The organism is Herbidospora sakaeratensis (assembly GCF_001570525.1).
In the GTDB taxonomy this organism is placed as follows: domain Bacteria; phylum Actinomycetota; class Actinomycetes; order Streptosporangiales; family Streptosporangiaceae; genus Herbidospora; species Herbidospora sakaeratensis.
The window spans coordinates 1-56277 of record NZ_BBXC01000007.1; the positions used below are offsets into that span (position 1 = coordinate 1).

A 56277-nucleotide genomic window follows, 5' to 3' on the forward strand; every position below is an offset into this window, starting at 1 on the left:
GCCCCGGCGCAGCCCGCCCAGCCGGTCAGGCCCGTGTCGTCGGCGCCGGCCAACCCGGCCCCGGCCACGCCGGCCACCCCGGCGGCGCAGCCCGCCCCGGCCGCGGCCGAGCGGGAGGCCAGCGTGTCGACCGGCGCGTTCGGCGCCCGCGAGAGCGCCGACACCCGGCCCGAGCAGCAGAGCGCGTCGGGCACCGGCCCGTTCGCGATCCCGCGCCCGACCGAGCCGCCGACCCCGATCACCTCCAAGGTCACCCAGCCGGTGCCGCGCCGCCCGGTCGTCTTCGAAGAGCAGGAAGACGAACTCGACGTGCCCGACTTCCTGAAGTAACCGCTCATCCATGACCCACGCCGCACCCTCCCCCCGGGGTGAGGAGATCGCGGCGGGGCTGGCCGAGGTCGAACGCCGCATCACCGACGCGTGCGCCGCCGCCGGCCGGTCCCGCTCCGAGATCACGCTCATCGCGGTGACCAAGACCTACCCCGCCTCCGACGTCCGCCTGCTGGCCGGGCTCGGCGTCGCCGACGTCGGGGAGAACCGCGACCAGGAGGCCGCCGCCAAGGCCGCCGAATGCGCCGATCTGGCGCTGACCTGGCACTTCATCGGTCAGTTGCAGACCAACAAGGCCCGGTCCGTGGTCGCCTACGCCGACCTGGTCCACGGCGTCGACCGGCTCCGCCTCGCCGAGGCGCTGTCCCGCGAGGCCGTCCGCGCCGGGCGCGAGATCGGCTGTCTCATCCAGGTGTCCCTCGACGGCCTCGCCGGCCGCGGGGGCGCGCTGCCCGCCGACGTCCCGCCTCTCGCCGACGCGCTGGCCGCGCTTCCCGGGCTCTCACTGCGGGGCGTCATGGGGGTGGCGCCGCTGGGGGAGGACCCGGCGCCCGCGTTCGCGCGGTTGCACGGGGTGGCGCAAGCCGTACAAAAAGATCATCAGCACGCGAACGTCATCTCGGCGGGCATGAGCGGCGATCTGCCCCAAGCGATAGCCAACGGCGCGACACACCTGCGAGTCGGTACGGCGTTGCTCGGCCGCCGGAAGCCCTTCGTCAGGTAATGTCCCCCGAGTAACAAGTAGGTACGATCAGCGGTTCGCCGGCGCGGGGGCACGTGATCCGCCACGGACCTTCAGCCATGGGCACGGTAGACGGAGGACGACGGAGCGATGGCCGGCGCGATGCGCAAGATGGCGGTCTACCTCGGTCTCGTGGAGGACGACGACCGTTACGACCGATACCGCGAGTACGCCGACGAGTTCGGCGACGACTACGACATCCCTGGCGACTTCAACCCGCAGGGCACTCAGGGCCGTGACGGGGGCGACGACTCGGTCGTCCCGGCGCCGCGTCCCTCCGCGGCCGTGATCGAGCGGCGCACGACCGATCTGGCGCGGATTACCACGCTCCATCCCCGTACCTACAACGAGGCGCGCACCATCGGCGAGCACTTCCGCGAGGGCACCCCGGTCATCATGAATCTGACCGAGATGGTTGACAGTGACGCGAAACGGCTCGTCGATTTTGCGGCAGGTCTGATTTTTGGCCTACACGGCAGCATTGAACGTGTTACCAACAAGGTGTTCCTGTTGTCCCCGGCCAATGTCGAGGTGACGGCTGAGGACAAGGCACGGATCGCGGAACGCGGCTTCTTCAACCAGAGCTAGAGTTCCGTGTATGAACAGTGAGCGGCACCCCGGCGGCCCGAACGCCCGGAGGATGCGGACCTGGACGGAGGCGAGGCTCGGCCGTGGGGATCGTTAGTGAGATCTTGGTCGCTGTCCTGGCCCTCTACCTGGTTCTGCTGATCGGACGGATGATCTTCGAGACGGTCCAGGCGTTCGCCAGATCCTGGCGGCCCAGGGGCCCGGTGCTGGTCCTGGCGGAGGCCACATACACCGCCACCGACCCACCTCTCAAGTTTCTCCGCCGTTTCATTCCTCCCCTCAGGTTGGGTACGGTGGCCTTTGACCTAAGCTTCACAGTGCTGTTCATTGTGGTCTTGGTCTTGATCCAAGTCGTGTCCGCGCTTCGTTGATCGGGTACCGTCCCTCCGGACAGACTCCAAGCGCGCCAAGGAGACCCAAATGCCGCTGACGCCCGCCGACGTGCGGAACAAGCAGTTCAGTACCACCCGGTTGCGACCGGGCTACGACGAGGAGGAGGTGGACGCCTTCCTCGACGAGGTCGAGGCAGAACTCGACCGCCTCATCCAGGAGAACGAGGAGCTGCGCGCCAAGCTGGCCGAGTGTCTCCGGGGCAAGGTTCCCGGCGGCATGGCCATGGGCGGCATGCAGATGGCCCCCGCTCCCGTCGCCGAGACCCCCCAGGCTCCCCTTCAGCAGCCGGAGCCCATGGCTCCGCCGCAGCCGGTGCGCCCTGAGCCCGTCCCCGTCGGCATGGGGCTGCCCCCGGCCGAAGACAACATGGACACCGCGGCCCGCGTGCTCGCGCTGGCCCAGCAGACCGCCGACCAGGCGATCGCCGACGCCCGCCGCGAGGCCGACGAGACCGTGACCCGCGCCCGCCGCGAGGCCGACGAGGTTCTCGGCAAGGCCCGCCGGCAGGCCGAGCAGGTCATCGGCGACGCGCGTGCGCGCGCCGAGACTTTGGAGCGTGACGCTCAGGAGCGTCACCGCCAGGCGATGGGCTCGCTGGTGCAGACCCGCGACGAGCTCGAGCGCAAGGTCGACGAGCTGCGCAGCTTCGAGCGCGAGTACCGCAGCCGTCTGAAGCTCTACCTGGAGAACCAGCTCGCCGAGCTGAACGTCCAGGCCGAGGGCAGTGGCGGTTTCCCGATCGTCGGCAACCCCGCCATCCAGCAGGGCCAGCCCGGCCAGCCGCAGATGGCCCACGCCGTCGCCCCCGGTCCGCAGATCCAGGCCGTCCCCAACCCGTTCGCCACCGAGCAGCACACCGGAGGGTTCCCGGCCCCCGACGGCTCTCACGGCGAGCGCCGGTAGGGTTTTCCGCTTCTCGCACGCGTACAGGTAGTTCGGAAGGCCGCCCCCCGTGATCCTTGTCAGTGCCGCCCTTGTTCTCGCGGCGATCGTTCTGCTGATCGCCGGTGTCGTACTCGGGATGGCATTCCTCGTGATGTGGTCGATCGTGATCAGTGTGCTGAGCGCGGTCTGCCTGCTGATCGGGGCGCTGCTGAGGCGTCACGAGCTGTTCCCCGCCGGAGGCCGGGCCGCCGTCGAGGCCCATCAGGCCGCCGTGGCGACGCAGATGGCGCCCCACATGGCGCCGCAGATGGCCCACGCCGGGATGCCGGTCTACGGTGCGCCCACGGCCATGCCGACCGCGCCGCCGGTGCCGCCGACGGCTTCCCCTGCCTATCCGCCCAACCCGACCGTGACCGCCCCGGTGCCCGTCCCCGGGCTGGGGCCCGACTCGATCGTCCTGGTGATCCCCGGCCGTAAGAGGTTCCACCGGTCCGGCTGCCGGCAGCTCGTCGGCCGCGAGACCGAGGAACTGACGGTCGAGGAGGCCAGGGAAGAGGGCTTCTCGCCCTGTACGACCTGCGTCGTCGACGCAGCCGCAGACGACACCTGGGCCACCACGGTCCAGGAAGCGAGGGTGGAGCCGGCCGACACCCCCGGGCGCGCCGGTTCGGTGCCTCCGGCCGCCTCCACCCCTCCCGTCGTCCCCCCTGCGGCCCCGCCCGTGGCCCCTTCTCTGGAGCCGTCGGAGCCCACCGCCGTCTTCCGCGCCGAACCGCCGTCGGCCGGATGGCCGGAGCCGGTCCCGTCCGACCGGCCCGAGACGTCCCGCCCCGCCGCGCCGAGTGGCTGGCCCGAGCCGGTCCGCCCCGCGGAGCCCTCGGCCAGGAAAGAGACGCCGGCCAGGGTCAACCCCTACGCCAAGGCGAAGACCGAGAAGGAACCCGAGGCCGAGAGCCCGGTTCCGTCGTTCGAGACCGCCAAGCCCAAGCCTGAGGCCGTCGAGCCCGAGACCGTCGAGCCGGAAGCCGAGCCCGAGGTTGTGAAGCCCGGCGCGGACACGTCGGAAGCCACGACCGAGGCCGCCGCGTCGAAGCCCAAGAAGCCCTCGCTCAAGGAGCGGGCGCCCGCCGAGGCCGACGCCGAGCCCGTCAAGCCGTCGATCGAGATCCCCGAGGCCTCGTCGTCGTGGAACGCCTTCTCCCGGCCCTCGGCCCCCGCCGAGGCCGAGGCGGACGACGAGGAAGAGGTCGTCACCGAAGACCGCGACGGCGACACCGTCGAGCGCAAGCTGCCGCCGCCCATGGTGAAGGTCATGGAGGGCACCCGGCGCTACCACACGCCCGACTGCCCGCTGATCAAGGGCGAGGAAGACGGCATCGAGACCATGTCCAAGCCGGCCGCCGAAGAGGCGGGCCTGACGCCCTGCACGGTCTGCGACAAGGCCTGAGACTGCACAGGAAGAAGGCCCGGTGGATTCGATCCACCGGGCCTTTCTTCGTCCCCATGTAGCACCCCGCGCAAGCGTCTGCCCGGCGATGCGGGGGTTAGTCGTCGCGGGAGCAGTCAATTTCCGGCGGCCCCTGGAGCAGGCGGGGTGGCAGGTAGGGGGTGACGACCCTGATGCGGTGGCCTCGGCGGCTCGCGTGACAGGCCAAAGCCAGGATGTCGAGGTTGATCGCGGCGGAGGCGTCGTCGGCGCGGTCGGCGACCGAGTAGTGGTCGCGGTGCGCTTCCAGTGCGTCGAGCAGGGCCAGGTTGAAGCTCTCCTCGTCGCCGCCGACCAGTTGGGAGAACAGGACGGCCGGCGGGGAGAGGAAACCCTGGGACGCGGCCTCTACCGGTTGCGGGTCGGCGCCGCGGAGGTAGTCGTGGAGGGCGCGCGAGTAGGTGCCCGGTTTCGTGAGGACGGCGGATCCGGCCTGGACGATCGGGGCCAGGTCTTCGCGGGCGCCCGTGATCAGGGCGAAGTTCACGGCGGTCTGCCAGTGGCCGGGGCCGAGGTCGTCGCCCGGGTGTGCGGAGGCGGTGAGGGTGCGGCCGCCGATCGTCACGCCGACCTCTTCGCCGGGGGCGGCGAGCACGGTGCGGAAGATCGCGGCGCCCAGCTGGGAGGCCAGGCGCAGGTTCTCCAGCTGCCGGTCCGAGACGTCGGCGGACAACGAGGCGCGGGCCTGGAAGAGCATCTCCTGGTAGTTGAGGACCCTGATCAGGTCTCGGGCGTCCAGCGGCTCTCCGGCCTCCGGGGTGATGGCCTCCCTGGTGTACTTCTCCAGGAGGGCCTCGCTCTCCGGGTGGAGACGCTGGGGATGGTCGGGCCGTTCGAACACCACGGGCCACTCGATCGTTTCCGGACGCCTGCCCCGGCCGTGGGCCAGGACCCGGGGCCCTGCCGACGCGAACCCGGTGACCAGGGAGCGGGGGAGGTAAGCCGTCTCGATCGGTGGCCGCCAGCCCTCACGGCGGTGGGCGAGGGCGGCCAGGGCCAGCGGCAGCAGGGGGAGCAGGCTGCGGGGTGGGGCGCCCGGGCCGGGAAGGGCGGCCCAGTGGCGCAGCAGCCTGATCAGATCAGCGCTGAACGCCTCTTGATCGCGGTCGGCCAAGGCGCGTAGGGCGTGAAGCGCGATGCTCAACGGCTGATCGAGGAAGCCGTCGCCGCCTGGCCTGTCTGGCCCGCCACGTCCACTTGCCCAGAGGCTGGAGACGTCGTGGCCGATTGAACCGGTCTCGGCTGTGTCGCTTTTGGCTGTGTCAGTTCCAGCTGCGTAGGTCCTGGGCGTGTCGGCTCCGGGCCTGTGGCCTTCGGGTGTGTCGGCTTTGGCTGTTCTGCTCAGAGGCGTTTCGGTTCCTGCCATGTCGCTTTTGGGCGTATCGCTTCCGGGTGTGGTGCCCTTGTCTTCGGAGGCGGTGTCGCCGGATGCGGCAGGTGTGGAGGGCCGATGCTGGTCGGATGGCGGGTGGTGGGCTTCGGCCTCGGTCAACCCGTAGACGCCGGCCAGGAGGCCGTCGATGAGGTCGGCTCCCTGCCGGAGTGGGCGGCGGGCCAGGTCGAAGGCTTCCCCGTGCTGCTCGGCCCGGCCGGACAGGATCGCCAGGGAGAAGGCGTCGAGCCACTGCTCTGTGGTCACCGGCTCCGGGGCGCCTGCGGAGCCCGGTTCGTAGTCCATCCCGAAGCCCACATACGCCAGGGTGACCTGGAAGCGGTCGTGCGGGTGGTAGGCGGCGTGTTCGACCGCGCCGACCGCCGCCGCTGCCGCGTCTGCCAGGACCGCCCTGGTTTCGGGGGTGCCGAGGCCGGGGGTCTCCAGCGAGAGCGCGCCCAGGTAGTCGAGGAACTCCTCGGCGAGCAGCCACCACTCCCGGGTGCCCATCGGCCCCGCCTTCGACAGGGAGCGGACCTGTGCGCCGATCCGGGCCGCGAAATCCCTGCGGGCCGTCTCCACGGCGGTCTCGGACACGCGGTGGCGTTCCATGCTCGATCTCCCCTCCAGGGACGCGGAAGCCCGGCGGAACCAGGTCCCGCCGGGCTTCCCGTTGTTCGTCAGGCCTTGCGGAGCTGGAAGACCAGGCCCAGGTCCGGGTCTTCGTGGCGGTGGAGGCCGGCGTCGGAGCCTTCGGTGAAGGACGTGGCCAGCACTTCCTCCGCCACCAGGCCGCCGCCCTCTCTGAGCGCGGTCGCGAGGTCGCCGTCGGCCGACCACCACAGGTCGATGCGGTCGGTGATCGACAGGCCGGTCGACTTGCGGGCGTCCTGGACCAGGCGGATGACCTCGCGGACCAGGCCCGCCCGGCGCAGTTCGTCGGTCATGGCCAGGTCGAGGGCGATGGTCTCGCCGGTGCCGGTGTCGACGGCGCCCGTCTCGACCGCCCAGCCCGACTTGGGCTGCTCGGTGATGATGAGCTCGTCGCCGGCCAGGGTCACCTCGCCGAGTTCGCCCGCCTCCAGGGTGGCCGAGCCGCCGGTCCTGACCGCGCGGGCCAGGGCGCCCGGGTCGGCCGCGGAGACGGCCGCGGCGACCAGCTTGGTCTGGCTGCCGAACCGCTTGCCGAGGGCGCGGAAGTTGGGCTTGACGGTGAAGGTGACCAGGTCGGCCGAGAAGCCCGACAGGTCTTCCAGCGCCTGGACGTTCAGCTCGTCGGCGATGAGCTCGCGCAGCTCGGCCGACAGGGCCGACCAGCCGGGCGCGCCCACGAGGGCACGGCCGAGCGGCTGGCGGGTCTTGACCGACGACGACGCGCGCGCCGAGCGGCCCAGCTCGACCAGGCGGCGGACCAGCGCCATCTGCTCGGTCAGGGCCGGGTCGAGGGAGGAGGCGTCGACCTTCGGCCACGTCGCCAGGTGGACCGACGCGGGGGCGTCGGGGGTGCGCAGGGCGTCCCACACGTAGTCGGTGGTGAACGGGACCAGCGGCGCCATCAGGCGGGTGACCGTCTCCAGGCACTCGTACAGGGTGGCGAACGCCGACTCCTCGCCCTTCCAGAAGCGGCGGCGGGAACGGCGGACGTACCAGTTGGACAGGTCGTCGAGGAACTCCGTCAGGCGGCGGCCCGCGCGGGAGGTGTCGAAGACGTCGAGGGCGGCGGTCACCTCGGCGACCGTGCGGTTGAGCTCGGCCAGCGCCCAGCGGTCGATCAGCGGGCGGTCGGTGACCGGCGCGCCGGGCGTCCACGACGAGGCGTTGGCGTACAGGGTGAAGAAGCTCGCCGTGTTCCAGTAGGTCAGCAGGACCTTCCGGACGATCTCCTCCAGCGCCGCGTGCCCGATGCGGCGCGGCGACCACGGGGAGCCGTTGACGCCCATGTACCAGCGCAGCGCGTCGGCGCCGTGCTGCTCCATCAGGGGCATCGGGCGCAGCACGTTGCCCAGGTGCTTGCTCATCTTGCGGCCGTCCTCGGCCAGGATGAGGCCGAGGCAGAGCACGTTCTCGTACGACGACTTGTCGAAGACCAGGGTCCCGACGGTCATCATCGAGTAGAACCAGCCGCGCGTCTGGTCGATGGCCTCGCAGATGAACTGGCCCGGGTAGGCGGCCTCGAAGACCTCCTTGTTGACGTGGGGGGCGCCCCACTGCGCGAAGGGCATGGCGCCCGAGTCGTACCAGACGTCGATCACGTCGGGCACGCGCCGGGCCTCGCCGCCGCAGTCGCCGCAGGGGAACACCACGTCGTCGACGTAGGGACGGTGCGGGTCGAGCGCCGACAGGTCCTGGCCGGCCTTCTCGCCCAGTTCCTTCAGCGAGCCCACGCAGGTCACGTGGTCCTCGTCGCAGATCCACAGCGGCAGCGGGGTGCCCCAGTAACGCGACCGGGAGAGCGCCCAGTCGACGTTGTTGCGGAGCCACTCGCCGTAGCGGCCGTTCTTGATCGTGTCGGGGAACCAGTTGGTGCCCTCGTTCTCGGCGAGCAGCCGCTCCTTCACCGAGGTGGTGCGGATGTACCACGACGGGAGCGCGTAGTAGAGCAGCGGCGTGTGGCAGCGCCAGCAGTGCGGGTAGCTGTGCTCGAAGTGCGAACCGCGGAACAGCAGGCCGCGGTCGCGGAGGTCCTGGGTGAGGCCCTCGTCGGCGTCCTTGAAGAACTGGCCGCCGACCTGCGGGACGTCGGACAGGAACCGGCCGTCGGGGCCGATCGGGTTGACGACGGGCAGGCCGTACCGCTTGCAGACCGTCATGTCGTCGGCGCCGAAGGCGGGCGCCTGGTGGACCAGGCCCGAGCCGTCTTCGACGGTGACGTAGTCGCCGAGCACGACGAAGTGGGCGCCGGGGATGTCGACCAGGTCGAAGGGGCGCTGGTAGGGGGTGTGCTCCAGCTCCGTGCCGAGGAACGACTCGCGGACCGTCCAGCCCTCGCCGAGCGCCGCGCCGACGAGCGGCTCGGCCACGATGACCGGCTTCTCGCCGTCCTTCTCGGCGACCACGTAGGTGACCTCGGGGTGCACCGCCACGGCGGTGTTCGACACGAGGGTCCACGGGGTGGTCGTCCAGATGAGCAGGTCGACGCCCTCGAAGCGGCCCGAGGTGACCGGCATGCGGACGTACACCGACGGACTGGACACGGTCTCGTAGCCGCCGGGCTGGCCGAGCTCGTGGTCGGACAGGCCGGTGCCGCAGCGCGGGCAGTAGGGCGTGATGCGGAAGTCGCGGAACAGCAGGCCCTTGTCGAAGACGACCTTGAGCGACCACCAGACGGCCTCGACGTAGGCCGGGTCCATCGTGCGGTAGGCCTGGGACATGTCGACCCAGTAGCCCATCCGCTCGGTCATCTCCTCGAACGCGTCGACGTGCCGCAGGACGGACTCGTGGCAGCGGGCGTTGAACTCGGCGATGCCGTAGGCCTCGATCTGGGGCTTGCCCGACAGGCCCAGCTCCTTCTCGACGGCCACCTCGACGGGCAGGCCGTGACAGTCCCAGCCCGCCTTGCGCGGCACGTGGTAGCCGTTCATCGACTTGTAGCGGGGGAAGACGTCCTTGAAGACGCGCGCCTCGACGTGGTGGACGCCGGGCATGCCGTTGGCCGTCGGGGGGCCCTCATAGAAGACCCAGGACGGGCCCGTGGCGTTCTGTTCGAGAGAACGTTCGAAGACCTTGCCGTCGCGCCAGCGCGCCAGCACCTCGTGTTCGAGGCGCGGCAGGTCGACCTGCGCGGGCAGGGGGTGGAACTGGTGGCTGGACACTGATCCTCCACGCTCATCGGACAATGGCGCGGAGGGACGAGACCCTTGAGAGGCCCCGCGGTACCACCCTCCTTGGCCCCCGTCAGGGGAACCCACTCTTTGTTGGCCGGTTCTAATAGGCGTGACGCCGTTCTTCCGGCGGCTCCGGGGTGATCTTCTTCACGCGCCTCGCCCCGGGCTTCCACCGTCCCCGGGTCGCTCGTGCGAGGGGGGCGTGCGTACTCGTCCCCATCAATGCCGTGCAATTCCCAAAGATAACGCAGCGGTCGGGTGCTGGCTTCCCGATATCGGGGTAGGGAGCGCGGAACACGCGGCGAGGCGTCGGTGTTGAATCCACATCTCGGCGCGGAGGTATGCGGCAAACGGGGAGGAGCGAGCCGTCCGGTACGGATGGCGTAAAAGCGTCGGCGCGTCGATTGCCGATCTTGTTCTCACATACCTACGATGCCCGGACTTGCACCATCACTGCATTTGGGAGGCCCTATGGCCACGCGTGCGGCCAAGACCGCCGTCACTGAGGACGTCTGGTCCGCCGAGGAACTCGCGGCCGTCCGCGACCGGTTGCTGACCGAGATCGAGGAGCTGCAGGTCGACATCGCCCGGGCCGAGGCGTCCCTCGCTCTCGGCAACTCCTCCGAGGGCGCCGGCGACGACCCGGCCGACGCCGGAGCCAAGACCTATGAGCGCGAACGTGAGATCGCCCTTACCCTGAATGCGCGCGACCTGCTCGCGCAGAACGAGCGGGCGATCGCCCGCATCGACGCGGGAACATATGGGGTGTGCGAATCGTGCCAACGGCCGATCGGGAAGGAACGTCTGCAGGCGTTCCCGAGGGCGACGCTGTGCGTGGCGTGCAAGCAGCGGGAGGAACGCCGCTGACGCAGGACGATGCGACGCGGGCGCGGCGGATCAAGCTCCTCGCCGCCGTGGCCGTTCTCATCTACGTGTTCGACCTGATCACCAAGTTCCTCGTGGTCGAATACCTCGAAGACCGGCTGCCGACGGTGCTCATCCCCGACGTGCTGGTCTTCAACGTCATCCGGAACCCGGGGGCGGCGTTCTCCATCGGGACCGGCATGACGATCGTCTTCACGATCATCGCCGCGGTGGTGATCGGCGCGATCATCCGCACCGCGCGGCAGCTGCGTTCGCTGCCGTGGGCGATCGACCTCGGCCTCCTGCTCGGAGGCGCCCTCGGGAACCTGACCGACCGGATCTTCCGGTCGCCGGCCCCGTTCCAGGGCCACGTGGTCGACTTCGTCCAGGTGTTTCCCGCGACCAACTTCCCGATCTTCAACGTCGCCGACTCGGCGATCGTCTGCGGCGGGATCCTGGCCGTGTTCCTGGCCTGGCGCGGCTACCAGATCGACGGCACCCGCGAGGGGGCGGTCAAGGATGCCTGACCAGCGGTCGCTGCCCGTCCCCGACGGGCTGGAGGGAGAGCGGCTCGACGCCGCTCTCGCTCGTCTCTTCGGCTTCTCCCGCACCCGCGCCGCCGAGCTCATCGTGGGCGGCGACGTGCTCGTCGACGGCTCGCCCGCCGGCAAGTCCGACCGGGTCTCGGCCGGATCGTGGCTCGACGTCACCATCCCGCCCCCCGCCGCCGCGCCCATGCCGGTGGCCGAGCCGGTTCCCGGCATGACGATCCTGTACGAGGACGACGACGTCGTCGTCGTGAACAAGCCCATCGGCGTGGCGGCCCACCCCTCCGTGGGCTGGACCGGCCCGACGGTCATCGGCGGCCTGCTGGGCACCGGCCACCGCGTCTCCACCAGCGGCGCGGCCGAGCGGCAGGGCATCGTCCACCGGCTCGACGCCAACACGACCGGCTGCATGGTCGTGGCCAAGAGCGAGCGGGCCTACACGCTGCTGAAGCGGGCGTTCAAGGAACGCACCGTCGAGAAGCGCTACCACGCCCTGGTCCAGGGCCACATGGACCCGCTGCGCGGCACCATCGACGCCCCGATCGACCGGCACCCCTCCGGCGACGGCCGGTGGGCCGTCGTGGCCGGCGGCAAAGACTCGGTGACCCACTACGACACCCTGGAGGCCTTCCGGTCGGCCTCGCTGCTCGACATCCGCCTGGAGACCGGGCGCACCCACCAGATCCGGGTGCACATGTCGACCATGCGCCACCCGTGCGTGGGCGACCTGCAGTACGGCGCCGACCCGACGCTCTCGGCCCGCCTGGGCCTGTCGCGGCAGTGGCTGCACGCGGTGATGCTGGGCTTCGAGCACCCCTCGACCGGCGAGTGGGTCAGCTTCAGCGCCGACTACCCGGCCGACCTGGCCCACGCCCTCGACGTGATCGCCGAGTCGTGACCTCAGCCGAGTGAGCCGAGGCGCGCCAGCGCGTCGCCGGTGAGCCGCAGGCCCGCCGCCTCGACGTTCTCCCTCAGGTGGGCGACCGACGAGGTGCCAGGGATGACGCAGATCGTGGGGGAGCGGTGCAGCAACCACGCCAGCGCCGTCTGCTGGGGGGTCGCGCCCAGGTCGCGGGCCACCTCGTCCAGGACCTGCGACTGGAGCGGGGAGAAGCCGCCCAGCGGGAAGAACGGGACGTAGGCGAGGCCCTGTTCGGCGCAGACGTCCACCAGGGCGTCGTCGCTCCGGTCGACCAGGTTGTAGGCGTTCTGGACGCAGACCACCGGCGCGATGCCCCGGCACACCAGGAGCTGGTCGGCGGTCACGTTGCTGACGCCCAGGTGGGCGATCAGGCCCTCGTCCATGAGGGCGGCCAGCACGCTGAAGGGGACGGTCGGGTCGCCGGTGTCGAACATCCGCAGGTTGACCACGTCGAGCCGCTCGACGTCGAGGCGCTTGAGGTTGTCGTACACGGCCTCGATCAGTTCCGGTTCGGTCAGGGCGGGGTGCCACGACTTGTCGGGGCCGCGCCGGCCGCCGACCTTCGTGACGATGCGCAGGCCGTCGGGATAGGGGTGCAGCGCCTCGCGGATGAGGTCGTTCACCACGTGGGGGCCGTAGTAGTCGCTGGTGTCGATGTGGAGCAGGCCCAGGTCGGCGACCGTCCGCAACACGCGGATCGCCTCCGCCCGGTCGTTGGGCGGGCCCCAGATCCCCGGGCCGGTCAGGCGCATCGCGCCGTAGCCCATGCGGGTCAGGGCCAGATCGTCGGTGAGTTTGAGGATTCCGCCGGTGATGTCGTTCATGTGCGCATCGTGCCCGGTCGCGGGCCCGTTAGGGGTGATCATTCGTCAGGAAGTCGGCCCTCAAGCTGACCTGTGCTTTCCAGGCTTTGGTTGTCCTCCCCGGTGCTTTCCTCCCCGGTGTTCTCCTCCGGCGTGCCCTCGTCCGGAGCGGGGTCCTGCGTGGGCTCCTGGGTGGGGGTTCCCTCGTCCTCGGACTCCTCGTCCGGGGGGCTCGGCTTTTCGCTCGGCCGCCCGGACGGGCTGGCTTTTGGGGACGGGGCCTGGGCCTTCTCCGGTGGCTGCTGCTCGTCCTGGCGGCGTTCGGTCGGCCGGGTCACCGGTTCCTCGCCGGCCGTCGTCTCGACGGTGGCGTCGGGGGTGGCCTTGGCCTTCTTCTTCGCGGGGACCTGCGCCGGGATCGTGTCGGCCGGGGTCACCGGAGGGTCGCCCGCCGTCAGGTAGGCGATCGTGCCGGCGCTCAGCCCCACCGCCAGGACGGCCGAGACGACCGCGGTGAACGGCCACTTCCTGCGCGGGCTCGCCACGGTGGCGGACGGCGCGGGCGGGGGCGGCGGGACCGGGACGAAGGGGGCCGTCGGCTCCGACGTGATGCCGTTGACGATGTTGTGGAGGTGGCTCTCGGCCTCCACCGCCGTCATGCGGCGGGCCGGGTCCTTCTCCAGCAGGCCGTGCAGGACCGGCGTGAGGGGGCCGGCGCGGTAGAGCTGGCCGTACGGCTCGTACATGACCGCCGCCAGCGACGCCATCGCGTGGCCCCGGTGGAACGGCGAGCGGCCCTCGACGGCCAGGAACAGGGTCACGCCGAGCGACCACATGTCCGAGGCGCGGACCGCGCGGCCCCCTGCCGCACGCTCCGGGCTGATGAACGCCGGCGTGCCGACGAGCGAGCCCGTCCGCGTCACCGGGCTGTCGTCCTCCATCGCCGCGATGCCGAAGTCGGTCAGCACCGCCCGGCCGTCGGGGGTGATGAGCACGTTGTCGGGCTTCACGTCCCGGTGCAGCACGCCCGCCGCGTGGGCCGCCTTCAGGGCGCTCAGCACCTGGAGGCCGATGGTCGCGACCCGGTGGGGGCGCATCGGGCCCTCGTCGCGGATCAGCGCGCCCAGGGTCGTGGACGGCACGTACTGCATCACGATCCACGGATGGCCGCGTTCCTCGAAGACGTCGTAGACGGCGGCCACCGCCGGGTGGCCCACCCTGCCGGCGGCGCGCGCCTCACGCAGGGTCCGGATCGTGAAGATCTCGCGCTCGGGGCCGGACAGGTCGGCGTTGAGCTCCTTCACGGCGACTTCGCGTTCCAGGGTTTCGTCCAGGGCACGCCACACGGTGCCCATGCCACCCCGGCCGAGAGGTTCGAGCAGGCGATAACGGCTGGCGACGATACGGTCGGACGTCTGAGACTCGGGCATGCGGCCCGGCTACCCCGGCAGCGGAATCACATGCCCGTTATTCGTAGCAGTCCCGTAACTACAGCCGCGACGACAAGCACCACCAGGAACGGGGCGCGCAGCAGCAGGGCCACCACGGCGGCGGCCAGACCCGCCGTTCTGGGCCCGTCGAAACCCTGCCCGAACGACTGCACGGCGATCAGCGCGGCCAGCAGCGCCACCGGGACGACCGTGGCGAACCTGCGCACGGCCGGGTGGTCGAGCACCTTGCGCGGGGCCGCGAGACCGGCGTATTTCAGCAGGTAGCAGCCGACGCAGGTGGCGATGACGGCCCACCAGAGGCTCATCTGACCAGCACCACCAGGGCGCCCGCCGCGGCGAGCAGGACCGGTACGCCGGGCGGCAGGAACGGGGTGGCGGCCAGCGCGACGGCCGCCCCGGCCAGCGCCACCTTCCGGTCTTCGGCCGACTCCTTCAGGCGCGGCCACAGCAGGGCGAGGAACGTGGCCGGTCCGACCGCGTCGAGGCCGAAGACGGCCGGGTCGCCGACCGCCGACGCGCCCGCGGCGGCCAGGAACGTCGTCAGGTTCCAGGTGACGTACAGGCTGGCGAAGGTCGCGAAGAAGCCCGCCCGCGCCTCTCCGGGGTGGGCGAAGGCGACGGCCGAGGTCTCGTCGATGACGCCGTGGGCGGTGAACGCCCGGAACCTGGCCGGGAGGAGGGCGGCGAGGCGCAGGCCGTACAGGCCGTTGCGCGCCCCCAGCAGCAGCGCGCCCGCGACGCCCGGCACCAGCGCCCCGCCCCCGGCGACCACCCCCGCCAGCGCGAACTGCGACGCGCCGGTGAACGCGAACAGGCTCAGCGCGCACGCCTGCGCCACCGACAACCCGGCCGTCACCGCCGCCGCGCCGAACGCCAGCCCCGACACCCCCACCGCGAGCCCGACGCCGAGACCGGCGCGGACCGCGTCCTGCCTGGCCGGCATCAGACCGGCCGGAACGTTCGGGCGAAGGTCCGGAACCAGGGGGCCGCCTTGGCCCACGACCCCTCCGGGACCTGCCAGTAGAGGGCGTAACACTGGTTGTCGATGCGGAACGCGCGGTCGTAGACGCGCCAGGTGCCCGTCGAGGTGGTGTGCAGGAACTCCCAGTCGGCCCCCGGGGCGTCGAAGCCGCCGACGACCAGCGAGGTGCGCTTCATCGCGATGCGCCGGTAGTCGCGCAGGTAGCCCTTCGAGGTCGACGCCTGCTCGACCACCTCCAGCGCCTCCAGCGGGTCGTCGCGCTCCCACGGGGTGAGGTCGACCTGCAGGTAGCCCTGCATGCCCGGCCCCTGGAAGTAGACCCGCTGCCCCTCGCTCCGGTAGGGCGCCCACCCGGGCGGCAGCGCCACCGCGAACCGCAGCCGGTCGTCGTGGTATTCGGTCCAGCCCTGCGGCAGCGGCGGCGCGTCGTCAGGCGTGGGCTCCGGCGTGGGCGACGGCGTGGGCGACGGCGTGGGCTCGGGCGTGGGTTCGGGGGAGGGCGGCCGGGTGACCGGGTCGAGACCGCCGGCCACGACGCCCGGGTCGCCGTTCGCGGTCAGGGTCGTGTACGCGAAATAGCCCCCGATGCCCACCAGCGCGACCAGCAGGGTCGCCAGGGTGACGATCAGGAACTTGTCACGGTCCTTCTCCGGCGGGGGCGGCGTGCTGTAGGTCGGCGGAGCGGGGGTGAACGGGCCCTGGGGGGCGCTCCCCGGGCTCGTGAAGGCCGCCGGGAGGGGCGCGGGGGCGGCGGGTTGCGGGGTGTTCCTGGTCTGGCCGCCCTGGGGGTGCCACGTGCCGGAGGCCGCCTGGTGGAGCAGGTCCATGGCCTCGTCGGCGCCCATGCGCCGGGCCGGGTCCTTGCACATCAGCCCCGTGAGGACCGGGCCGAGCGGGCCCGCCCGGTGGGAGACCGGGGTCTCCTCGTGCAGGACGGCGGCCATGCTGGCGATCGGCGTGCCCCGGTCGAAGGGGGAGCGGCCCTCGACCGCCGCCCACAGGGTCGCGCCCAGCGACCACAGGTCGGACTCGGGGGTCGCCGGGTGGCCCGACAGGCGTTCCGGGGGGAGGAAGGCCGGGGTGCCGGTGATGGAGCCAGTCAGGGTCACCGACGGGTCCTCGGTCATCGACGCGATGCCGAAGTCGGTGAGCACCACCCGGTTGTCGGGGGTCAGCAGCACGTTCTCGGGCTTCACGTCGCGATGGAGGATGCCGGCCGCGTGGGCGGTCACCAGCGCGTCGAGGACCTGGGCGCCGATGGCCGCCACCCGGTCGGGCACGATCGGCCCGTGCCGGCGCAGCGCGTCGCCCAGCGAGGTCGAGCGCACCAGCTGCATGACGATCCAGGGACGGCCGTCCTCCTCGATGACGTCGTGGACGACGATCACGTTCGGGTGGGACAGGCGGCCCGCCGCGCGGGCCTCGCGGATGGTGCGGCGGTTGAACTCGGCGCGGTCGTCGTCGCTGAGCGCGGTGTAGAGGACCTCCTTGACCGCCACCGGGCGGTCGAGCAGGTCGTCGTGGGCGCGCCAGACCACGCCCATCCCGCCGCGGCCTATCCGCTCCTCGAGCTGGTACCTCCCCGCGAGGCGGCGCGACCCTTCCACATCATCCCCCTTCGGACCGTTTGGCATCGTCCCATAACGGGGGCTACTTGTCGGGTTCGAAGGACTTGGCGAAGTTGTCGAAGTAGTGGCGGTACTTGTCCCAGTCGCTGTGGCGGGTCTTCCAGAGGATCGCGTAGCCGTGTTCGTCGTCGACGACGAATCCCCGATTGAGGATGTGGCCGGTGTTGCCGCCGGGCTCCCAGGTGAACTCCCAGTCGGCCGCGTCGCGGAAGTAGTCGACCTTCTTCATGTACAGCCGCTTGTAGCCGTTCCACGTGCGCATGACCGGCTCCTGGTCCTGCCAGGCCTTCAGCGCGTCGGCACCGGGGTTGCCGGTCTGGCCGATCTGCAGGTAGGCCCCGTTGAGCGGACCACGGAAGTAGGTGCCTGAGGCGTCGGTGCGGTCGTACTTCCAGCCCGGCGGAAGGGCGATGGAGAAGCCGGTCTTGTCCTTGTAGGTCTTCCAGCCCTTCGGAAGCTTGTCCTTGTCCTCGTCGTCCTCCTTGGAGGGGGATTCGGAGGGCTCGGGAGAGGGCTCCTTCTCCTCGTCGTCGGAGGGCGTGGCGGACGGCTTGCCGGACTCCTCGCCCCCCGCGCCCTCGGACGGGTCGCCCGACGGGTCGGCGGCGGCGGTGGTGGCCGGGGGCTTGATCGTCGCGGCGGTGCCGGAGCCCTCGCCGGCCTGCTCCATGCCCAGCCACAACGCGACGCCGCCCACCACCAGGATCGCCGGGATCGCGACCAGCGCGACCTTGAGCAGGCCGTTCCTGCGCTCGGGGATGTCGACCGTGCTCCACACGTTGCGGCCGGAGTCGGGGAGCGGCACGGAGACCTGCTCGCCGTAGCGGGTGTGGCCGGGTTCGTCGGCGAAGAACGGCGACGCGCCGACCGGTTCGGCGTGGAAGGCGCCCGGGGCCGCGCTCGACTGCCGGGCCGGTGCGGGCTCGCTCGGCCGCGGCGCCTCGGCGGGACGCCCCGCGCCCGGCCGCACCCCGGCGCCGCCGTAGGGGGCGCTCGGCGGGCGGCGGTTGCCCGGCTTGGGGGCGGGCTTGGGCTCGGCCGCCGGTTCCTTGCCGGTCTCGGCGCCGTCCTCCTGCGCGAACTCGCGCACGGGGTCGGGCTCGGAGCCCTGCCGGGGGACCTCCGGCTTGGCCTCGCCGGCGGAGGCCCCGGAAGCCTGGCCGGGCTTCTCGCCCGCCGATTCGGCCGAGGGGGCCTGGTCCGGAACCGCCTTGCCGGCGGCGGCCGCGGCGCCGCCACCCGGGCGGCCCTTGGCCGGGGCCGCGGGGGTCTTCCCCGCCGGTCCGCGGTCGGCGGGTGCACCGGCGGCCGGCGGCTTCTTGGCCGGCTTCGCGGCCGGCTTGGGCGCGGGCTTCGCGTCGGGTTCGGCGGCGGGTTCGGCGGCGGGTTCGGCCGCCTCGGCCGGACGCTGCGCCGGGATCGCGTCTCCGGTCTGCGGGCCTGGTTCCGCGCCCGTCGACGGGGACGGCTTCTCGGCCAGGGATGCGGCCGGGGCGTCGTCAGAGCGTCCAGAAGCGGATTTCTTGGGGTGTTTGGTCGGGGTCGTCGGCAGGTCGGGGTCGGTCGCCTCGAACGCCTCCGGGGGCGTCGCCGACGGCTTCGGCACGCCGTTGGCCCGCCCGGCGCGCTGCGGGGAGGGCGGCGACGGCCAGCCCGAGGCGTCGACGGGGCGGGGCGCGGCCTGCTCGGTCGCGGCACGGCGGAGCAGGCGGGCGGTCTCGTCGTAGCCGGGGCGGGTCGCCGGGTCCTTCTCCAGGAGGCGGTCGAGGACGGGACGCAGCGCGCCGGCGTTCCTGGCGGGGTCGGGCGGCTCGGTCAGCACGGCGTGCATGGTCGCCATGGCCATGCCCTTGTCGTGGGGCGGGCGGCCCTCGACGGCGGCGTAGAGGGTCGCGCCGAGCGACCACAGGTCGGACTCGCGCTGCGCCGGGCCGCCGCGCAGCCGCTCGGGCGCGATGAACGCGGGGGTGCCGACCAGGCCGGTACGCGTCATCGTCGAGTCGGTCTCGACCCGCGCGATGCCGAAGTCGGTCAGCACGACGCGCCCGTCGTCGGCGAGCAGCACGTTCTCGGGCTTCACGTCACGGTGTAACACGCCCTGCGCGTGGGCCGCCCGGAGCGCGTCGAGGATCTGCAGCCCGATCTCGGTGGCCCGTTTGGGCGTGAGCGGCCCGTCCTGCCGGATCACCTGCCCCAGCGACCGCGACTCGACGAGCTGCATGATGATCCAGGGCCGCCCGTCCTCCTCGATCACGTCGTGGACGACGACCACATTCGGATGGGTCAGCCGCCCGGCGGCGCGCGCCTCCCGCATGGTCCGGCGGTTCAGCTCGGGCAGCTCGTCGCCCATCGCGCTGTCGTACCGGACCTCCTTCACCGCCACGGCGCGGTCGAGCAGCTCGTCATGGGCCCGCCACACGATGCCCATGCCGCCCCGGCCGATGGGTTCTATCAAGTGGTACCGGCCCCCGACGAGTCGGCCTTCCGCGTTCGTCATCCCCACCCCTTCCAGAACCCATGAATCGTCCCATGGATGGCAAAGGGATCAAACGCGAGCAGTACTGCCCTGGTAATCTCACGACATGTCCGTACGGATCGCGGATCTGACCATCGGAGAAGGGCGGCCGGTCGCGGTCCTCGGGGGTCCGCTGCTCGTCGAGTTGTCGCCGTCGGTCGAACTCGACGCCCTCGCCGGTCCCGCCGTCGCGGTCGTCGTCGACGACCTGACGCTCGTCCGGGCCGCCGCCCGCCTCGCCCTGCCGGTGATCCTCAGACGACCGCGCGACGCGCCCCTGATGGAGTGGCTGACCGCCGCCGACCGCTGCGAGGCCGAGGGGAACGCCTCGGTCGTGCTCTGCGAGGCGGTGCCCGACCTGGCGCTCGTCAAGGCCGCCCGCGCGGAGTCGGGGCGGCCGGTGATCGTCGACCTGGGGACGGACGCCGTGCTCGCCGGCGCCGCCGTCGCGGCGGGGGCCGACGGGCTCCTGCTCGGCCCCGACGCGCCGCCGGAGGTGGTCGACGCCGCCGTGGAGGACGCCCGGCTGATCGGCGCCGTGGTGCGCCCTGAGGCCCCCGAAGACCTGCCTCAGGCCCGCGCGGCGATCGACCGGACCGACGCCGCCCTCGCCGTCATCCTGGAGCGCCGGGCCGAGCTGGCCGGGGCGATCCAGCGGCTCAAGCCGGTCGGGGGGTTCGCCGGGCGCGACCCCGAGCGGGAGCGCAGGGTGGTCGCCGAGATGGCGCAGCGTGCGCCGCGCCTGGGCGAACCGGGGCTGCGGCCGATCATGGCGGCCGTCATTGAGGCGGGACTACACGCTGCTGAACGTGAGTGGCCGGCGCCCGCTTCGCGTTGACCAGCCGCCACCCGCCCCAGATCCCGCCCGCCAGCACCGGGATCAGGTAGAACGCCAGCCGCTGGTCCTCGTCGGCGAAGGGCATCAGGACCACCACCAGCGCCAGGAAGGCCAGCGTCAGCCAGTTCGTGTAGGGCGACCCCGGCATCAGGAACGCGGGCCGGGGCAGCTCGCCGCGCGTCCAGGCCTGCCGCAGTTTGATCTGGCAGTAGATCAGGGTGCCCCAGGTGGTGATCGTCCCGAGGGAGGAGATCGCCACCGCGATGGTGAAGGCCCTTTCGGGGATGTACGAGTACACCGCCACCCCCACCACGTAGACCGAGGCCGTCATGAGGATCCCGCCCACCGGCACGTGCCGGGAGCTCAGCGACCGGGTGAACCGCGGGGCCTCGCCGCGCTGGCCCATCGACCGCAGGATCCGCCCGGTGGAGTAGAGCCCGGAGTTGCACGACGACAACGCCGCCGTGATCACGATCAGGTTCATCACGTCGCCCGCCCAGGGGATGCCGAGCTGGGTGAACACCGTCACGAAGGGCGACTCTCCCGCGCTGTACGACGTCCACGGCAGCACCATGCCGAGCAGCAGCACCGAACCGACGTAGAAGATCGCGATGCGCCAGATGACGCTGTTGACGGCCTTGGGGAGCACCTTGTCGGGGTCCTTGGTCTCGCCGGCCGCGATGCCGACGAGCTCGATGGCGGCGTACGCGAACACCACCGCCTGCAGGCTCATCAGCACCGCCCCGAACCCCATCGGGAAGAACCCGCCGTGGGAGGTCAGGTTGGCGGGCGAGGCGCCCTCGACCGAGAAGATCACCAGGTAGAGCCCGACGATCAGGAAGGCCACGATCGCGACCACCTTGAGCAGCGCGAACCAGAACTCCAGCTCGCCGAACGCCTTCACCGAGGCCAGGTTCACCACCAGCACGACCCCCAGCGCGATCAGCGCGGTGAGCCAGCGCGGGAAGTCGGGCGCCCACAGGTGCACGTAGATCGCGATGGCGGTCAGCTCCGCGATGCCCGTGGCGGCCCAGTTGACCCAGTACATCCACCCGCTGGCGAACCCGGCCCAGGGGCCGACGAACTCGGTGGCGTAGGAGACGAAGGAGCCGGAGGTGGGCCGGTAGCTGACCAGCTCGCCGAGGGCCCGCATGACGAAGAAGGCGGCGACGCCGGCGACGGCGTACGAGATCACCAGGGCCGGACCGGCGGCGGCGAAGCGGCCCCCGGAGCCGAGGAACAGGCCGACGCCGATGGCGCCGCCGATCGCGATCATCTGCACCTGGCGCTTGCCGAGGGCGTGCGAATACCCCTCGTCGAGATTGGTTTTCTCCACCGATTCCCCCCGGAAGATCTCTTCCGCGACCGTATTCGTGCGGGGAGGTGATCACGCGTAGGCTCTACCTCCATCGGTCGGAAGATGGGGGTCTCATGGGCGATTCGTTTGTGCATCTGCACGTCCACACCGAATACTCGATGCTCGACGGTGCGGCCCGGCTGAAGCAGATGTTCAAACTGGTGGGCGAGCAGGGCATGCCCGCCATCGCGATCACCGACCACGGCAACATGCACGGCGCCTTCGAGTTCTACCGGCAGGCCACCGCCGCCGACGTGAAGCCGATCATCGGCATCGAGGCCTACATCGCCCCCGACGCCCGCTTCAACAAGAAGCCGGTCCTGTGGGGCGAGCCCCACCAGAAGAGCGACGACGTCTCGGCCGGTGGCTTCTACACCCACATGACGATCTGGGCGAAGAACCGCGCCGGCCTCCACAACCTGATGAAGTTGTCCTCGCGCGCCTACACCGAGGGTTTCCACCGCAAGTGGGCCCGCATGGACGCCGAGATCCTGGCCGAGCACGCCGACGGCCTGATGGCCACCACCGGCTGCCCGTCGGGCGAGGTGCAGACCCGGCTCCGCCTCGGCCAGTACGACGAGGCCGTCAAGGCGGCGGCGAAATTTCAGGACATCTTCGGCAAGGACAACTACTTCCTGGAGATCATGGACCACGGCCTCGACATCGAGCGCCGCGTCCGCGAGGGCCTGACCCGGATCTCCAGAGAGCTCGACATCCCGCCGCTGGTCACCAACGACTCCCACTACACCTACGAGTCCGACGCCCAGTCGCACGACGCCCTCCTGTGCGTGCAGACCGGCAAGCAGCTCTCCGACCCCGGCCGGTTCCGGTTCGACGGCAGCGGCTACTACATCAAGTCGGCCGACGAGATGCGCGCCGTCGACTCCTCCGACCTGTGGCAGGAGGGTTGCCGCAACACCCTCCTGGTCGCCGAGAAGGTCGACCCCACCGGGTTCTTCCAGCACAAGAACCTGATGCCGACCTACCCCATCCCCGACGGGATGACCGAGGAGGAGTTCTTCCGCCAGGAGGTCTGGAAGGGCATGCACCGCCGCTTCCCCGGCGGCGTCGACGAAGAACACCGCGAGTGGGTCGAGAACGAGCTCCGCGTCATCGTCCAGATGGGCTTCCCGAGCTACTTCCTCGTGGTCGCCGACTTCATCATGTGGGCCAAGAACAACGGCATCCGGGTCGGCCCCGGCCGTGGGTCGGCGGCCGGTTCGCTGGTGGCCTACTCGCTGGGCATCACCGACCTCGACCCGATCCCGTTCGGCCTCTACTTCGAGCGGTTCCTCAACCCCGAGCGCGTCTCCATGCCCGACGTCGACATCGACTTCGACGAGCGCCGGCGCGCCGACGTCATCAGGTACGTCACCGAGAAGTGGGGCTCCGACAAGGTCGCCATGATCGCCACCTTCGGCACGATCAAGGCGAAAGCGGCCGTGAAGGACGCCGGCCGCGTCCTGGGCTACCCCTACGCGCTCGGCGACAAGGTCTCCAAGGCGTTCCCGCCCGCCGTGATGGGCAAGGACATCCCGCTCTCCGGCATCTTCGACAGCGACCACCCGCGCTACAACGAAGCCGGTGAGCTGCGCAAACTCTACGAAGAAGACGTCGACGTCAAGTCGACCATCGACCTCGGGCGCGGCCTCGAAGGCCTGATCCGGCAGACCGGCGTGCACGCCGCCGGCGTCATCATGTCGTCGGAGGTGCTGACCGACTACATCCCGATCATGCGCCGCGACTCCGACGGCGCGATCATCACGCAGTTCGACTACCCGACCTGCGAGACGCTCGGCCTGCTGAAGATGGACTTCCTCGGCCTGCGCAACCTGACGATCATCGACGACTGCCTGAAGATGGTCGAGCTCAACACCGGCAACAAGATCGAGCTGCTCGACCTGCCGCTCGACGACGCCAAGACCTACGAGCTGCTGGCCCGCGGCGACACCCTGGGCATCTTCCAGCTCGACGGCGGCGGCATGCGCACCCTCCTGCGGCTGATGCGCCCCGACAACTTCGAGGACATCTCCGCCGCCCTCGCGCTCTACCGTCCCGGCCCGATGGGCGCCAACTCCCACACCAACTACGCGCTGCGCAAGAACGGCCAGCAGGAGATCACCCCGATCCACAAGGAGCTCGAGGAGCCCCTGGCCGACATCCTGTCCACGACCTACGGCCTGATCGTCTACCAGGAGCAGGTCATGGCCATCGCCCAGCGCGTGGCCGGTTACTCGCTCGGCGGCGCCGACCTGCTCCGCCGCGCGATGGGCAAGAAGAAGAAGTCGGAACTCGACAAGCAGTACGAGTTCTTCGAGAAGGGCATGAAGGACAACGGCTTCTCCAAGGAGGCCATCAAGGCCCTCTGGGACATCCTGCTGCCCTTCTCCGACTACGCCTTCAACAAGGCCCACACCGCCGGATACGGCCTGGTCTCCTACTGGACGGCCTACCTGAAGGCCAACTACCGCGCCGAGTACATGGCCGCCCTGCTCACCTCGGTCAAGGACGACAAGGACAAGTCGGCCCTCTACCTCAACGAGTGCCGCCACATGGGCATCAAGGTGCTGCCGCCCGACGTCAGCGACTCCGACTTCGACTTCACCCCGCGCGGCGCCGACATCCGCTTCGGTCTGTCGGCCATCCGCAACGTGGGCGGCAACGTCGTCGACGGCATCATCGCCGCCCGCAAGGAGAAGGGCCGTTTCACCGACTTCAAGGACTTCCTGCGCAAGGTGCCGGCCCAGGTCTGCAACAAGCGGGTCATCGAGTCGCTGATCAAGGCGGGGGCGTACGACTCGATGGGCCACGTCCGCAAGGGCCTGGTGATGGTCCACGAGCAGGCCGTCGACGCCATCATCGACATCAAGAAGAACGAGGCCATCGGGCAGGACTCGCTGTTCGGCGCGGTCGACGGCGGGGAGGACCAGACCTTCGACGTCACCATCCCCGAAGGGGAGTGGGACAAGAACACCGTCCTGCAGTTCGAGCGGGAGATGCTCGGCCTCTACGTCTCCGACCACCCGCTCCTCGGCGTCGAGCACATCCTGTCGAGCGGCGCCGACTGCTCGATCACCGCCCTCCAGGACGACTCGCGGCCCGACGGCCAGATCGTCACGGTCGGCGGCATCCTCAGCGGCGTGCAGCGCAAGGTCACCAAGAAGGGCGACACCTGGGTCCTCACCCAGCTCGAGGACCTCGGCGGCTCGATCGAGGTGATGATCTTCCCGTCGGCCTACCAGTTGTGCGCGACGATCCTGGCCGAGGACGCGATCGTCTTCGTCAAGGGCCGCATCGACAAACGAGAAGACGTCGCCAAGATCATCGCGATGGAGGTCACCCAGCCCGACCTGACCGTCGAGTCGGGCGGCCCGCTCGTGGTCAGCCTGGCCATGGCCCGGGTCACCCCGCCCGTGGTCGGCCGGCTGAAAGAGGTGCTGACCACCCATCCCGGCACCACCGAGGTGCACCTCCAGGTGCACAACGGGCCGCGGACGACCGTGATGCGCCTCGACGACCGCCTGCGGGTGACCCCCAGCCCCGCCCTGATGGGCGACCTCAAGCAGCTCCTCGGACCGGCCTGCCTGGGGGCGTAGCGTTACCCTGCGTTACGGTGTGTTAGGTTGACCATGGACTCCCCCTGTCCGGCGACGGGGGGAAGTGGCATGGCGCGGGTCACGACTGCCGGTGGACTGGCGGTGTGCGGTGCACTCGGCGGGGTCCTGGCGGCGGCGCTGGTCGCGCCGATCGTCGCCGGGGCCGGGGTGGCGAGCAACACGGCGGCCGGCACCATCACCAAGCTCCCGCCGCCGCCCCGCGAAGACCCGCTGCCCGAGGTGACCCGGCTCGTCGACAAGGACGGCCGCCAGTTCGCCCAGTTCTACTCCCAGAACCGGCAGTCGGTCACCATCGACCAGGTCTCCAAGCCGATGCGCGAGGCCATCGTCGCGATCGAGGACGCCCGCTTCTACGAGCACGCGGGTCTCGACGTGCGGGGCACGATCCGGGCGCTGATCGCCAACACCCAGGCGGGCGGCATCCGGCAGGGCGGTTCGTCGCTGACCCAGCAGCTGGTGAAGAACATCCTGGTCAACCGGGCTGAGTCGGACAAGGAGCGGGACAACGCCCAGGTCCGCAGCATCCGCCGCAAGTTCACCGAGATGCGCTACGCGCTGGCGCTGGAGGAGAAGTACTCCAAGGACCAGATCCTGGAGCGCTACCTGAACATCGCCTACTTCGGCGCGGGCGCCTTCGGCGTGCAGGCGGCGGCCCGCCGGTTCTTCGGCGTGTCGGCGAAGGACCTCACCCTCGGCCAGGCGGCGGCGCTCGCGGGGGCGGTCCGGACGCCGTACTCGACCGACCCGGCGCGCGGCGAGGAGCAGCGCGAGAAGCTGCAGCAGCGCCGCGACCTGGTGCTCGACCGCATGGCCGAACTCGGCGAGATCACCCCCGTCGAGGCGGCGGCCGCGAAGTCGCAGGCGCTCGGCCTCAACATGCGGTCGGAGCCCGGCGGCTGCGCCGAATCGGCCTATCCCTTCTTCTGCGTGTACGTCCAGCACGAGATCCTCGCCAACCCCGCGTTCGGCCACTCCCGCGCCGACCGCGAACGCCGCCTCCAACGGGGCGGCCTCACCCTGAAGACCACCCTCGACGCGACCGCCCAGGCGGCGGCCGACAAGGCCATCCAGGCGCGCGTCGCGGCCGAGGACACCGAGGTGGCGGCCGAGGCGATGGTCGAGCCCGGCACCGGCCGCATCAGGGCGCTGGCGGCCAGCAAACGTTACGGCAGCAACCCCGGCGGCAAGGTCACCGGCCCCAACACGACCTTCAACCTGCCCGCCGACACCGCCCACGGGGGCGGCATGGGCTTCCAGGCGGGCTCCACGTTCAAGATCTTCACGCTGGCCACCGCGCTGGCCAAGGGGTGGAAGTTCGGCCAGGGGTTCGACACGCCCGGTGTGTTCGTCCCGTCGGAGGGCTTCACCGACTGCGCCGGCAAACCCGTCAACGACCCGAACGCCAAGATCTACAACGCGTCGGGCGAGGGCAAGGGCGGCCCCTACAGCCTGGAGCTGGGGACGTGGAAGTCGTCCAACATCTTCTTCATGATGCTGGAGCGCGAGGTCGGCCTCTGCGACGTCATCCGCACGGCGAAGGCGCTCGGCATCCAGCGCGCCGACGGCGGGAAGTTGTCGGAGGTGCCGACCTTCACCCTGGGCGTCAACGAGATGGACCCCCTGACGGTCGCCGCCGCCGTGGCGACGTTCGGCGCACGCGGCAAGTACTGCAAGCCGGTGGCCATCACCGAGATCGTCGAACGCGACGGCCGCCGCGTGGAGATCCCGCCGAGCTGCTCCGCCACCGTCGACCCGGCGGTCGCCGACGCGGTCAACGACGTGCTCTCGGGCGTCTTCACCCAGGGCACCATGAAGGGCCAGTCGATCGGCCGCCCGGCCGCCGGGAAGACGGGCACCAACAACAACTACACGTCGGCCTGGTTCGCCGGTTACACCCCGAACCTGGCCGCCGCCGTGAGCGTGGGCGACATCCGGGGGTCGTACAAGTACCCCCTGAACGGGGTCCGCATCGGCGACCAGACCTACGGCTCGGTCCAGGGCGCCTCACTGCCCGGCCCGATCTGGGTCGACTCGATGCAGCAGGCTCTGAAGGACACCCCCGCCACCGACTTCACCGCCCCCGACATGGGCCGCTTCGGCGGCGGCTTCACCCCGGGCCTGCGCGAGGCGATGGCCGCCGAACGCGGCGACGTCGAGTACGAGTACTGGTACGAGGACGAGAACGGCAACCTCTACCCGGAGGAGGACGACTACTACCGGGGCGGCCCCCGCGACGACTACTACCGGGGCGACCCGCGCGCCGACGGCGAGCGCCGCCGCCGCCGCGACTGATCGGGCGGATTCGCTAGCCTTCGGTGATGATCACCGGTCGTGGGGCGTTACCGGTCCTGCTGCTCGTTCCGCTGCTCGCGGGGTGCTTCGTCTGCGTGCCCGGCCGGTACGAGGTGCCGATCCCGCCCGCAGGGGCCCCTCCCGAGGAGGTCGTGGCGGCCTACGTCGACGCGGCGCTGGGCAAGGACAGCGAGACGATCAGAGCCGTGATGGTGCCCGAGACGGACTTCCACCACGAGTTCAACGGCCCGTTCTCCCCGTTCCGGCACTGGGACGCCGCCGCGAACATCGACATCGGCGACTCCTACCTGGCCGATCACGACTGCCCGCCGGGACGGAAGTGCCGGCGGGTGAGGGTGTCGATGGACCTCTGCGGGGACACCGGGCATCCCACGGGGGAGTTCGCCGAGCCCTTCATCGTGCACTGGGTGAAGGACCGGTGGCTCGTCTCCGGGTATGGATCCGGCTGACGCGGCCGTGACCCCGGAAGGGTCACGGCCGTCGCGGTGGACTAGACGTCGGCGCGGCGGATCTTCAGGCCGAGCGAGGTGAACTGGTCGAACGGGCGGTGGTAGCCGCGTTCGATGTGGTTGACGCCGCGCAGGGTCGAGGTGCCCTCGGCCACCGCGGCCGCCAGCACCGCCGAGAAGCCCGCCCGGATGTCGGGGAGGGTCACGTCGGCGCCGCGGAGCTTGGAGACGCCGCGCACGACCGCCGAGTGCTTGGCGTTGGTGTCGTGGTAGCGGCAGGCCGGGCCGCCGAGGCACTGGGAGAAGACCTCGATCTCGCAGCCCATCTTCTGCAGCGCAGGGACGTACACCAGGCGGTTCTCGAAGACCGTCTCGTGGAGCACCGACATGCCCTCGGCGCGGGTGAACAGGACCATGAGCGGCGTCTGCCAGTCGGTCATGAACCCGGGGTGGGTGTCGGTCTGCACGGCGGCGGCGCGCAGGCCGTCGGGGGCCGAGGCGGTCAGCCAGTCGTCGGTGATGTCGAACCGGGCGCCCATGCGGGCCAGGGTCGTGATCGCGGTGACCAGGCGGTCCTGCGGGCAGCCGTGGACGCGCACCTCGCCGCCGGTGACCAGGCCCGCGACGAGGTAGGAGAAGGCCTCGATGCGGTCGCCGGCCAGCCAGGTCGAGGCGCCGTGGAGCTTCTCGACGCCCTCGATGACGATGCGGCGGTCGGGGGACAACTCGATCATCGCGCCCATGCGCTGGAGGTAGAGCGCGAGCTCGACGACCTCGGGCTCCATGGCGGCGCCCTTGATGACCGTCTTGCCCTCGGCCAGGACGGCCGTCATCAGGATGGTCTCGGTCGCGCCGACGCTCGGGTAGGGGAGGGTGATGCGGGTGCCGTGGAGGCGCGACGCCTTGGCGGTGATGCCGCTCTCGTCCTCGATGATCTCGGCGCCCATCTGGCGCAGCGCCTCGAGGTGGAAGTTGACCGGGCGGCGGCCGATCGGGTCGCCGCCGACCATCGGCACGAACGCCTCGCCCGCGAGGTGGAGGAGCGGGCCGAGCATCAGGATGGGGATCCGGTTGAGCCCGGTGTACTTCTCCGGGACCCTCGGCTCGATGACGCTGCCGCGTTCGAGGGTGATCTCGCCGTCGCCGATCTCGACGTGGATGCCCAGGGCCTCCAGCATGGCGGCGGTCAGGTGGACCTCGCCGACCTCGGGGGCGTTGTGCAGGGTGCTGGGGCCGTCGCCGAGCATGGCCGCGACCATGTGCTTGGACACGGCGTTCTTGGACCCTCGGACCTCGACGTCCCCCCGCAGCGGACCGGAGGGTTCGATGAGCCACGCTTGTTCGTTCACCCGCCAATGCTAACGGCGTGGCCCGCCTGGTCTAGGTAGGTACCATCGGGACGGTGCGGCCTGTGAAGTACTTCGGTGGGACGGTCCTGCTCCTCACGGTGCTGGGGGTGCCCGCGGGATTCCTGTGGTCGTTCCTGGCGCCGCGCACCCGCTACGTCCTCTACGAGGGCGCCTGGCGGGTGGCCGATCCGAACACGCAGGCGCTGATCGCGGCCGACGGCTACTTCGCGCTGATCACGGCGACCATCGGGCTGGTCGCGGGGCTGATCGCCTACCAGCGGGCGGGCGACAACGGGTTGCCGATCGTCCTGGGGCTCGGGGCCGGCGGGCTGGCCGGGTCGTTCGTCGCGTTCCTCATCGGTTCGTCGATGGGGGGCGAGGTGGTCAGGGCCGCGACGTCGGCGGGGGAGTTCGCGACCCGTGACCTGCTGGGGCTGACGGCCAGGGGCGTGCTGGTGTTCTGGGCGGTGCTCGCGGCCGGGGTGTTCTGGGCGCGCGAGTTCGCCGTCACCTACCGGGAACGGAAAACGATGGACGGACCGATCCCGCCGTCGTAGCCCGCTCGAAGGCGTGCCCGACCCGGAGCACGCCGAGGTCGTCCCAGGGGCGGCCGATGATCTGCACCCCGACGGGCAGCCCTGACGCGGTGAAGCCGCACGGCACGGACAGGGCCGGGACTCCGAGCACGCTGATCAGGTAGCAGGAGCGCATCCAGGCCAGGTAGTCGGGCATCTGGAGGCCGTCGACGGAACGTACATAAGGATCTTCGACCGGGAACGGCGGGACCTGGCTGACCGGCGCGATCAGGTAGTCCCAGGTGCCGAAGAAGCCGTTCACGCGGTGCCACAGGCGGGTGCGCAGCTTCTCGGCCCGCGCCAGGTCCTCGCCGCTCACCTCGCGGCCCTTCTCGACGTTCCAGCGCACGTTCTCGCCGACGCCGTCGAGGTCGCCGTAGGTGGCCAGGTACCACCAGGCCCGATAGGTACGGAACGCCTCGTCGGCCCCCGCGAGGTTGAGGTCGGCGTGCTCGACGGTCGCGCCCAGGCCCTCGAACACCGTCGCGGCCGTCGCGGTCACCGCGGCCGTCTCGGGGTCGACCGGCAGCCCGCCGAGCGAGGGGGAGAAGGCGATGCGCAACCGGCTGACGTCGGTCTCCAGGGAGCCGCCGAAGACCGACGCGTCCTCTCGGATCGACAGCGGCGAACTCGGGTCGGGTCCGGCGATGGCGGTCAGGAACAGGGCCAGGTCCTGTACGGTCCGCGCCATCGGCCCCGACACGCCCAGGGTGAACCACGCGGCCGTCGTCGACTTCGAGGGCACCCGCCCGGGGGTCGGCCGCAGCCCCACGACGTTGCAGAACGACGCCGGGTTGCGCAACGAGCCGCCCATGTCGGAGCCGTCGGCCAGCGGGGTCAGGCCCGCCGCCAGCGCCGCCGCCGCGCCGCCGCTCGACCCGCCCGCCGACTTGGCCGGGTCGTAGGGGTTGCGGGTGGCCCCGAAGACCTCGTTGACGGTGTGGGAGCCGGTGCCGAACTCGGGCGTGTTGGTCTTCCCGATCATCACCCCGCCCGCGTCGCGCACCCTGCGGACGATGAGGTCGTCGACGGTCGGCACGTGGTCGGCGAACAGCGCCGATCCGTACGTGGTGCGCACGCCCCTGGTCGACACCAGGTCCTTGTGGGCGACCGGCAGCCCGTGCAGCGGCCCCTGCCACGCACCGGCGTCGAGCTCGCGGGCCCGGTCGAGGGCCCGTTCGGCGGTGACCGTCACGATGGCGTTGACCTGCGGGTTGACCGCCTCGATGCGGTCGAGATGAGCCTGGGCGACCTCGACCGCGCCGATCTCCCTGGCCCGCAGCAGGGCCGAGGTCTCCGACGCGGTGAGATAGTGCAGTTCCGTCACCGGCGTCACATTATCCGAGCGGCCGGATCCGAGCGGCCGGGCGGCGGGCCCCCGCGCCGCCGCCGACCGTCGATTCGAAGGTACGCCCGGAGGTATGCCCGGTTCGTCCTCCGGGAAGGTGAACCTCGGCTACACCCTCGGTAGGGTGCCCTGGTGCTTCCGGACCATCTCTTCGGCCCACTCGACCTCGACGCCGCGCTCGAGCGCGCCTACGACCGGGGTGAGGAGAAGGCCGCCTGGGAACTGCTCGCCGACGCCCTCATGGACCCGCGGGCCCGCGGCGACCGGCGCATCCCGGCCTACGTCGTGGAGCTCATCGACGACTACACCGTCGACGGGTGGGAGCAGGACACCCTCGACCTCCTCCACGACCTGATCGGCGTGGAACCCGAGCTGACCGGCCCGCTCCGCACCCCGATGGCCGAGCTGCACGGCCAGCTCGGCGATTCGGCGACGGCCCTGCGGCTGCTGCGCACCCGGCGGGCCGAGCTCGACCGGCTGCCCGACGGCGAGCGCGACGAGGAGTTCTACCCGGCGGCCGCGATGATCGCCGGGCCGTTCGACCCGGAGTTCGCCGCCGGCCTCCTCGACGAGGGCCTGCGCCTCGCGCTCGACCTGGGCCGCCCGCCCGCGACGGTCCGCTACCTCGACCTGCTGCGCCGCCGCTTCGGCGGCCCCGGCCCGCTGTCCGACCGGGTCGAGGCGCAGGCCGCGGCCGAGCCGGCCGCGCCGAAGACGACCCAGCCGGTGATCGAGAAGAAGCCGACCGTGCGGCTGCCCTACGTGCCCGGAGACGACCTGCGGGCGCTGGAGGCGCGCTTCAGGCAGGCCGACCTGGAGACCCGGGTCGCGGTCGTCCGCCTTCAGGAGGAGGCCCCCTCCTCGGAGGAGGAGCGCCTGGCCCTGGTCGCCCTGACCGATCCGGAGGGCGACGTCGCCTGGCCACCGGGGCGCAACGACGGGTGCTGGTGCGGCTCCGACCGCAAGTACAAGAAGTGCTGCGGCGCGCCCGTTTAGACGGGGAACCGTTCGTGCCCGACGACCGCGAGCAGCTTGAGCTTCTCGTCGCCCTCGCTGCGCGGGGGAGCGGTGAGCACCAGCAGCGTCTGTGACTGGTCTTCGGTGAACAGCACCTGGCAGTCGAGCTCGATCGGGCCCAGCTGCGGGTGGATGAGGACCTTGTGGTCCTCGAATCGGCGGGCCACCTCGTGGCGGTCCCAGATCTCGGCGAACTCGGGGCTGGCCTTCTGCAGGGCCCTGACCAGCTCGCCCGCGCGCGACTTGGGGCCCATCGTCCCGTACGCCGCCCGCAGGCTCGCCACCATGGCCCGGCTCTGGCGGGGCCGGTCGTCCTCGGGGTAGAGGCGGCGTTCGTGCTCGGGGTCGGTGAACCAGCGGTAGATCTCGCTGCGGGCCAGGCCCGTGTGGCCCGAGCGGTCGCCGAGCAGGGCCTGGGCCATCCGGTTGGCGACCAGGGTCTCGCCCAGGTTCGACAGGATCAGCGCGGGGGTGTCGTCGAGGCGGTCGAGGACCCGCAGCAGGGCCGGGGCCACGTGGGAGGAGCCGGTGAAGGTCTCGGGGGCGTTGCGGCCGGCCACGCGGAACAGGTAGGCGCGTTCCTCGCCGGTCAGCCGGAGCGCGCGGGCCAGGGTGGCGAGCATCTGCTCGCTCGGCTGCGGCCCGCGGCGCTGTTCGAGCCGCGTGTAGTAGTCGGTCGACATCAGCGCCAGCGCGGCCACCTCCTCACGGCGCAGGCCCGGGGCGCGCCGCCGGGCGCCTTCGGGCAGGCCAACGTCTTCGGGGCGCAGCGCCTCCCGGTGGCGGCGCAGGAAGTCGGCGAGTGCTGAGCGGTCCACGTGTCCAACCTACGCACGGCCGGAACCGCCAACCAGGGACCGCCGATCCCCCGACAACCGCTCTCTGCACCTCCCCGGACGGACGGGGAAGGCTCGAAGCATGGACATCACCGGAAACACGATCTTCATCCCGGGCGCCACCAGCGGCATCGGTCTCGCCCTGGCCAGGGCCCTGCGCGACAAGGGCAACACCGTCGTCGTCGGCGGACGCCGCACCGAGCTCCTCGGCGACCTGGAGGCCGAGGGGTTCGGCACGGTCCGCGTCGACACCGCAGACGCCGCCAGCATCGAGCAGGCGTCCACGGACGTGCTGCGGCGTTATCCCGCCCTGAACGTGCTGGTCGCCATGGCCGGGATCATGCGGGCCGAGGACTGGACCCGGCCGGACGACTTCCTGGCCACGGCCGAGACGGTCATCACGACCAACGTGCTGGGCCCGATCCGGCTGATCGCCGCGTTCATCGAGCACCTCCAGGCCCAGCCCGACCCGACGATCGTCACCGTCTCCTCCGGCCTGGCGTTCATCCCGCTGAAGGTCACCCCGAGCTACAACGCCTCCAAGGCCGCGATCCACATGCTCAGCGAGTCGATCCGCCTCCAGTACTCCAAGGTCAGGGTGGTCGAGCTGGTGCCGCCCTCGGTGCAGACCGACCTGATGCCCGGCCAGAAGGAGAACGAGCGCGCCCTGCCGCTCGACGACTTCGTCGCCGAGGTCATGACCCTCCTGGAGACGCAGCCCGACGCCAAGGAGATCCTGGTCGAGCGGGTGAAATTCCTCCGCGAGGCCGTGCAGCGGGGCGACTACGACCACGTCGTGACTGTGCTCAACGCCACAGACCCGCACGCGAACAAATAATTGAAGTTTCAGTCACCTGGAGAGTCAGTCTTCAGTACCCTCCTTGACCGTGATCGATCAAGACATTCCACTGGATGAAAATAGAAATCGGGATACGCCGGAAATACGGCCGACCGAGGAGAACGACGATCGCGGCAGCGTGATCAGCCTGCTCGAACGGATCGCCTCGGTCATCCTCCCGATCGGCGTCGCCCTGTACGCCGTCCTCTACCTCGGCGTCGAGGAGATCTACGCCACCTTCGGCATCAACCCCCAGCAGGCCGGCATCGACCAGTCGGTCCTGTTCAGCCGCCTCATGAGCACGCTGGTGCTGGTCGTGCTGCTCGGCATCCCGCTGATCGGCCTGCTCGTCGGGTTCGGCTGGCTGGTGAACGTCGTCACCCTTGGCGCGGCCGGGCGCGCGGTGACCTGGGTCAGGTCGCGGCCGTGGGTGGCCGGGCTGATCGCCGCCCTGTGGTGCGGGGCGACCTACTGGGGCTTCTACAACTTCTTCGCCGACCTCGACCTGACGGTCATGGTCGTCATCGCGGTCGGCCTGGGCCTGGTGACCTTCCTGGTGCCCTTCCAGCTCCTGCGCCGCCGGCCCGTCGGCCGGGCCGGGCTCAAGGTGCTCATCGGCGCCCTGACCGGCCTCGGCCTGGGCTTCCTGCTCATCCTCAACCTGGCCTCGGCGGCGCAGGACATGCGCGAGACCGGTCAGGCGAACTTCCTGCTCAGCACCGTCGGCTTCCAGGACCAGTGGGCGATCCTGGAGGACAAGGAGAAGGGCACGCCCCTCTACGACGGCCGCTGGATGATGCTCCTCGGCGAGCGCGAGGGCACCTACCTGCTCTACGACTGCGACAAGATGGAGACCATCCGCCGTCCCATGGAGTCCGCAGTCCTGACGCAGGTGCAGCTCGACCCCGAGCGCGAGGCCGACTTCACCTGCGGAACGTTGGTCGAGGAGACCGGCTAGAGCTTGGCGATCTCCGCGGTGATGGCGCCGGTGAGCGTCACGAGGTTGCCCGGGGCCGTCTCGATCTGGAGACCCCGGCGTCCTGCCGAGAAGTAGATCGTCCCGAAGGCCAGCGCGGACGCGTCGACCACGGTCGGCAGCCGTTTGCGCTGGCCGAGCGGGCTGATCCCGCCCACGACGTAACCCGTCACCCGCTCGACCTTGGCCGCCTCGGCCATCGCGGCCTTCTTGCCCTTGAGCGCCGCCGCGAACGCCTTCAGGTCGAGCTTCCCGGCCACCGGCACCACCGCCACCGCGAGCCCGGCCTCGGTCTCGGCGACGAGCGTCTTGAAGATCCGCTCGTAGGGCACGCCGAGCGCGTCGGCCGCCTCCTCGCCGTACGCCTGCGCGTTCGCGTCGTGCTCGTAGGGGTGGAGGGTGAACTCGGCACCGGCCTTGGTCAGCGCCACGGTCGCGGGGGTGCCCTGCCCGCCTTTCGTCTTCGCCACGCGCCTAGATTACGGGGGGACGACCCCCCGAACCCCCGGCCACCCGACCCGCTGCGGCCACCCGATCACCGCTTCGCGGCGACGTCGGCGCCGATGCAGACGAAGCCGGCCGCCGTGACGTCGTCGCCCGCCGCCCGCTGGGTCTCGGCCAGCGCGGTGGCCGCCGGCACTCCGGCCGCGAGCCTCTGGTGCAGGGCGATCATGAGCGGCCGGGTGCGGGAGTCCGGCACCGGCACCATCGACGCCACCACGCAGCGGGTGCCCAGCGACAGGAAGGTCGTGCTGAGGCCGAGGAGTTCGTCGCCCGCTCTCACCACCGACCGGCCGCTCTCACACGCGGCCAGCACGACCAGCTCCGGCGGGGTGCGCAGGCGTTCGAGGTCGTAGACCGTCAGGGGGCCGTCGGCCAGGTGCAGCGAGGAGAAGAGGGGGTTGGCCGTGTTGACCCGGCCGTGGGCGGCCAGATGGGCCAGCCGTGCGCCGTCGAGCGCGGCCAGCGTCTCTCCGTCCACGGGGACGGTCCCGTGGAGGGCGGCCACCTCGGCCACCTCCGCGACCGCGTCCGGGAGCCCCGGCCCGGCGGCCACCGCGACGGGACCCTTGCCGGTGGCCGGCCGGACTACGGCCTGACGCCACAACGCGGCCGACGGCGAGACCGCCACCGGACGCCCCGCGCACGACGGCAGCACCGGCCACGGCAGCCCCTGCAACGGGCCGGTCGGCACGACCACCAGGGGCCGGTCACCGAGCCGCAGCGGCCCGAGCAGCAGGGCGTCGAGCCGGGCGGCGGCGTGCCGCAACATCCGGGCCGCCGCCGATGGGCCGCCCCTGGTGTCGCCCGACCGGGCCAGCCGCCGCAGCGCGAACGGCACCCGCTCGACCAGGTCGCGGACCGCGTCCACGGAGCCCAGCGCGGTCAGCCGGGCCCGCCCCGCCACGAGGGTGACCGCGTGGAACACGCCGTCGAGCAGCACGTACTCGACCAAGGCCCGCTCGCCCAGCAGGGGAGCCAGCGACCCCACCACGCCGGGGGACCGCCGCGTCCGGTCGGGCCCGCGCGCCTCCCCCCGCGCCGCCCGGATGTGGTCGCGGATGCGGCGCTCCAACGCGGCCTGCCGGTCGGTGACCATCGGGTCTCTGGACGTCCGCGCCTCAGCCGCCACCGCCCGCAGCTCGGCCAGCCGCTCGGCCAGCCACGGGTCGTCGGGCGGCCGGACCCGGCGCATCAGCAGATGGCTGGCCCGCCCCTGCTCGGCCCACCCCAGCACCTGCGCCGGGCCGCCCCGGCCCAGGGCCATCCGCAGCCCGAGCTCGGCCAGCTCGACCCGGAACTCGGCCGAATGCGCCCGCAGGTCGGTCGCGCCCAGCGTGGCCCGGTGCTCGTCGAGCAGCCGCAACCCCCGCCGCACCGCGGCCGCCGCCCCCGCCGGATCGCCGACGGTGAGCCGCCGCAGCGCCTCGGCGTGCCACCCCCGCACCCGCGACAACACCGGCCCGCGTAACCGATGCCGCGCGGCCACGCCGAGCAGCTCGACCGCCCGCTCCGCACGCGCGCCGGACACCGTCTCCCATCCTCCGGGCCCGGAGCCCGAAGGCTCGCGCGCACCGGCTGCCGAGGCCGGAAGCACGGCATCAGGGCCCGGAGCCGGGCCGATGCCGGAGGCCCGGCCGAGGAGCAGGCGCGCGGCCAGCAGTCGGGCCTCCACCGAGGCCGCCGTCCAGCCCGCCCGGCCCAGTTCCCTGGCGACCGCCTCGAAGCGGGCCGCCGAGACGCCCGGATGCCCGGCCGCCAGGCGGGAGCGCAGCACCACGAACGCGGCCAGCGCGCGCCACTCCGGGCGCTGCTGGGCGCCGAACTCGCGGGCCGCCAGCCGGGCCGCCTCGACCGCGTGTTCGTGGTCGCCCTCCAGGGTGGCGGCGCGGGCGAGCAGCAGGCGTACCTCCGGCAGGACGATCGCGCGGCGGCGGCGGCGCAGTTCGGCGACGGCCTCCTCGGCGGCGGCGCGGGCCTCGGCGGTCAGGCCGACCGACAGCAGCAGCTCGGAGCGGTCGCTGAGCAGCCAGCCCAGCTGGTGGGTGCCCAGGTCGCGGAAGCGGCTCTCGGCCAGGTCGAGATAGCGCAGCGCGCCCGGCACGTCGCCGCGCACCCCCCGCACCCACCCCAGGTTCAGCCGCACCACGGCGAGCGACAGGTCGAGCCCGAGGTCGGCGCACAGTGCCTCGGCCTCGTGGAAGTCGGCCTCGGCGGCGGCGAACTCGTGGCGGTAGCCGTGCACGATGCCCCGGTTCGACAACACCCGCTGCAACCACACGTGGTCGTGCGCCCGCCGCAGCACCGGGACGGCCTGGCGGTAGGCGGCCAGCGCGTCGGCGTGCCGCCCCAGGTGGTTGAAGACGGCGGCCCGCTGGGCGTCGGCCCGCGCCCGCAGCTCGCCGTGCAGGCCGGGCAGCAGGGCTTCGAGGTCGGCCAGGGCCTGCCGGGGGCGGCCGCGCATGCTGGTCACGAACGCCATCCGGATCCGCGCCTCGGCGGCCAGTTCGGGCGACCCGGCCCGGCCCGCCGTGCGGATCGCCGCCCGCAGGTGCCGGGCCGCGGTCGCCAGGTCGTCGAGGTGGACGGCGGCGATGCCCAGCGCGCGTTCGGCCCGCGACTGGGCGGCCAGGTCGCGCCGTTCGCGGGCGCGCGCCGCGATCTCGGCCGCGACGATCACCGCCCGCCCCGGATCGGCCTCGGCGAGCATGAGCGCGGCCCGCGCCGGATCCTGGGTCGTCGTCACGCGTCGCAGTTTTCCACTCCTGATTTCCGCGCGGGATGTATCAAACGGGTGAGTGCCCGCTCATCAATCGGAAGTGGCGAATCACGCGAGGGAGTTCCCATGCCTTTCACCGACCCGGGCGGCGTCTACCGAAGCGACACCGAGGCCTGGAAGGTCGACCAGCTGGTCGTCGACCGGCGATATCAGACCCTGATCCGCAACCGCCTCACCGACCTGACCGGCCACACCTGGCGGGAGCTCGACACCAGCCCCGAACTGGGCCTCACCCTCTGCGACCTGCCGGAGCTGGCCGCCATCGAGCAGGCCCTCATCGCGGGCTTCCTCGACGGCGTGCGCCGGTCGCGGGCGGGGGAGTACGACCCGGCCGACCCGATCCCCGCCCTCGACCTCCTCCTGTACGCCCTCCGCACCGACTTCGAGGAGAAGTACGACGGCTGGTCGCCCCCGATGGCCAAGAACCGGCTGCTCGACGGCGTCCAGGGCTCGCCCTACACCGGCGGCGGACGGCCCGACGAGCTGACCCCGGCCGTGCACGCCGAGGTGGCCCGGCTGACCTCCCCCGGCACCGGGCCGCACGTCGGCATCCTCGACTCCAAGATCGTCCCGCACCCCGACCTGGAGGGGCGCTTCCTCGCCTCGGCCAAGGACATCTACACCGGCGGCGCGCCGCACCCCTCGCCCGTCGGCCACGCCACCTTCGTCGCGGGCGTGATCCTCGCGCACGCCCCGGACGCGGTCCTGGTCATGCGGTCGATCCTCGACAACAGGGGCGTCGAGGTCTCGTCGTGGTCGGTGGCCAAGGCCATGGTGGGCTTCCTCAGGACCGACGTGCGGGTGCTCAACCTGTCGTTCGGCTGCACCACCCACGACAACCGGCCGCCGACCGTGCTGGAGCGGGCCGTGCAGCGGCTCTCGCCCACGATCGTGCTGGTCGCGGCGGCCGGCAACCACGGCCGGCCCTCGCAGAAGCGGAAGGCGGCCGGGATCACCGAGGTCACCCCGGTCTGGCCGGCCGCCTGCGCCGACGTGATCGCCGTGGGCGCCCGCGACGCCGAGTTCAGCCCGAAGGTCCCGTGGGTCAACGTGCTGGCCAACGGTCTCGCGGTGACCAGCACCTACCTCACCGGCGAGGTCGACCTGGTCGAGCGGCTGCTGACCGGCGAGGAGGTCGTACAGGACAAGATGCAGTTCAGCGGCTACGCCACCTGGAGCGGCACCTCCTTCGCCTGCGCCGCCGTGGTCGGCGAGATCGCCGCGCGGGCGACCGCGCAGAACATCTCGGTCCGCGCGGCGGCCGACCTCATCGTGGCCGAGTCCGCCGACGAGGTGCTCGCCGAGCTCACCCTGTAGTGTCCAGACGGGCCGCCCGCCTGCGGCCCTCCGGGCACATGGGAGGAGAGAGCCATGCGTGACGACGCCCTCATGGAGGAGCTGGCGGCCGCGCTGCGCGCCGCCGACCCGGTGCCTCCCGGGCTGGTCGAGATGGGGCAGGCGATCTACACCTGGCGGCTGGTCGACGCCGAGCTGGCCGAGCTCAGCTCGCTGGGCGCGGCCGGGCCGCTGGTCCGGGCCGACGAGGTGGCCGCGCTGCGCGACCTGGCGTTCCAGACCGCGTCGGGCCTGGTGATCGAGCTCGGCGTCAGCGGCGACGTCCTGCTGGGCCAGCTCGACCCGCCGGCCGAAGGCGAGGTCCGCGTCGTCACCGGCGCGGGGCCCGGCCCGGGGCTGCCCGTCGACGAAGTGGGCGGTTTCCGGATCTCGCCGATCCCGGCGGGCCGGTTCCGGCTCCACTTCCGGGGCGGCGGGCTGAACGTGGTGACCACCCCGATCTACTGGGGCGGCACCCACGACGAATAGAGCAGCCGGGCCCGCCAGCCCTCGTAGGGGAGCGTGTCGCCGGTGAGGATCGGCTGGAGCCAGGCGAAGTTGGCCAGCACCAGCAGCCCGAACACGCCGACGGCCACCGCCCCCCGCGACCGGCGGGCCGGGCTCGCCTCGCGTCCGCCCAGCGCCAGACCGGCCACCAGGGTCAGCGCCAGGATCATGAACGGCACCATCGGCAGCGCGTAGAACTGGTACATCGTCCGGTCGTCGACGATGGCGTAGTAGAACCACGGGATCCAGCCGGTGGCGTAGCCGAGCAGCACCGCCCCGGCCCGCCAGTCGCGCGTCGCAGTGTACCACGACAACATCGCGACCATCGCCGCCAGCCCCGCGAACCACAGGATCGGGGTGCCCGCCGCGTAGATCGCCGAGGAGCACGAGTCGGCCCCGCAGCCCTTCGGCGAGCTGTAGTGCAGCAGCACCGGCCGGTACTGCAGCGGCCACTGCCACGGCTCGGTGGCGTAACTGTGCCCGGAGGCCAGCCCGGTGTGGAACGACAGCGCCTGGAGCTGGTAGGACACCAGCGACCTGATCGAGTCGAACACGAAGAACGCCCACCCGTGGTCGGTGGCCTGCGCCCAGTTGCGCCCCCACCCGCGCTCACTGGCGAACCATCCCGTGTACGACACCACATAGACCACCACCGGCACGACCCACATCCAGGCCACGCCGAGCGGCAGGTCCCGCTTCCACGAGCCGCGATAGGGGCGGCGCAGCCCGATCGACCGCCGCGCGCCGGCGTCCCAGAACAGGGTCAGCACCAGGAACCCGACGATGAAGAACGCGCCCGTCCACTTGGTCGCCGTCGCGGCCCCCAGCGCGAGCCCGGCCGCCAGCCGCCACGGCCGCCACCCCAGATGGGGCCCGAAGTCGCCGGGGATCGCCCGCGCGTGCCACTCGGCCAGTCTGGCCCTCATGTGGTCGCGGTCAGTGACCAGGCAGGCGAACGCCGCCACCAGCCAGAACGACAGGAAGACGTCGAGCAGGGCGGCCCGCGACATGACCAGGTGCATGCCGTCGACGGCCAGCAGGAATCCGGCGAAGCAGCCCAGCAGGGTCGAGCGGGTCATCCGCCGGGCGGTGCGGGCCAGGATAAGGATCGACAACGTCCCGACGACGGCCGCCATGAACCGCCAGCCGAACGGGTTGATCCCCCACATCTGCTCGCCGAGCGCGATCATCCACTTGCCGAGCGGCGGGTGCACCACGTAGTCGCCGCACTCGGAGACCCGCGCGCAGGTCCGGAACACGCCGTCGCCGCCCGCCAGCAGGGCCGGGTCGGGCTTCTCGACGCTCTTGGTCTCGACGCCGAACCGCAGCAGCGACAGCGCCTCTTTGGCGTAGTAGGTCTCGTCGAACATCACCTCGTGCGGCTTGCCGAGGTTCATGAACCGCAGGATCCCGCCGAACACCGTGACGACCAGCGGGGCCAGCCACCCCCACAACACGCTGCCGGGCTGCGGCGGCACGAGGCGGTCGCGCGCCGGGACCGGGAGGGGCGGGGAGATCGTGGTCACCCGCCTCATCCTATTTATGGCAAAGGATGGGATCGCTCCACCTACTACAATTGTGCGGGGTGCCCCGAATGTCCGCATGATGGACATCGCGGGATTCCGGACCGGCCGTCCGTAGACTGTTCGGGTGATTTCCCGTATCGACCTGCGCGGGCCCCTGCCGGGGAACCTGCGCGACGTGCTGCCCCGCGCCGAGCTCGACGTGGAGACCGCCCTCGAGAAGGTGCGGCCCATCTGCGAGAAGGTGCGCCATCATGGCGCGGAGGGCGTGCGGGAGCTGACCCATCGGTTCGACGGCTTCGACCTCCCCACGGCCCGCGTCCCCTCCGAGGCCCTGCAGAACGCCCTGGAGACGCTCGATCCGCGGGTCCGCGCCGCCCTCGAAGAGGCCATCCGCCGCACCCGCCTGGTCCACCGCGACCAGCGCCGGACCGACGTCACCACGACGGTCGTCCCGGGCGGCACCGTCACCGAGCGCTGGATCCCGGTCGACCGCGTCGGCCTCTACGCGCCCGGCGGCCTGGCCGTCTACCCGTCCAGTGTGATCATGAACGTGGTGCCCGCCCAGGAGGCCGGGGTGCCCTCGATGGCGGTGGCCTCACCGCCCCAGGCGCCCGACGGGCTGCCCCACCCGACGATCCTGGCGGCCTGCGTGCTGCTCGGGGTCGACGAGGTCTACGCCGTGGGCGGGGCCCAGGCCGTCGCGATGTTCGCGTACGGCACCGAGGACTGCCCCGCCGCCTCGATGGTCACCGGGCCGGGCAACATCTGGGTCGCGGCGGCCAAACGGCTGCTCAAGGGCCGCATCGGCATCGACTCCGAGGCCGGCCCGACCGAGATCGCCATCCTCGCCGACGCCTCCGCCGACCCCGTCCACGTCGCCGCCGACCTGATCTCGCAGGCCGAGCACGACACCCTGGCCGCCGCCGTGCTGGTCACCGACTCGGCCGAGCTGGCCGACGCGGTCGAGATCGAGCTCAAGGCCCAGGTCGCCCGCACCAAGCACACCGGGCGCATCACCGAGGCGCTGGCCGGCCGGCAGTCGGGCATCGTCCTGGTCTCCTCGATCGACGACGGGATCAGGGTCGTCGACGCCTACGCCGCCGAACACCTGGAGATCCAGACCCGGCAGGCCGCCGAGGTGGCATCGAAGATCAGGAACGCGGGGGCGATCTTCGTGGGGGCCCACGCCCCCGTCTCGCTCGGCGACTACATGGCCGGGTCGAACCACGTGCTGCCCACGGGCGGCTGCGCCTGTCACTCCTCGGGCCTGTCGGTGCAGACGTTCCTCAAGGGCGTGCACGTCGTCGACTACAACCGCGAGGCGCTCGCCGAGGCCGCGCCGCTGGTGTGCGCGCTGGCCGACGCCGAAGACCTGCCCGGCCACGGCGCCGCGATCCGCGCCCGGTTCGATTGGGAGATTCCCGGCTGATGACCACACTCGACGACCTGCCCATCCGCGACGACCTGCGCGGCAAGCACCCCTACGGTGCGCCCCAGCTCAACGTGGCGGTGCAGCTCAACACCAACGAGAACCCCTACCCGCCGTCCGAGGCGCTGCTCGACGACCTGGCCAGGGCGGTCCGGCAGGGGGCCGCGACCCTCAACCGCTACCCCGACCGCGACGCGGTCGAGCTGCGCAAGGACCTGGCCGACTACCTCGGCCACGGCCTGACCGCGCGCCAGCTCTGGGCGGCCAACGGGTCCAACGAGATCCTGCAGCAGACCCTCCAGGCGTTCGGCGGCCCCGGGCGCTCGGCGATCGGCTTCGAGCCGTCCTACTCCATGCACCCGATCATCGCCGCCGGCACCAGCACCCGCTGGATCGAGGGCGGGCGCGAAGAGGACTTCTCGCTCGACCCCGGCCGCGCGGTCGCCCTCATCGAGGAGCACCGGCCCGACGTCGTCTTCCTGACCTCGCCCAACAACCCGACCGGCACCGCGCTGCCGCTCCCGGTGATCGAGCGGGTGCTGGCCGCCGCGCCCGGCATGGTGATCGTCGACGAGGCCTACTTCGAGTTCGCCCGCACCGGCACCCCGTCGGCGTTGTCGCTGCTGCCCGACCACCCGCGCCTGATCGTCACGCGGACCATGTCGAAGGCGTTCGCGATGGCCGGGGCGCGGGTGGGCTACCTGGCCGCCGACCCGGCGGTGATCGACGCGCTGCTGCTGGTGCGGCTGCCCTACCACCTGTCGACGCTGACCCAGGCCGCGGCCCGGGTCGCGCTGGCCCACCGGGGCGAACTCCTCGGCACGGTCGACGCCCTGCGCGAGGAGCGCGACGCGACCGTGACCTGGCTACGGCAACGTGGCCTGTCCGTGGCTGACTCCGACGCCAATTTCGTGCTATTCGGTAAGTTTCCGGATCGTCACGCGGTGTGGGAGGGCGTACTCGACCGCGGTGTCCTGATCCGCGAGACCGGGCCTGCCGGGTGGCTGCGCGTATCGATCGGCACGAGTGAAGAGATGGCGGCCTTCCGGGCCGCCCTGGAAGGGGTCCTCTCATGAGGGTCGGGCGCATCGAACGCACGACGAAGGAGACGTCCGTCCTGGTCGAGATCGGCCTCGACGGCACCGGCGAGGTCGAGATCTCGACCGGCGTCGGGTTCTTCGACCACATGCTCAACCAGCTCGGCAAGCACGGCCTGTTCGACCTGACCGTCAAGACCGAGGGCGACCTGCACATCGACGCCCACCACACGATCGAGGACACCGCGATCGCGCTCGGCGCCGCGCTCAAGCAGGCCCTGGGCGACAAGTCGGGCATCCGGCGGTTCGGCAGCGCGTCGTGCCCGCTCGACGAGTCGCTCGCCGAGGTCACCGTCGACCTCTCGGGCCGGCCCTACCTCGTGCACAGCGAGCCCGAGAACATGGCCCCGATGATCGGGCCCGACTACGACACCACGATGACCCGGCACATCCTGGAGTCGATCGTCGCCTCGGCCTCGATCTGCCTGCACGTCCGCGTCCCCTACGGCCGCAACGCCCACCACATCGTCGAGGCGCAGTTCAAGGCCCTGGCGCGGGCGCTGCGCGCGGCCACCGAGCTCGACCCCCGGGCGACCGGGGTGCCCAGCACCAAGGGCGTGTTGTGAACTTCTCCTCCAGCGCCATGATCTTCATCGGCCTCTTCCTGATCGGCGGGGTGGTCTCCTTCGCCAAGCAGAAGCTGAAGCTGGCCGCGGTGGTGACCGGCGCGTTGTCCGCGCTGGCCCTGACGGCGGGAGTGATGTGGTGGCAGTGAAGAAGAACGTCGTCGTCCTCGACTACGGCTCGGGCAACCTGCGGTCGGCCGAGCGCGCCCTGGCGCGGATCGGCGCCGAGGTGACGGTGACCGCCGACTTCGACGCGGCGCTCGACTGCGACGGCCTCGTGGTGCCCGGCGTGGGGGCCTTCGCGGCCTGCATGAGCGGGCTGCGGGGTGTGCGCGGCGAGCAGATCGTCGCCCGGCGGCTGGCCGGCGGCCGTCCGGTGCTCGGGATCTGCGTCGGCATGCAGATCCTGTTCGAGAAGGGCGTCGAGCACGGCGTCCACACCGAGGGGTGCGGCGAGTGGCCCGGCACGGTCGAGCGCCTCGACGCGCCCGTGCTGCCCCACATGGGGTGGAACACGGTCACCGCGCCCGCCGACTCGGTGCTGTTCGCGGGGCTCGACGCGGAGACCCGCTTCTACTTCGTGCACTCCTACGGCGTGCGCGAGTGGGAACTCGTGCCCCACGACGAGGGGTTCACGGCGCCACTGGTCACCTGGGCCACCCACGGGGTGTCGTTCGTCGCCGCCGCCGAGAACGGCCCGCTCATGGCCACCCAGTTCCACCCGGAGAAGTCCGGCGACGCCGGGGCGACGCTGCTCCAGAACTGGCTGAACACCCTCTCATGAGCAAGGAGCGGGCCAGACGCCGGGCCGAGAGGGAGGCCGAGAAGGCCCGCCTGGCGGAGGAACGGGCCCGCCGCGAGGCCAAGACGGCCAGACGGCGGGAACTGCGTGGCCGGATCACGGCCGTGCTGCCCAAGCCGGTCAGAGTGGCCCGGCAGGGCGGCGTGCTGGCCCGGCGCCGCCGCGCCCAGAACGCGGCCATGCTCGTCCTGTTCCTGCTGGTCCAGGTCATCGCCTGGCTCACGCTCGACATGATGGCGCGGCTCGCCGTACTGGGCCTGTCCATCCTGATCGTCCCGGTGCTCGTCACCGTTCTCTTCGACCGGAGGTCCTGAACAGATGTCACTCGTGTTGCTGCCCGCCGTGGACGTGGCCGACGGCCAGGCGGTCCGCCTGGTGCAGGGCGAGGCGGGCTCGGAGACCTCGTACGGCGACCCGCTCGCCGCCGCCCTCGCCTGGCAGGACGCCGGCGCCGAATGGATCCACCTGGTGGACCTCGACGCCGCGTTCGGCCGGGGTTCCAACCGCGCCCTGCTCGAGGAGGTCGTCGGCAAGCTCGACGTCCAGGTCGAGCTGTCGGGCGGCATCCGCGACGACGAGTCGCTGAAGGCCGCCCTGGCGACCGGTTGCCGCCGCGTCAACATCGGCACCGCCGCCCTGGAGAACCCGGCGTGGTGCTCCAAGATCATCGCCGAGTACGGCGACCGCATCGCCGTCGGCCTCGACGTCCGCGGCACCACCCTGGCCGCCCGCGGCTGGACCCAGGAGGGCGGCGACCTCTGGGAGGTCCTCGACCGCCTGGAGGCCGACGGCTGCCCCCGCTACGTCGTCACCGACGTCACCAAGGACGGCACCCTCCGCGGTCCCAACCTCGACCTGCTGCGCGAGGTGTGCGCCCGTACCGACAAGCCGGTCATCGCCAGCGGCGGCGTCTCCAGCCTCGACGACCTCCGCGCCCTGAACGGCCTGGTCGGCCTGGGCGTCGAGGGCGCCATCGTCGGCAAGGCCCTCTACGCCCAGGCGTTCACGCTCGAAGAGGCGCTCGCGGCGGTGAGGGCATGACACCCACCCGCATCTCCTCGGGCGGCCCCTGGGAGGAACGCTACGGATACTCGCGCGCCGTCGTCGCCGGGAACCACGTCCTGGTCTCCGGCTGCACCGCCACCATCGGCGGTGAGGTCCAGCACGTCGGCGACGCCTACCAGCAGACCCTGACCGCCTTCGGCGTCGCCCTCGACGCCCTGGAGAAGGCCGGCGCGTCGGTGACCGACGTGGTCCGCACCCGGTTGTTCGTGGTCAGCCAGGACGACTTCGACGCCGTCGGCGAGGCCCACGGCGAGCTGTTCGGCGAGGTCCGCCCCGCCTGCACGTCGGTGCGCGTGGCCGGCCTGATCGACCCGCGCATGCTGGTCGAGGTGGAAGTGGAGGCCTACCGGTCATGACCGTGGCCGTGCGCGTGATCCCGTGCCTGGACGTCGACGCGGGCCGGGTCGTCAAGGGCGTCAACTTCGAGAACCTGCGCGACGCGGGCGACCCGGTCGAACTGGCCAGGCGCTACGACGCCGAGGGCGCCGACGAGCTGACCTTCCTCGACATCACCGCCTCCAGCTCCGACCGCTCGACCATGTACGACGTGGTCCGGCGGACCGCCGAACAGGTGTTCATCCCGCTGACCGTCGGCGGGGGAGTGCGCACCAACGACGACGTCGACCGCCTCCTGCGGGCCGGCGCCGACAAGGTCGGCATCAACACCGCCGCCATCGCCCGTCCGGAGTTCCTCCGCGAGGCGGCCTGGCGGTTCGGCTCGCAGTGCATCGTCCTGTCCGTCGACGCCCGCCGGGTGGTCGACGGCCCGCCGACCCCGTCGGGCTTCGAGGTGACCACCCACGGAGGCCGCAGGGGCACCGGCATCGACGCGGTCGAATGGGCCGCACGCGGCCAGGAACTCGGTGTGGGCGAGATCCTGCTCAACTCGATGGACGGCGACGGCACCAAAGACGGCTACGACATCGAGATGATCAAAGCCGTGCGGGCCGCCGTGACGGTGCCGGTGATCGCCTCGGGCGGGGCAGGGACGCTCGAGGACTTCCCACCGGCGATCGACGCGGGAGCCGACGCGGTTCTGGCCGCGAGCGTCTTCCACTTCGGCGAACTCAAGATCGGCGACGTGAAGAACACCCTGCGCGAGACGGGCCACCCCGTCAGGTAGGGCGATCTCCAGAGGCCGGGCACCGACGAGTCGGGGGCCCGGCCTCTGCGATCTGGGCCAGCCGCCGGAGCAGGACCTCGCGCTCGGCCGGGTTCTCCGTGCGGGCGAGGGCGGCCTCGTAGGCGTGCCCGGCCTCCTCGTCCCGGCCCAGGCGGCGCAGCAGGTCGGCCCTGACGGCGTGGAACAGGTGGTGGCCGTCGAGGTCCAGGTCGTCCAGCAGAGTCAGTGCCGCCGCCGGGCCGTCGACCTCGGCGACGGCGACGGCGCGGTGGAGGGCCACCACGGGGGTGGGCGCCAGGGCCAGGTGCTGGTCGTAGAGCCGCACCACCTGCCGCCAGTCGGTGGGGGCGTCGCTGTGCACCGCGTTCACCGCCGCCTGGATCTGGTAGGGCCCCGGCCGGTTGCGCCGCAGGCAGCGGCGGACCAGATCCTGGCCCTCGGCGATGAGGTCCCGGTCCCACAGGGAGCGGTCCTGGTCGGCCAGCAGGACCAGCGAACCCCCGGCCGTGACGCGGGCGGCCCGCCGCGAGTGGATCAGCAGCATCAGCGCCAGCAGCCCCAGCACCTCGGGCTCGTCGGGCATGAGCTCGGCCAGCAGCCGCCCCAGCCGGACGGCCTCCGCGCACAGGTCGTCGCGGACCGGATCGCCCGACCCGCTCAGATAACCCTCGTTGAAGATCAGGTACACCACGGCGAGCACCGAACTCAGCCGCCCCGGCAGGTCGGCGTCGGAGGGCACCCGGTAGGGGATCCCGGCGTGCCGGATCTTGGCCTTGGCCCGCACCACCCGCTGGGCCACGGTGGCCTCGCTCACCAGGAACGCGCGGGCGATCTCCCCGGTGGTCAGCCCGCCCAGCAGCCGCAACGTGAGCGCGATGCGCGCGCTCTCGCCCAGGGCGGGATGGCAGCAGGTGAAGATCAGCCGCAGCCGGTCGTCGGGCACGGGCCCCTCCTCGGCGGGCTCGTCGGGCGCGTGCAGCAGGAGCGCCTCGGCCTGCCGCCCGGGCCGGGCCGCCTCCCGGCGGTGGCGGTCGATCAGCGTGTTGCGGGCCGTCGTGATGAGCCAGCCCGCCGGGCTCGGCGGCGTCCCGTCGCGCGGCCACCGCTCGGCCGCCACCGCGAACGCCTCCTGGACGGCCTCCTCGGCGAGGTCGACGTCCCCGGCCAGCCGGACGAGCACGGCCACCGCGCGGCCGTACTCGTCCCGAAAGGCCCGCTCGATCCCGCTCAGCCGCCGGCCTCCGTCGCGAACGGCCGCACCTCGACGGGCAGCGTGACGGCCACGGCGTACCGGCGCCCCCACTCCAGCGCCTCGTCGAGATCGGCCGCCCGCAGGATGACGATCCCGCCGAGATGCTCCTTCCCCTCGGCGAACGGCCCGTCGGTCATCAGCACGTCGTCTCCCGAGGCCCGCAACACGGTGGCGGTGGCCTGATCGTGCAGCCCGTCGCCGAACACCCACGACCCGGCCGCCTGCAACTCCCGGCGCAACGCGTCGACCTCGGCCATGATCCCGTCCATGACCTCCGGCCCGGGGACGGGACCTTCGGGCTGGTACATGCTGAGCAGATAGTTCTTCACCGTCACTCCATCTCGTACGTCGCGATAATCACGCCGGTGCCGGTCGGCACGCTCTCCACCAGCCGGAACGCCGCCGGCGGCCCGTCGTCGGGGCACAACCGCCGCCCCGAGCCGAGCACGAGCGGATGCACCGAGAGCACCATCCGGTCGACGAGCCCCCGCGCCAGCAGCGCCCGGACCAGCTCCCCGCTGCCGAGCACCACGATGTCGCCGTCGACGTCCTTCTTGAGTTCCGCGACGCCCTCTCCGGTGAGAAGGGTCGAGTTCGGCCAGACCAGCCGGCTCAACGTCCTGGATACGACGTATTTGGGGGTGGCGTCCAGCTTCGCGGTGAACGGATTGCCGTCGGTCCTGCCGTGCCAGACGGCGAAGAAGTCCTCATAGGTCCGGCGGCCGAACAGAATCGCGCCCGTCGCGGCCATGCCCGCGCCCATGACGCGCATCATGACCGGGTCGGCGTAGGGCCCGGCCCAGCCCCCGTGCCGGAACCCGCCCCGGGTGTCCTCATCGGCCCGGCCGGGCGCCTGCATCACCCCGTCCAACGTCACACTCTCGGTGACAACGATCTTCCCCATCGCGACAGCCCCTTTCGGTCTCACCCCCTACACGAACGAGAGCCCCCGAAATCGACGCGGACCACGCGAGATTCTTAGAAGCGTGGTGACGGGTTCGGAAGCGGTCGTGCGCCCCCGGGGGAAGCCGCGTCATTTCCGTCCCAGAATCAGCGTTCGACAAGGTTGCCCGCTGCAAATGAGATTCATGCCACCAGATGCGCGAGGGCGTGGAATCGGCAACCGGGGCCGATGCCGCTGTTGGACGTCAATAGATCAGATATCTGTGTCCATCGCAGATGAATGTCGACAGCTCACGAAGCGTTCGGCAGGCCTGTATCGCAGTGGGCGGGCGTCACTGAGCGCGTTATCCGGCACGCACGCGTCCAGGCAGGCATGCGCTGCCATGGTCGAGAGGCATGCTCCAGGCAGGCAAGATCCCGGCAGGCAAGTCCCGGCGGGCAAGATCCCGGGAGGCAAGTCCCGGCGGGCAAGATGCCGGGAGGCACCCGGCAGGCAAGATCCGGGCAGGCAAGGTCCTGGCAGGCAAGGTCCTGGCAGGCAAGGTCCCGGGAGGCAAGTCCCGGGAGGCAAGTCCCGGCGGGCAAGATCCCGGCAGGCAAGATTCGGGCAGGCAAGTCTTGGCAAGCAACTACCGGCCGGTAAGTCCGGGCAGGCAAGATCCCGGGAGGCAAGTCCCGGCGGGCAAGATGCCGGGAGGCACCCGGCAGGCAAGATTCGGGCAGGCAAGTCCGGGCAGACAAGATCCCGGGAGGCAAGTCCAGGCGGGCATGCGTGATGGTTGGCGCGTCCCAGGTCGGCACGTGTCGCGGTGGGCACATGTCCCGGCACCTGTGGTTGCGCGTCCCGGTGGGCAAGGCGGCCCGGTAGGCGGTGGCCGTCAGGCGCTCGTGGGCCGGGTCAGGCTCGGAGTACCTGGGCCAGTGTCAGCGGGGGATGGCCCGTCACCTTCTCCACGTGGTCGGTCGCCACGTCGAGTTCTCCCGTGCCCACCGCCGCATATGACGTCACCCATCCCACCACCGCCCACTCCGGCGCCCCGTAATGCTGCCGCGACGCGTAAGCCTCGTCGAGGGTCTCGTTCTCGAAGCTGACGGAGGAGCCACGCGCCTCCGACAGGATGCGGGCGACGTCGGTCATGGTGAGCAGGTCGGGGCCCGTGAGGTCGTAGGTGACGCCCTGGTGGTCGGCCGGGTCCTGGAGGACGGTGGCGGCGACCGCGGCGACGTCGGCGCGGGCCACCGGGGCGAAGCGGCCGTCGCCCGCGGGGCCGCGGATGACGCCGTCGTCGCCGATCATGTTCTCGAGGAAGTCGAGGTAGAGGCTGTCTCGGAGGAAGGTGAAACCGACTCCGGTCTCCTCGATGTGCCGTTCGGTGTGCCAGTGGTCGCGGCCGAAGGTGAACGTGCACTCGGGCCCCGCTCCGAGGAACGAGGTGTAGACGATGCGGGGAACGCCCGCCGCCACCGCCGCGTCGACCGCCGCCGTGTGGAGGGCGACGCGGTCGGGATGTTCGGTCGCCGAGATCAACATGAGGACCCCGGCGCCGTCGAGTGCCGCCGCGAACGCGGACGGGTCTTCGTAGGGCGCCTGGGTGATCTCCGCGCCGTCGAGTTGAGGAGCCCGGGACGGGTCGCGTACGACCAGCCGCTGCCGGACTCCGGCCTGCGCCAGTCGCCGGGCGATCCGCCCGCCGAGCCCGCCGGTCGCCCCGGTCACCGCGATCAGGTCACTCATCAGACCATTTTCGCATGGGAGGGTCGGGCCGCCCGGTGGGCGCGCGCCGAGGCCTCCCTCAGATGATCATCCGTGGGCGCCGGAAACGAGGGAACCGCGGACGAAGCTACTGGTTGAGCACGCCGTTGAAGAAGGTGGCCAGCGAGTTGGCGCCGGAAGTGACACCGTCAAACACTCCCCTGACAGCGCCGGCCGCGGCTGACGGCTGAGTCCAGAGGTAGAAGGCCACGAACGCAATGCCTGCGTACGTGAGCACTTTCTTGACCTGCATTGGGGGGCCTCCTGCGGTATGTGTCCCGGATTTTTCTACCCGGCGACATCAGTGATCATAACTAGCCGGATAGAGAGGAGGACCTTCCGGCACGCCCGACCGCAGCAAAGGCGAACCCCGGTTCAGGCAAAGAGTGAGTTGAAGAACTGGGCGAGCGAGTCCGCCCCGTCGCCGACGGCGTCGAAGACGCCGCGCACGGCGCCGGCCGCCCCCTGGGGCTGGGTGAACAGATAGAAGATCACGAAGGCGATGGCGGCGTACGTGAGTAACTTCTTGGCGTTCATGGCGGTGCTCCAACCGTGTGCAGTGCCATCACTCTGCCCCATCGGTCCCGGCCGTGGGCGTGGTTTGGCGCGAACGTGGTCCCGCCCGCTTGCCCCACGCGCCCCGGGAAAAACTCCGGTCCACGCCAATCCGAAGGGCCCTTAGCTTCGAAGGACCTCTTAAAGGGAGGTCAGGTGCGCCGGAAGGTAGCGGTCATCGGCAGCGGGGTGGCGGGGCTCACCGCTGCTCACGTGCTGCGTGCCACACACGACGTGACCCTCTACGAGGCCGACGATCGGCTCGGAGGGCACGCCCACACCCATGACGTGGCGGGGCTGGCGGTCGACAGCGGGTTCATCGTCCACAACGACCGCACCTATCCCCATCTGACGCGGTTGTTCCGGGAGCTGGGGGTGGCCACCCAGGAGTCCGACATGAGCATGTCGGTACGCTGCGACGGCTGCGGCCTCGAATACGCCGGCGGCAAGGGCGTGACCGGTCTGCTGGCCCGCCGGCCCTCGGCGGCCTACCTGCGGCTGCTGGCCGACGTGCCCCGGTTCCACCGCATGGCGCGCGCCCTCCTGGAGACCGACGACGACCGCACCCTCGGCGAGGTCACGCGGCACTTCCCGGCCTACTTCACGCGGCACTTCCTGACCCCTCTGGTGGCCGCCGTCTGGTCGTGCCCGCCCGCGACCGCGCTGCGCTACCCGGCCCGCTACCTGTTCACGTTCCTGGCCAACCACGGGATGCTCAGCGTCTCGGGCAGCCCCAAGTGGCGCACGGTCACCGGCGGCAGCCGCAGCTACGTCGAGAAGGTGGCCAAGGGGCTGACGGCGGTGCGCACCGCGACCCCCGTACGGGAACTGAGACGCCACGCCGACGCGGTCGAGATCCGCGACGACGGCGACGAGACCGCCTCCTACGCCGCCGCCGTGGTCGCCACCCACCCCGGGCAGGCCCTCGCCCTGCTGGCCGCCCCCACGGACCTGGAACGGCGCGTCCTGGGCGGTCTCCCCTACTCCCGCAACCCCGCGGTGCTGCACACCGACACGAGCGCGCTGCCCCGGGCCAGGGGCGCGCGGGCGTCGTGGAACTACCGCATGTCGGGCTGCGCCGCGGAACCTTCGTCGGTACGCGTCTCCTACGACATGACCCGCCTCCAGCGGCTGCCGACCGGAACCCGCTATCTGGTCACCCTCGGCGACGACGTGCCCGCCGAACATGTCATCGCCCGGATGGACTATGAGCACCCCGTCTACACCCCCGAGACGGTCGCCCTGCAGAAGCTGCTGCCAGGACTGTCGGACGGCCGGGTGGCGTTCGCGGGGGCGTACCACGGATGGGGTTTCCACGAGGACGGCTGCCGGTCCGGGCTGACGGCCGCCGAGAACCTGGGGGCACGCTGGTGACACCCGCCCTGTACCGCTGCTCCATCACCCATGTGCGGTCCTCGCCGCTGCGCCACAAGTTCACCTACGACGGCTACCTGTGGCTCGTGGACCTCGACGACCCGCCCCGCGGCTTCGACCCCGATGCCCGCAGCGAGCTCGACGCCTTCCTGGCCGAGCACGGCGAGCGCGCGGGCGAGGTGGTCATGCTCGCCGGGCGGCGCACGCTCGGCTACGTCTTCAACCCCCTGACCGTCTACTGGTGCGACACCGGCGTCGTGGTCGCCGAGGTCCGCAACACCTACGGCGGACGCCACCGCTACCTGCTCCGCCCCGACGCCCACGGCCGCGCCGAGACGGGCAAGGAGTTCTACGTCTCGCCCTTCCACCCCGTCGACGGCCGCTACACGCTCCGGCTGCCCCGTCCCGGCGATCGGCTCGACCTCGCGGTGACGCTGCACCGTCCAGAAGGCACGCCCTTCGTGGCGACGGTGCGCGGCCGGCGGGTGGCGCCGACGCTGCGCAACCGGCTCCGGCTCGCGCCCCTGCTGGTGGGGGCGCGGATCCGGCGTCAGGGCATCGCCCTCTATTTGCGCGGGCTGCCCGTCGTACCCCGAAAGAGAGAAACGTCATGACGCACGCCATCGCCCTCACACCCCCACGGTCGCCCCTGCGGGTACGGGTGGTCCGGCAGCTGTTCCGCAACGCGGTGGCCCGGTTGCCGTTGCAGGTCCTGATGCCCGACGGGGAGGTGCTCGGCGACCCCTCGGGCCCGCTCATGCGGGTGGTGCGGGCGGAGGACTTCTTCTCCCGGGTGGGCGCCGACGGGTTGATCGGCTTCGGCGAGGCCTACATGGCGGGCGACTGGGAGGCCGACGACCTGGCCGGGGTGCTGACCGTGATGGCGACCCAGCTGGCGTCGCTGATCCCGGCCCCGTTGCAGCGCCTGCGGGGGGTGTGGGCGCGGCGGCACCCCCGCTCCGAGGAGGGGACGGTGGAGAACGCCCGCAGGAACGTCCAGCGGCACTACGACCTGTCGAACGACCTGTTCGCGGAGTTCCTCGACCCGTCCATGACCTATTCGGCCGCCCTGTTCCACGCTGCGGCCACCTGGGAGAACCTGGAGGCGGCCCAGCACGCCAAGATCGACCGGCTGCTCGACGAGACCCGGGTCGGGCCGGGCTCGACGGTGCTGGAGATCGGCACCGGCTGGGGCGCGCTGGCGATCAGGGCCGCCCGGCGCGGGGCCGCGGTCCGGACCATCACCATCTCGGCCGAGCAGCGGGCCTTCGCCCTGGAGCGGGTGGCCGAGGCGGGGTTGTCCGACCGGGTCTCGGTGGAGCTGTGCGACTACCGGGAGGCGTCCGGGTCGTACGACGCGGTGGTCAGCGTGGAGATGATCGAGGCGGTGGGCGAGCGTTACTGGCCGGTCTTCTTCGCCGCCCTCGACCGGCTGCTGGCCCCCGGCGGGCGGGTGGGGCTGCAGGCGATCACGATGCCGCACGACCGGATGGTGGCCTCGCGGCACACGTACACGTGGATCCAGAAGTACATCTTCCCGGGCGGGCTGCTGCCGAGCGTGACGGCCATCGAGCAGAACCTCGGGCCGCTGCGGATCGCCGGGCAACACGAGATGGGCGGCGACTACGCCGAGACGCTGCGGTTGTGGCGGGAACGCTACTGCTCCCGGCGGCCGGAGATCTCCCGGCTCGGCTTCGACGAGATCTTCCACCGGATGTGGATCTTCTACTTGGCGTATTCGGAGGCCGGTTTCCGGTCGGGTTATCTGAACGTGCGGCAGTTCGTTCTGGAAAGGGGTCGGTCGTGACACTCGTCGCCGGCCGGTTGGCCGACACGGTCGCCGGGCTCTTCGGAGGGGCGCTGCCCGTCGGGCTGCGCACCTGGGACGGCGGCTTCGCCGGCCCCGCCGACGCGCCCGTCGTGGTGCTGAGATCGCCGATGGCGCTGCGCCACCTGCTGTGGGCCCCCGGCGAGCTCGGGCTCGCGCGCGCCTACGTCAGCGGCCACCTCGACGTCGAGGGCGACCTCGCCGACGGGTTCCGGCGCGTGTGGGCGGCCGGTTCGGGCGGTCCGGGCCTGGGCGAGCTGGCACGCGGCGCGCGCGCCCTCCTCGGGCTCGGCGTCGCGGGCCCCCGCCCGCCGATCCCCGCGAGCGAGGCCCGGCTGCGCGGCCGCCTGCACACCCGGGGCCGCGACCGCGAGGCCATCTCCCACCACTACGACCTGTCGAACGACTTCTACTCGCTGATCCTCGACCCCTCGATGGCCTATTCATGCGCCAAGTGGGAGCCCGGAGACGACCTCGCCGCGGCCCAGCGCCGCAAACTCGACCTCGTGTGCCACAAGCTCGGCCTGGGGCCCGGCGCCCGCCACCTCGACGTCGGCTGCGGCTGGGGCTCGATGGTCCTGCACGCCGCCGAGTACGGCGCCGAGTCGGTCGGCGTCACGATCGCGGCCGAGCAGCAGGCGTTCGTCCGGGCCCGCGGCGGCGAGGTCAGGCTGCAGGACTACCGCGACGTCGCCGACGGCCCCTACGACGCGATCTCCTCCATCGAGATGGGCGAACACGTGGGCGAGGAGAACTACCCGGTCTACGCCGCGACCCTCTTCCGGCTGGTCCGCCCGGGCGGCCGCGTCGTGATCCAGCAGATGTCGCGCGGGGCCAACGCCCCCGGCGGCGGGCCGTTCATCGAGCGCTACATCGCCCCCGACATGCACATGCGGCCCGTCGGGCGGACCGTCGCCATGTTCGAGGACGCCGGCTTCGAGGTGCTGCACGTCGAGGGCATGCGGGAGGACTACGCCAAGACGGTCCGGGCCTGGTACGACACCTTCGAGTCCCACTACGAGAAGGCGGTGGCCCT

The 56277-nt window shown here is 71.5% G+C and carries 52 protein-coding genes and 1 pseudogene (1 of these 53 only partly in view); 32 read left to right on the forward strand and 21 right to left on the reverse strand.

What is annotated here, in order from left to right; translation table 11 throughout:
• The 6 genes and pseudogenes from AW271_RS40475 to AW271_RS39285 form a co-directional block, all read left to right on the forward strand.
• Positions 1–330, forward strand: a pseudogene (locus AW271_RS40475) (cell division protein FtsZ); the annotation flags it as partial.
• A 10-nt stretch (positions 331–340) separates the two neighbouring features.
• Positions 341–1054: a YggS family pyridoxal phosphate-dependent enzyme gene (locus AW271_RS00045; protein ID WP_062330068.1), complete on the forward strand. Its 714-nt coding sequence runs from the start codon at positions 341–343 to the stop codon at positions 1052–1054.
• Positions 1055–1162: 108 nt separating this feature from the next.
• Positions 1163–1660 carry a cell division protein SepF gene (locus AW271_RS00050; protein WP_062330071.1) on the forward strand — a complete coding sequence of 166 codons (498 nt, stop codon included), beginning with the start codon at positions 1163–1165 and terminating at the stop codon, positions 1658–1660.
• An 83-nt stretch (positions 1661–1743) separates the two neighbouring features.
• Positions 1744–2031 carry a YggT family protein gene (locus AW271_RS00055; protein ID WP_030450315.1) on the forward strand — a complete coding sequence of 96 codons (288 nt, stop codon included), beginning with the start codon at positions 1744–1746 and terminating at the stop codon, positions 2029–2031.
• A gap of 49 nt (positions 2032–2080) precedes the next feature.
• On the forward strand, positions 2081–2956 hold the full coding sequence (locus tag AW271_RS00060) for a DivIVA domain-containing protein (RefSeq protein WP_062330073.1): 876 nt from the start codon (positions 2081–2083) through the stop codon (positions 2954–2956).
• 118 nt (positions 2957–3074) lie between these two features.
• The gene (locus AW271_RS39285; protein WP_157553830.1) at positions 3075–4385 is read left to right on the forward strand and encodes a hypothetical protein; all 1311 of its coding nucleotides are present in this window, start codon (positions 3075–3077) and stop codon (positions 4383–4385) included.
• A 97-nt stretch (positions 4386–4482) separates the two neighbouring features.
• Here the strand turns inward: AW271_RS39285 and AW271_RS00070 are convergent, their stop codons facing one another.
• The gene (locus tag AW271_RS00070; protein WP_063817804.1) at positions 4483–6408 is read right to left on the reverse strand and encodes an immunity 49 family protein; all 1926 of its coding nucleotides are present in this window, start codon (positions 6406–6408) and stop codon (positions 4483–4485) included.
• Positions 6409–6476: 68 nt separating this feature from the next.
• On the reverse strand, positions 6477–9608 hold the full coding sequence (gene ileS, locus AW271_RS00075; RefSeq protein WP_062330077.1) for an isoleucine--tRNA ligase: 3132 nt from the start codon (positions 9606–9608) through the stop codon (positions 6477–6479).
• Positions 9609–10091: 483 nt separating this feature from the next.
• On the opposite strand from ileS, the gene AW271_RS00080 reads away from it, so the two are divergent.
• Genes AW271_RS00080 through AW271_RS00090 form a run of 3 tightly spaced genes read left to right on the forward strand, consistent with a single transcriptional unit; the run spans position 10092 to position 11930 of the window.
• Positions 10092–10487 (forward strand): TraR/DksA family transcriptional regulator, encoded by a 396-nt coding sequence (locus AW271_RS00080; RefSeq protein WP_062330079.1) that lies wholly within the window; start codon positions 10092–10094, stop codon positions 10485–10487.
• Between the two features lie 47 nt (positions 10488–10534).
• Entirely contained in the window at positions 10535–11011 is a 477-nt protein-coding gene (gene lspA / locus AW271_RS00085; RefSeq protein WP_245652871.1) for a signal peptidase II, read from the forward strand.
• Positions 11004–11930 (forward strand): RluA family pseudouridine synthase, encoded by a 927-nt coding sequence (locus AW271_RS00090; RefSeq protein ID WP_062330080.1) that lies wholly within the window; start codon positions 11004–11006, stop codon positions 11928–11930. The genes lspA and AW271_RS00090 overlap by 8 nt, the downstream gene beginning before the upstream one ends.
• A 2-nt stretch (positions 11931–11932) precedes the next feature.
• Here the strand turns inward: AW271_RS00090 and AW271_RS00095 are convergent, their stop codons facing one another.
• Genes AW271_RS00095 through AW271_RS42760 form a run of 6 tightly spaced genes read right to left on the reverse strand, consistent with a single transcriptional unit; the run spans position 11933 to position 19315 of the window.
• Positions 11933–12778 carry an oxidoreductase gene (locus AW271_RS00095; protein ID WP_062330082.1) on the reverse strand — a complete coding sequence of 282 codons (846 nt, stop codon included), beginning with the start codon at positions 12776–12778 and terminating at the stop codon, positions 11933–11935.
• A gap of 38 nt (positions 12779–12816) precedes the next feature.
• Positions 12817–14187, reverse strand: coding sequence for a serine/threonine-protein kinase (locus AW271_RS00100; RefSeq protein ID WP_062330085.1), 1371 nt, complete (start codon positions 14185–14187; stop codon positions 12817–12819).
• A 26-nt stretch (positions 14188–14213) separates the two neighbouring features.
• The gene (locus tag AW271_RS00105) at positions 14214–14513 is read right to left on the reverse strand and encodes an AzlD domain-containing protein (RefSeq protein WP_062330086.1); all 300 of its coding nucleotides are present in this window, start codon (positions 14511–14513) and stop codon (positions 14214–14216) included.
• Complete coding sequence (locus AW271_RS00110; RefSeq protein WP_062330088.1) at positions 14510–15151, reverse strand: AzlC family ABC transporter permease; 642 nt, start codon at positions 15149–15151, stop codon at positions 14510–14512. Before AW271_RS00110 ends, AW271_RS00105 begins: the two co-directional genes overlap by 4 nt.
• A complete protein-coding gene (locus tag AW271_RS00115) occupies positions 15151–16824 on the reverse strand; it encodes a serine/threonine-protein kinase (RefSeq protein ID WP_063817805.1) in 1674 nt (557 codons plus the stop codon). Before AW271_RS00115 ends, AW271_RS00110 begins: the two co-directional genes overlap by 1 nt.
• A gap of 16 nt (positions 16825–16840) precedes the next feature.
• Entirely contained in the window at positions 16841–19315 is a 2475-nt protein-coding gene (locus tag AW271_RS42760) for a serine/threonine-protein kinase (RefSeq protein WP_062330092.1), read from the reverse strand.
• An 85-nt stretch (positions 19316–19400) separates the two neighbouring features.
• Between AW271_RS42760 and AW271_RS43030 the strand changes: the two genes are divergently transcribed.
• Positions 19401–20171: a chorismate mutase gene (locus AW271_RS43030; RefSeq protein ID WP_083975863.1), complete on the forward strand. Its 771-nt coding sequence runs from the start codon at positions 19401–19403 to the stop codon at positions 20169–20171.
• On the opposite strand, the gene AW271_RS00130 is transcribed toward AW271_RS43030, so the two are convergent.
• Entirely contained in the window at positions 20113–21507 is a 1395-nt protein-coding gene (locus AW271_RS00130) for an amino acid permease (protein ID WP_062330093.1), read from the reverse strand. The two genes, AW271_RS43030 and AW271_RS00130, sit on opposite strands and share 59 nt — an antisense overlap.
• Positions 21508–21602: 95 nt before the next feature.
• Between AW271_RS00130 and dnaE the strand changes: the two genes are divergently transcribed.
• From dnaE to AW271_RS00145, 3 genes are all read left to right on the forward strand, one after another.
• Complete coding sequence (gene dnaE / locus AW271_RS00135; protein ID WP_062330095.1) at positions 21603–25124, forward strand: DNA polymerase III subunit alpha; 3522 nt, start codon at positions 21603–21605, stop codon at positions 25122–25124.
• A gap of 102 nt (positions 25125–25226) precedes the next feature.
• A complete protein-coding gene (locus tag AW271_RS00140) occupies positions 25227–27437 on the forward strand; it encodes a transglycosylase domain-containing protein (RefSeq protein WP_063817806.1) in 2211 nt (736 codons plus the stop codon).
• Between the two features lie 26 nt (positions 27438–27463).
• Positions 27464–27907, forward strand: coding sequence for a hypothetical protein (locus AW271_RS00145; RefSeq protein WP_062330097.1), 444 nt, complete (start codon positions 27464–27466; stop codon positions 27905–27907).
• A 41-nt stretch (positions 27908–27948) separates the two neighbouring features.
• On the opposite strand, the gene murA is transcribed toward AW271_RS00145, so the two are convergent.
• Entirely contained in the window at positions 27949–29256 is a 1308-nt protein-coding gene (gene murA, locus AW271_RS00150; RefSeq protein WP_062330100.1) for a UDP-N-acetylglucosamine 1-carboxyvinyltransferase, read from the reverse strand.
• Positions 29257–29309: 53 nt separating this feature from the next.
• Here murA and AW271_RS00155 point away from each other — a divergent pair, with 53 nt between their 5' ends.
• Positions 29310–29813, forward strand: a complete 504-nt coding sequence (locus AW271_RS00155; protein WP_063817807.1) for a hypothetical protein — start codon at positions 29310–29312, stop codon at positions 29811–29813.
• Here the strand turns inward: AW271_RS00155 and AW271_RS00160 are convergent.
• Positions 29764–31158 (reverse strand): amidase, encoded by a 1395-nt coding sequence (locus tag AW271_RS00160; protein WP_062332855.1) that lies wholly within the window; start codon positions 31156–31158, stop codon positions 29764–29766. The genes AW271_RS00155 and AW271_RS00160 overlap by 50 nt on opposite strands.
• A 153-nt stretch (positions 31159–31311) precedes the next feature.
• Between AW271_RS00160 and AW271_RS42075 the strand changes: the two genes are divergently transcribed.
• Entirely contained in the window at positions 31312–32175 is an 864-nt protein-coding gene (locus AW271_RS42075; RefSeq protein WP_062330103.1) for an SEC-C domain-containing protein, read from the forward strand.
• Here AW271_RS42075 and AW271_RS00170 read toward each other — a convergent pair.
• Positions 32172–33014 carry a helix-turn-helix transcriptional regulator gene (locus AW271_RS00170; protein ID WP_062330105.1) on the reverse strand — a complete coding sequence of 281 codons (843 nt, stop codon included), beginning with the start codon at positions 33012–33014 and terminating at the stop codon, positions 32172–32174. The genes AW271_RS42075 and AW271_RS00170 overlap by 4 nt on opposite strands.
• Positions 33015–33114: 100 nt before the next feature.
• Between AW271_RS00170 and AW271_RS00175 the strand changes: the two genes are divergently transcribed.
• Entirely contained in the window at positions 33115–33870 is a 756-nt protein-coding gene (locus AW271_RS00175; RefSeq protein WP_062330107.1) for an SDR family oxidoreductase, read from the forward strand.
• 139 nt (positions 33871–34009) lie between these two features.
• Positions 34010–34828: a hypothetical protein gene (locus tag AW271_RS00180; RefSeq protein WP_062330109.1), complete on the forward strand. Its 819-nt coding sequence runs from the start codon at positions 34010–34012 to the stop codon at positions 34826–34828.
• On the opposite strand, the gene ybaK is transcribed toward AW271_RS00180, so the two are convergent.
• Entirely contained in the window at positions 34825–35316 is a 492-nt protein-coding gene (ybaK, locus tag AW271_RS00185) for a Cys-tRNA(Pro) deacylase (RefSeq protein ID WP_062330111.1), read from the reverse strand. The two genes, AW271_RS00180 and ybaK, sit on opposite strands and share 4 nt — an antisense overlap.
• Before the next feature lie 65 nt (positions 35317–35381).
• Positions 35382–38093 carry a CHAT domain-containing protein gene (locus AW271_RS00190; RefSeq protein WP_062330113.1) on the reverse strand — a complete coding sequence of 904 codons (2712 nt, stop codon included), beginning with the start codon at positions 38091–38093 and terminating at the stop codon, positions 35382–35384.
• Positions 38094–38192: 99 nt separating this feature from the next.
• Between AW271_RS00190 and AW271_RS40480 the strand changes: the two genes are divergently transcribed.
• Together AW271_RS40480 and AW271_RS00200 are read left to right on the forward strand one after the other, a co-directional pair.
• Entirely contained in the window at positions 38193–39443 is a 1251-nt protein-coding gene (locus tag AW271_RS40480; protein WP_062330115.1) for a S8 family peptidase, read from the forward strand.
• 54 nt (positions 39444–39497) lie between these two features.
• Complete coding sequence (locus AW271_RS00200) at positions 39498–39950, forward strand: hypothetical protein (RefSeq protein ID WP_062330117.1); 453 nt, start codon at positions 39498–39500, stop codon at positions 39948–39950.
• Here AW271_RS00200 and AW271_RS00205 read toward each other — a convergent pair.
• Positions 39923–41494 (reverse strand): dolichyl-phosphate-mannose--protein mannosyltransferase, encoded by a 1572-nt coding sequence (locus tag AW271_RS00205; protein WP_063817856.1) that lies wholly within the window; start codon positions 41492–41494, stop codon positions 39923–39925. The genes AW271_RS00200 and AW271_RS00205 overlap by 28 nt on opposite strands.
• A 124-nt stretch (positions 41495–41618) precedes the next feature.
• Between AW271_RS00205 and hisD the strand changes: the two genes are divergently transcribed.
• From hisD to hisF, 9 genes are read left to right on the forward strand one after another with little or no spacing between them, the layout of a single operon-like run.
• Positions 41619–42923, forward strand: coding sequence for a histidinol dehydrogenase (hisD, locus tag AW271_RS00210; RefSeq protein WP_062330120.1), 1305 nt, complete (start codon positions 41619–41621; stop codon positions 42921–42923).
• Positions 42923–43999, forward strand: coding sequence for a histidinol-phosphate transaminase (locus AW271_RS00215; RefSeq protein WP_062330122.1), 1077 nt, complete (start codon positions 42923–42925; stop codon positions 43997–43999). The genes hisD and AW271_RS00215 overlap by 1 nt, the downstream gene beginning before the upstream one ends.
• Positions 43996–44586: an imidazoleglycerol-phosphate dehydratase HisB gene (hisB, locus tag AW271_RS00220; protein ID WP_062330125.1), complete on the forward strand. Its 591-nt coding sequence runs from the start codon at positions 43996–43998 to the stop codon at positions 44584–44586. The genes AW271_RS00215 and hisB overlap by 4 nt, the downstream gene beginning before the upstream one ends.
• Positions 44583–44735, forward strand: a complete 153-nt coding sequence (locus AW271_RS40485; protein ID WP_169806249.1) for a CG2302 family histidine operon protein — start codon at positions 44583–44585, stop codon at positions 44733–44735. Before hisB ends, AW271_RS40485 begins: the two co-directional genes overlap by 4 nt.
• Positions 44732–45370 carry an imidazole glycerol phosphate synthase subunit HisH gene (gene hisH, locus AW271_RS00225; protein WP_218007952.1) on the forward strand — a complete coding sequence of 213 codons (639 nt, stop codon included), beginning with the start codon at positions 44732–44734 and terminating at the stop codon, positions 45368–45370. The genes AW271_RS40485 and hisH overlap by 4 nt, the downstream gene beginning before the upstream one ends.
• Positions 45367–45702, forward strand: coding sequence for a hypothetical protein (locus AW271_RS00230; protein WP_062330126.1), 336 nt, complete (start codon positions 45367–45369; stop codon positions 45700–45702). Before hisH ends, AW271_RS00230 begins: the two co-directional genes overlap by 4 nt.
• A 4-nt stretch (positions 45703–45706) precedes the next feature.
• Positions 45707–46429 (forward strand): bifunctional 1-(5-phosphoribosyl)-5-((5-phosphoribosylamino)methylideneamino)imidazole-4-carboxamide isomerase/phosphoribosylanthranilate isomerase PriA, encoded by a 723-nt coding sequence (gene priA, locus AW271_RS00235; protein WP_062330129.1) that lies wholly within the window; start codon positions 45707–45709, stop codon positions 46427–46429.
• On the forward strand, positions 46426–46809 hold the full coding sequence (locus AW271_RS00240; protein ID WP_062330131.1) for a RidA family protein: 384 nt from the start codon (positions 46426–46428) through the stop codon (positions 46807–46809). The genes priA and AW271_RS00240 overlap by 4 nt, the downstream gene beginning before the upstream one ends.
• Positions 46806–47576 (forward strand): imidazole glycerol phosphate synthase subunit HisF, encoded by a 771-nt coding sequence (gene hisF, locus AW271_RS00245; protein ID WP_062330133.1) that lies wholly within the window; start codon positions 46806–46808, stop codon positions 47574–47576. Before AW271_RS00240 ends, hisF begins: the two co-directional genes overlap by 4 nt.
• Here hisF and AW271_RS00250 read toward each other — a convergent pair.
• The 6 genes from AW271_RS00250 to AW271_RS40495 all read right to left on the reverse strand — a co-directional run bounded on the left by AW271_RS00250 (position 47569) and on the right by AW271_RS40495 (position 52021).
• Positions 47569–48807, reverse strand: coding sequence for an RNA polymerase sigma factor (locus AW271_RS00250; RefSeq protein ID WP_062332864.1), 1239 nt, complete (start codon positions 48805–48807; stop codon positions 47569–47571). The two genes, hisF and AW271_RS00250, sit on opposite strands and share 8 nt — an antisense overlap.
• Positions 48804–49157: a YciI family protein gene (locus AW271_RS00255; protein WP_062330136.1), complete on the reverse strand. Its 354-nt coding sequence runs from the start codon at positions 49155–49157 to the stop codon at positions 48804–48806. Before AW271_RS00255 ends, AW271_RS00250 begins: the two co-directional genes overlap by 4 nt.
• 2 nt (positions 49158–49159) lie before the next feature.
• Positions 49160–49732, reverse strand: a complete 573-nt coding sequence (locus tag AW271_RS00260; protein WP_062330138.1) for a dihydrofolate reductase family protein — start codon at positions 49730–49732, stop codon at positions 49160–49162.
• Positions 49733–50629: 897 nt separating this feature from the next.
• A complete protein-coding gene (locus AW271_RS00265) occupies positions 50630–51466 on the reverse strand; it encodes an NmrA family NAD(P)-binding protein (protein WP_062330140.1) in 837 nt (278 codons plus the stop codon).
• Positions 51467–51572: 106 nt separating this feature from the next.
• A complete protein-coding gene (locus AW271_RS40490) occupies positions 51573–51737 on the reverse strand; it encodes a hypothetical protein (protein WP_169806250.1) in 165 nt (54 codons plus the stop codon).
• 122 nt (positions 51738–51859) lie between these two features.
• Entirely contained in the window at positions 51860–52021 is a 162-nt protein-coding gene (locus tag AW271_RS40495) for a hypothetical protein (protein WP_169806251.1), read from the reverse strand.
• Between the two features lie 174 nt (positions 52022–52195).
• On the opposite strand from AW271_RS40495, the gene AW271_RS00270 reads away from it, so the two are divergent.
• The 4 genes in view from AW271_RS00270 to AW271_RS00285 are tightly spaced (each overlapping or abutting the next) and all read left to right on the forward strand, a layout consistent with a single transcriptional unit that may run on beyond the window.
• Entirely contained in the window at positions 52196–53413 is a 1218-nt protein-coding gene (locus AW271_RS00270) for an NAD(P)/FAD-dependent oxidoreductase (protein WP_062330143.1), read from the forward strand.
• A complete protein-coding gene (locus AW271_RS00275) occupies positions 53410–54027 on the forward strand; it encodes a DUF1365 domain-containing protein (protein ID WP_062330145.1) in 618 nt (205 codons plus the stop codon). Before AW271_RS00270 ends, AW271_RS00275 begins: the two co-directional genes overlap by 4 nt.
• A complete protein-coding gene (locus tag AW271_RS00280) occupies positions 54024–55220 on the forward strand; it encodes an SAM-dependent methyltransferase (protein ID WP_062330146.1) in 1197 nt (398 codons plus the stop codon). Before AW271_RS00275 ends, AW271_RS00280 begins: the two co-directional genes overlap by 4 nt.
• Positions 55217–56277 carry the 5' portion of an SAM-dependent methyltransferase gene (locus AW271_RS00285; RefSeq protein WP_062330148.1) on the forward strand. The gene runs 112 nt beyond the window's last position, so the window shows 1061 of its 1173 coding nt (coding positions 1–1061); its start codon is at positions 55217–55219; the stop codon falls past the right edge of the window. The genes AW271_RS00280 and AW271_RS00285 overlap by 4 nt, the downstream gene beginning before the upstream one ends.

What these genes read in the sequence shown, in the direction of transcription:
- AW271_RS00045 (WP_062330068.1), top strand. Translation starts at nt 341, where the DNA reads ATGACCCACGCCGCACCCTCCCCCCGGGGTGAGGAGATCGCGGCGGGG.
- AW271_RS00050 (WP_062330071.1), top strand. Translation starts at nt 1,163, where the DNA reads ATGGCCGGCGCGATGCGCAAGATGGCGGTCTACCTCGGTCTCGTGGAG.
- AW271_RS00060 (WP_062330073.1), top strand. Translation starts at nt 2,081, where the DNA reads ATGCCGCTGACGCCCGCCGACGTGCGGAACAAGCAGTTCAGTACCACC.
- AW271_RS39285 (WP_157553830.1), top strand. Translation starts at nt 3,075, where the DNA reads ATGGCATTCCTCGTGATGTGGTCGATCGTGATCAGTGTGCTGAGCGCG.
- AW271_RS00070 (WP_063817804.1), bottom strand. Translation starts at nt 6,408, where the DNA reads ATGGAACGCCACCGCGTGTCCGAGACCGCCGTGGAGACGGCCCGCAGG.
- AW271_RS00080 (WP_062330079.1), top strand. Translation starts at nt 10,092, where the DNA reads ATGGCCACGCGTGCGGCCAAGACCGCCGTCACTGAGGACGTCTGGTCC.
- AW271_RS00090 (WP_062330080.1), top strand. Translation starts at nt 11,004, where the DNA reads ATGCCTGACCAGCGGTCGCTGCCCGTCCCCGACGGGCTGGAGGGAGAG.
- AW271_RS00095 (WP_062330082.1), bottom strand. Translation starts at nt 12,778, where the DNA reads ATGAACGACATCACCGGCGGAATCCTCAAACTCACCGACGATCTGGCC.
- AW271_RS00100 (WP_062330085.1), bottom strand. Translation starts at nt 14,187, where the DNA reads ATGCCCGAGTCTCAGACGTCCGACCGTATCGTCGCCAGCCGTTATCGC.
- AW271_RS00105 (WP_062330086.1), bottom strand. Translation starts at nt 14,513, where the DNA reads ATGAGCCTCTGGTGGGCCGTCATCGCCACCTGCGTCGGCTGCTACCTG.
- AW271_RS00110 (WP_062330088.1), bottom strand. Translation starts at nt 15,151, where the DNA reads ATGCCGGCCAGGCAGGACGCGGTCCGCGCCGGTCTCGGCGTCGGGCTC.
- AW271_RS00115 (WP_063817805.1), bottom strand. Translation starts at nt 16,824, where the DNA reads ATGCCAAACGGTCCGAAGGGGGATGATGTGGAAGGGTCGCGCCGCCTC.
- AW271_RS42760 (WP_062330092.1), bottom strand. Translation starts at nt 19,315, where the DNA reads ATGACGAACGCGGAAGGCCGACTCGTCGGGGGCCGGTACCACTTGATA.
- AW271_RS43030 (WP_083975863.1), top strand. Translation starts at nt 19,401, where the DNA reads ATGTCCGTACGGATCGCGGATCTGACCATCGGAGAAGGGCGGCCGGTC.
- dnaE (WP_062330095.1), top strand. Translation starts at nt 21,603, where the DNA reads ATGGGCGATTCGTTTGTGCATCTGCACGTCCACACCGAATACTCGATG.
- AW271_RS00145 (WP_062330097.1), top strand. Translation starts at nt 27,464, where the DNA reads ATGATCACCGGTCGTGGGGCGTTACCGGTCCTGCTGCTCGTTCCGCTG.
- AW271_RS00175 (WP_062330107.1), top strand. Translation starts at nt 33,115, where the DNA reads ATGGACATCACCGGAAACACGATCTTCATCCCGGGCGCCACCAGCGGC.
- AW271_RS40480 (WP_062330115.1), top strand. Translation starts at nt 38,193, where the DNA reads ATGCCTTTCACCGACCCGGGCGGCGTCTACCGAAGCGACACCGAGGCC.
- AW271_RS00200 (WP_062330117.1), top strand. Translation starts at nt 39,498, where the DNA reads ATGCGTGACGACGCCCTCATGGAGGAGCTGGCGGCCGCGCTGCGCGCC.
- AW271_RS00215 (WP_062330122.1), top strand. Translation starts at nt 42,923, where the DNA reads ATGACCACACTCGACGACCTGCCCATCCGCGACGACCTGCGCGGCAAG.
- hisB (WP_062330125.1), top strand. Translation starts at nt 43,996, where the DNA reads ATGAGGGTCGGGCGCATCGAACGCACGACGAAGGAGACGTCCGTCCTG.
- AW271_RS00230 (WP_062330126.1), top strand. Translation starts at nt 45,367, where the DNA reads ATGAGCAAGGAGCGGGCCAGACGCCGGGCCGAGAGGGAGGCCGAGAAG.
- priA (WP_062330129.1), top strand. Translation starts at nt 45,707, where the DNA reads ATGTCACTCGTGTTGCTGCCCGCCGTGGACGTGGCCGACGGCCAGGCG.
- AW271_RS00240 (WP_062330131.1), top strand. Translation starts at nt 46,426, where the DNA reads ATGACACCCACCCGCATCTCCTCGGGCGGCCCCTGGGAGGAACGCTAC.
- hisF (WP_062330133.1), top strand. Translation starts at nt 46,806, where the DNA reads ATGACCGTGGCCGTGCGCGTGATCCCGTGCCTGGACGTCGACGCGGGC.
- AW271_RS00260 (WP_062330138.1), bottom strand. Translation starts at nt 49,732, where the DNA reads ATGGGGAAGATCGTTGTCACCGAGAGTGTGACGTTGGACGGGGTGATG.
- AW271_RS00265 (WP_062330140.1), bottom strand. Translation starts at nt 51,466, where the DNA reads ATGAGTGACCTGATCGCGGTGACCGGGGCGACCGGCGGGCTCGGCGGG.
- AW271_RS40490 (WP_169806250.1), bottom strand. Translation starts at nt 51,737, where the DNA reads ATGCAGGTCAAGAAAGTGCTCACGTACGCAGGCATTGCGTTCGTGGCC.
- AW271_RS40495 (WP_169806251.1), bottom strand. Translation starts at nt 52,021, where the DNA reads ATGAACGCCAAGAAGTTACTCACGTACGCCGCCATCGCCTTCGTGATC.
- AW271_RS00280 (WP_062330146.1), top strand. Translation starts at nt 54,024, where the DNA reads ATGACGCACGCCATCGCCCTCACACCCCCACGGTCGCCCCTGCGGGTA.